This window comes from Achromobacter sp. GQ309, assembly GCF_059759315.1.
The window spans coordinates 56,434-114,104 of record NZ_JCAXDP010000012.1 but is presented as its reverse complement, the minus strand read 5'-3'; the positions used below and the strand labels follow the sequence as shown (position 1 = coordinate 114,104).

The window sequence follows — 57,671 nt, the reverse complement described above, 5'->3', positions numbered from 1 at the left end:
AACCGGGCGGTCAGCCTGCTGCAGGCAGGCCAGATCGACGTGGCGGAAGCGACGGAAGTCAGCCTGGCAGGCCCGGTCACCGGCAATGCCGCACTGGAGAAGCTGGGCACCGGCGTTCTGGTCTTGAGCGGCAACAATAGCTATGGCGGCACGAATGTGCTGGCCGGCAAGCTGGTCGGCAGCAGCGCGTCGATCCGGGGCGATCTGTACAACCAGGGCGCCGTGATCTTCAATCAGGAAGTCAATGGCACCTATAGCGGCGCGATTACCGGCACGGGCGCGATCGCCAAGATGGGCTCGTCCACCCTGACCCTGAGCGGTTCCAGCACGAACGACTGGACCATTGAAGCTGGCACCCTGCGCACCACCTCGGATGTCTACAAGGGCAACGCGCAGATCAACAGCCAGGGCATCCTGCGTTTCGAACAGGACACGGACGGCGCCTACGCCGGCCAGGTGTTCGGCAGCGGTTTGCTGGCCAAGGCCGGCAGTGGTCTGTTGACGCTGCAAGGCGATAACAGCGGCTTTATCGGCGGCACGGAGATCAAGGCCGGCACGCTGGTGGTGAACAACGCGCTGGGCGGCTCGGCCTCGGTGCTAGGCGGCAGTTTGTTGGTCAACGGCACGCTGGACGGCAATGTCGACGCCAGCAATGCGGGCCTGATCGGCGGCGGCGGCAATATCAACGGCAGCCTGACCCTCAACGGTGGTGTGCTTGCCGGCAAGCAGGGCCAGACCCTGACGGTCGGTCGAGATCTGACTCTGAGCCAGAACAGCCAGATCAACGTGGCGATGGGCGCCAACACCACGACCAACAGCCTGTTCAAGGTCGGTGGCGATCTGGCGCTGGCCGGCACCTTGAACGTGACCGATCTGGGCGGCTTCGGTGCAGGCGTTTACCGTCTGTTCGACTACACCGGCGCCCTGACCTCGAACACGCTGGCCTTGGGCTCGGTGCCCGGCGGCGTGTCCACCGACGATTTGCGCATTCAGACGGCTGTGGCTGGTCAGATCAACCTGGCCAATACCTCCGGCGCGCAACTGAGCTTCTGGGATGGCGGCAACACCGCGTTGCACGACAACAAATCCATCGACGGCGGCACGGGCACGTGGCGAGCCGATGGCCAGAACTGGACCAGCATCGACGCCACAGTCAACGGCAAGTATCAGCCCAACCCGACGTTTGCCGTGTTCCAAGGCGCGGCGGGGACGGTGACAGTGGATGCATCGGCGGGCGCCATTGGCGTGACCGGCATGCAATTGGCCAGCGATGGCTATCGCATCGAGGGTGATTCGATTGCTCTGGCGGGTGCGGGCGGCGAGACCATCATCCGCGTCGGTGCGGCCGCTCCCATCTTCGTGCGCGCCGTGCCTGACGCCAATGTCATCGGCACGATCGCGGCCGAACTGACCGGCGACAGCAAACTTGCCAAGACCGATACCGGCACGCTGGTGCTGGCAGGCAACAACAGCTATACCGGCGGCACTGAAATTCGTTCCGGCGTGCTGTCCATTTCCAAGGACAGCAATCTGGGCGCGGCTGCAGGTGGCCTGACGTTCAATGGCGGCAAGCTGTTGACGACAGGCAGCTTCGTCAGCGAACGCGCCATCACCTTGTCGCAAGCGGGGCAGATTGAGGTCGCGGCGGGTACGGAGCTGGGCCTGCAGGGCGCGATCGCCGGTAATGCGCTGCTGGAGAAGTCGGGCGCGGGCACGCTGGTGCTGACCGGCAACAACAGCTATGCCGGCACGAATGTGCTGGCTGGAACGCTGGCGGGCAATACGGCTTCCATTCAGGGGGATCTGTACAACACCGGCTCGGTCGTCTTCAACCAGAGCGTGGACGGCAACTTCAGCGGCGCGGTGACGGGTACGGGCATGATGGCCAAACGTGGCAGCGGTTCGCTGACCCTATCGGGCCAGAATGCGCTGGACTGGACTGTTGAAACGGGCACCTTGCTGGCCAATGCCGATGTCTTCAAGGGCAATGCCTCGATTGCGGCCGACGGCGCGCTGCGCTTCAAGCAAACGACCGATACGACCTACGGCGGTAAGCTCGCTGGCGCGGGCCTCTTCGCCAAGACCGGCAGCGGCATGCTGACGCTGAGCGCGGACAGCAGCGCGTTCACCGGCCTGTCTGAAGTCAAGGATGGCACCCTGGTGGTCGCCAGCAAGCTCGGCGGCTCGGCATCGGTTCTGGGTGGCCGTCTGCAAGTCGATGGCATCCTGAGTGGCAATGCCACGGGCAGCAATCTGGGCGTGGTCACCGGCACGGGCACCATCGGCGGCAACCTGACGCTGGCTGGCGGCGCGCTGGAAGGCAAACACGGCCAGACGCTCAGCGTCGGCGGCGCCTTGACCCTCAGCCAGGACAGCCAGGTCAATGTGGCGCTGGGCGGCACGTCGACGGCCACGCTGTTCAAGGTGGGCGGTGACCTGACGCTGGACGGCACGCTGAATGTCACCGACCAGGGCGGCTTTGGCGCGGGTGTCTACCGCCTCTTTGATTACGGCGGCACGCTGACCAACAACGGCCTGGCCGTGGGCAGCACGCCTGCCAGCGTGGCGGCCAGCGACCTGTATGTGCAGTCCGCCGTCAAAGGTCAGGTCAACCTGATCTCGACCGGCGGCGCGACCCTGAGCTTCTGGGACGGCGCCGACGGCAGCAAGCACGACAACGGCGTGGTCGATGGCGGCTCGGGCGTGTGGACCGCCAGCGGCCGCAACTGGACCGATGTCGACGGCGCCATCAATGGCAGCCTGCAACCGGCTCCGACCTTTGCCATCTTCCAAGGTACGGCGGGCACCGTCACGGTCAGCAATGCGGATGGCGAAGTTGCCGTGACCGGTATGCAACTGGCCAGCGACGGCTATCGCATCACGGGGGATTCGATTGCCCTGCAAGGCGCAGGCGGCGAAACCGTCATCCGCGTCGGCGCAGGCCAGATCTTTGCGCGCACTGTGAATGCCGATCCGGTTGTCACGGCGACTATCGACTCCAAGCTGACGGGCGCCAGCAAGCTGATCAAGACCGATACCGGCACGTTGGTGCTGACGGCCGACAACAGCTACACCGGCGGCACGGAAGTGCGTTCGGGCGTGCTTTCGGTGGCCAAGGACAGCAACCTGGGCAATGTGGACGGCAACCTGACCCTGAGCGGCGGCACGTTGGCCACGACAGGCAGCTTCGCCACCGATCGCAGCGTCGCGGTCACCGCGTCGAGCGGTCTCGAAGTGGCGGCCGATACGGCCTTCAACATCGCCAGCAAACTGACCGGTTCGGGCAATCTGACCAAGACGGGCGGCGGTGTCCTGAATCTGTCGGGCAATGGCAGCGCCTACTCGGGCACCGTTTCGGTACAGTCCGGCGGCTTGAACGTGGCGGCTGGCAGCGTGCTGGGCGGCGCCGTGAACGTCGCCAGCGGCTCGTGGCTGTCGGGTTCGGGCCAGGTCGGCACGACCACATTGCAGAGCGGCGCTGTGCTGACGCCGGGCGCAATCACAGGCCCCTTGAAGGTCGCCGGTGACCTGACCTTCTCGCCGGGTTCCATCTACGCCGTGTCGGCGGACCCCGCGTCGTCGCTCAGTTCGCGTGTGGATGTCACGGGCCTGGCCACGCTGGCCGGCTCCGTGGTCCACATCGGGCCGGAGGGCAACTTCGCGACCACGCGCCAGTACACCATCCTGACGGCCAACAGCGTCAACGGTACGTTTGACACCGTATCGTCCAACTACGCCTACCTCGACCCGACGTTGAGCTACACCGACAAGAACGTCACGCTGCAACTGGAGCGCAAGCAGGTCACGCCGAATACGCCGATCCGCTTTGAAGACGCGGCCAATACGTCGAACCAGCGTTCGGTGGCCAAAGCGCTGGACAGCCTGCCCTCGGGCAGCGCGCTGCATGAGTACATCCTGACCCTGCCCGAGGGCTTGCCGCCCGAGGTGTTCAACAGCCTGACCGGTGAGGCGCACGCCAGCGTGGTGTCCAACCTGCTGGGCGGCACCTCGTCGCCGCGCACCCTGCCGATGCAGCGTCTGCGCCTGAACCTGAATGCAGGCATGAGCCCGGGAGCGCCGACCGCACAAGCCGGCGGCCCGCTGCCGGCCTCGGCCCTGCCGTCGTCGAACGCACAGCCGGCCTGGGCCGAACTGGTGGGCAACTGGCAGACGCAGAAGGACAACGGCAACTCCGCACAAGTGCGTCAGCACACGGGCGGCGTGTTCATCGGCGCTGACCACGAAGTGGGCCACAGCGGCTGGCGTCTGGGTGGTGCTGTCGGCTACACCGACAGCAAGATCCGCGTCGATGACCGTTCCTCCCAGGCCGATGTGTCAGGCTACAGCGCCACCCTGTACGGCGGCAAGTCGTTCGCCGTCGGTGCCGGCAAGCTGAATTTCCTGGCCGGTGCTGCCTACACCTGGCATGACGTGAGCACCAAGCGTTATGCCAGCGTGGCCGGTGAGCAGGAAAAACTGATGGCCGATTACGGCGCGAATACCACCCAGCTCTTTACCGAACTGGGCTATTCGATGTCCTTGACCGACAGCACGCGTCTCGAGCCCTTCGTCGGCTTTGCCTGGAGCGATCTGCGCACGCGCGGATTCTCCGAGTCGGGCGGTTCGGCCGCCTTGAGCGGCCAGGGCAGCAGCGACAAGCAGACCAGCAGCACGCTGGGCCTGCGCACGCAGACCGACTTCAAGCTGGGCAGCGCCGAGGCGCGTCTGCACGCCATGGCCGGCTGGCGCCACGCTTTTGGCGGCCTGGCCTCAGTGAGCACCCTGGCCTTCGAAGGCAGCCAGTCCTTCACGGTGGCCGGCACGCCCATCGCCCGCAATGCCGCGCTGGCGGAGCTGGGCGCCGAAATGGCCATGTCGCGTGACACCACGCTGGCGCTGACCTACAACGGTCAGTACGGCGGCGGCAATCGGGAACATGCCGGCTCGCTGAACGTTCGCTGGCGTTATTGATGTATCAGCGTTGATGTATCAGCGGCCAAGGGCTTTGCCCTTGGCCGTTTTTTTTTGTGTTCAATCTACGCGAGGCCTGCCGTTTCAAGCGCAGGCACGCCGTGCCGCCCAAGCCTTGAGCCCCCATGCTGGTGCTGCCTGCGGCGGCGTTTGCTCAGCAAAGTCAACTTCAGCAATGCTCTGGCCTGGGCCTGGCCTGCACGTGAAACAGCCCGGCTGAACATCAGCGCTTTGCCTTATTCTTGCCCCCTATACACAATTGCCACACCGAGACGAAAGAGAAAACCTCATGCACATTCACCGGATCGCTGCATTCACCAACCAGGGCCAAGGCGGAAATCCCGCCGGCGTCGTTCTTGCGGATCAACTCCCCTCGCCCGACGAAATGCAAAGGGTGGCGGCCGAGGTCGGCTATTCGGAAACGGTCTTCTCTTGTCCAAACGGCGATGGTTCGTGGCGCACCCGGTACTACTCGCCTGAAGCCGAAGTCGCCTTCTGCGGGCATGCGACCATCGCGCTAGGCGCGGTGCTTGGGCAGACCGTGGGGCCGGCCCGGTATCCGCTGGCCCTGGCAAACGCCCGAATCGAAGTGTCGGCTGAAATCCAGGATGGCGAATGGGTAAGCGTGCTGCGCTCGCCGCCGACGCGCAGCGCACTCGCCAGCCCCGAGTTGTTAGCCGAGGCGCTCGAACTCTTCGGCTACGCAATGGACGACCTGGATCCCACGCTCGCGCCCTGCATGGCCAACGCGGGGATCGACCACTTGATTGTCCCGCTGGTTTCACGCGCCGCATTGGCGCGCATGAACTACGACCTCGACCAAGGACGGCACTTCATGCAAGCGCATCGCATCGGAACCATCGCGTTCGTGTTCAGCGAGAGCGATACCCTGTTCCACGCGCGCAACGCGTTTGCCATTGGCGGCGTGCTGGAAGACCCGGCAACCGGCGCAGCCGCCGCGGCTTTTGCCGGAATGCTGCGCGACCTGGGCCGGAAAGCCCATGGCGAAATCGTCATCCTGCAAGGCGAGGCTATGGGCATGCCCTGCCGCATCGAAGTGGCGTTCACGGGGGAGCCGGGATCCCCGGTGAATGTGCAAGGCAAGTCGTCTGCAATCGGCTAGGCGCGCGGGCCGACCGGTCGCGGGACGGATAAATCCGTCACCGCGTTCAGCACGATGTTCAAGAAGGCGCTGGGGAAGTACGCCCGTCCCGGGGCAAGAAAAACAGCACCAACAGCGAGCAAGCGCCGGCGCAAAGGAACGCGATATCGTACCTGCCGCTGAACGCCACCGTGGCCGCGAAAGCAGCGGGCGCCACGATGTTCACCAAACTGACCAATATCGAGGCTCCCGCAGCCGTTTCTGCGATCTGGTGGGCAGGCGAGCGGCGGGCGACCTCCGCAATCTGCACACCGTTCCAGCTTGCCGCAGAGCACCCGGCGACCAAGGCTAGAACCATGAGAGACCAGAGCGGCCATTGCGGGGTGGTAAATCCCAAGAGGATCGTCGTGGCTGCCGAGAACAGGGCAGCAATCGACAAACTTCCGGTGGCCGACCCCAAGCGGTCCGAAAGCCAACCCAACGCAATCCTGCCGACGACCCCTCCTACCTGCATCACGGCAAATACCGCTCCCGCCAGGCTCAATGAAAAGCCCAGCCGGTCCACCAGGTAAACCACCGTGAACGCGAACCAGCAGCTTTGGGATACGGCAAACAGGCTGCCCACAATCGACATCTTCAACAAGCCGCGATTGCTTCTCAGCGACGCCAACGGCACGCTGAGCATGCGTAACGAGTGCAGCGTAGGCACGATGGACGGCCGCCGCTTCTTCGCCGAGCCCTTCACATCCAGGATCCCGCTCAATCGCCAGGTCAGCGCGGTAGGCACCAAAACAATCACCGCACAGACAATGAGGGCCAGGCGCCACCCGACCAGGGCGATGACTACCGGAATACACAGCCCCGCGATCATTCCGCCCAGTGGCACACCCGCCTGCTTGACCGAGAACATGAGATTGCGCATCTCCGGCGGCGAGAATCTCTGCAGCACCTCACTTCCCGCCGGGTTCGCGGCCCCGTTGCTCATCCCCATGGCAAAGCAGGCCACCAGGGCCACGGCCATGCTCGGGTAATAGAAAAACGCCATGCTTGCCGTTCCCACAACCAGAGCCAGCTGCAAGCTGCGCGTTCCTCCAATTTGCCGAAGCATGGACGATCCGACAACGAGAATCATCAGGCCGCCTAGCGCGTTGCTCGCAGTCAGGTAGCCGATGGAACTCCCGCTCCATCCGAACTCTTCGGACATTGCAGTCGCAACGATCGGGATCAGGCGTGAAAGAAATGCGGAGACAGTCTGTAGCGTGAAAATCGCCACTACAGGCATGACCCACGCGGTAGAAGAGCTCTTCATGGCGGCAGGACTCAAAGGGGTGACGAGGGTGATCCCTCGTTGAAGCCAAGCGAAATGATACCGACTGCGGCCTGACTCGCTGCCGGCGACCTGGGCATCACCGCTGCGGAGCCGTCTCTAGCGGGGGATTCCGACCTGCCTCTCAGATGCCGCCCTGGCCCCGCCCTCCCGCGCCCCGGCGCGCCTTGCGCCGCACGCGCCACACCAGAAAACCCGTCACGCACAACAACGCCACTACCAGCCAGCAGTCGAGCGTATGAGCAATACCTTGCTGCTGGGCTATTCCCGTCTTTGCGGCTGTGCGGGCATGGCGCTTCCGCCTCGACCCGCATGCACGCATTTCGGCTATCGCTCAGCGTATCGGGAAGAACGTGCCGGCCAAGGTTCCATTCGCGCCGCAATAAGGCGGACCCGATGCACCCGCGCCGGGCGGCTGTTCCTCCACGACCAAGGCATCGCCCTGGCGCTTCAGGTTCAGTACCCAGCCCTTCGTGTCGACGCTCTTGACCTGCAGCCGTTCGCCCTTGGCCTTGCCGGAAGCCTCCACGTTGCACGACCAGCTTCCGGTGCGCGGCTTTTCGGCCGATCCTTCATACAGGATGTCGCCGTCGGGCTTCTTCCAAAGCGTGATCTCGCCCGAGATGTTGCGCCATCTGCCGGTAAAGCCCTTGCGTTCAGCCAAATCCAGCGAGGCAAGGAACGCGTCCCGGTGCTTCATGCGGGTCTCGATTTCCTCGAATGACTTGTCTTTGTCGAACGGCTGCTCGAAGGCATCGTCGCGCACCTTGGTGAAATCGCGCTGGTCGCGCAACAGCACTTCGGCCGTGACGGCGTCCAGAGATTTACGCGCCTCGTTGTAGCGCTTGGCGATGCTCGCATCGAGCGCCGCGAGTTGCGGGTTCGCGCAGATGGCCTTTTCTGCGCCCGTGCGCGCCTTGGCGCAGTCGAACGAAGGCGAAGCCAACGGCGCCGCCGTGGCGGTCAGGGAGAGTGCGCACAGCGCTGCGGCGCAGGCGGCGGGGAGCGAGGTTTTAGTCGGCATGGTGCCGTGGATGATAGCGAGAATTCAGGAGGCGTAGGGTCAAAATGATCTTTGCCCTGACTGGCGCGAAACGATACCTCCGCCCCCCCCGAAAGGAGCGGGATTTCAAGGCTATTTGCGCTCAGATCCTTCACCGCCCTGCCCCTCATCAATTCCCGCAAGCGGCAAACGCTCGTCGAGCCATCCCGTGATCCCGCCGCGCATCACCTTTACCGGCCGCCCCAACTGAGCAAGCCGTATCGCGCCCCGTGTCGCGCCATTGCAATGCGGACCTGCGCAGTACGTCACGAACAGCGTGTCCACGGGATAGCTCCACAATTTCGACTCGACAATCTTTCCGTGCGGCAGATTCACCGCGCCCGGCACATGGCCCTGCGCGAACAGCGCGGGACTACGCACGTCCAGCAGCACAAAGCCGGGTGAGCCGCTGGCGAACGCGCCGGCGACATCGGAACAATCGGTCTCGAATTGCAGTTCTGCGCGAAAGTGGGCGAGCGCAGATGCGCTGTCGGCGGCGGGGATGGCGGTGACGGGGTTGGGGGTCGGCATGTTTGAACTCTGTGTGAATGGGCCAAAGAAGCGATGCTGAAAGATCGATCCAGGGGCCTCATTCTGACGTCAAGCCGCGCTCCGGATAAGTGGCGTAAATGACAATTACCGGTAACATCACGCCATGGAAAAACACCTTGTCGTCGCGCTGGCTTATGACCGGCTGTGTACTTTCGAATTCGGCTGTGTGACCGAGCTGTTTGCGCTCGAGCGTCCCGAGCTTGACGTCGATTGGTATCGCTTCGCGGTCTGCGCAGTCGAGCCCGGCCCGCTGCGCGCGGCAGGCGGCATCACCGTGGCGGCGCCCTACTCGCTCAAGCTGCTCGATCGGGCGGATACGATCGTGGTGCCCGGCTGGCGCGACGCGGACGAGTTGCCGCCTGCGCCCTTGCTGAAAAAGCTCCGGATGGCGTACCAGCGCGGTGCGCGGCTCTGTTCGATTTGTTCCGGTGTGTTCGTGCTGGCGGCGGCGGGCGTCCTTGATGGAAAGACCGTCACCACGCACTGGCGATACGCCGCCAAGCTGCAGCAGCGCTACCCGCAAGTGCGCGTTCAGCCGGACGCGCTGTATGTCGACGAAGGGCAGATCATCACATCGGCGGGCTCGGCAGCCGGTCTGGACATGTTGCTCCACCTGGTGCGACGCGATTATGGGGGGGCCGTGGCAAATCGCGTGGCGCAACGGCTCGTGGTGGCTCCGCACCGGGACGGCGGGCAGGCGCAATTTGTGCCGCGCCCCATGCCGCACGATGAGAGCGGGCGATTGGCCAAGCTGATGGACTGGATGCGCCTTCATCCTGCTTTGCCACACACCCTGCGATCACTGGCAGAGCGTGCAGCCATGAGCCCGCGCACGTTGCAACGGCAGTTTCAAGACGCCACGGGCATGGCGCCGTATGAATGGCTGGTCCGCGAACGCGTGGCCGCGGCGCGTGACATGCTGGAGGCCAGAACGCCGTTGCCGATTGGCCGCATCGCCGAACTCGCCGGGTTCGGCTCCGAGGAGTCGATGCGCAGGCACTTCCGGCGCATCGTGATGACGAGTCCGGCCGCTTACCGCGATAAGTTCGGCAACGGCGCGTAGGCGTGTTGACGAGACCCGCTCAAGTCGTGGCAGCCGTCTGCCTCACCAGCGGATCTTATACGGATCGTCCCCCAACCCCCATACACCGTTTTTCCGTTCCAGCATGATGTGCCGGGTCTGCCACTCGTCAGGCTGATCCCTCGAAGCAAAGCCGCTTATCTGGGGATAGAACGCGGGGTCCGCTGCCCAATCCGCCGTGGCGCGATCCAGCCGCCATTCGAACTTCACCGCCGACACCGCGTTGGGGTTGTCGTCGAACGGATTCTTGCCCGGCTTGGAGTAGTCCAGGATCTTGCCGACCTGCAGGCCAGGGGCGCAGAACTTCGCGGTATAGACCAGCTTGGAAGCGAGGCGGACCTCGCCATCGGTGTAGTACGCACGGCCCTTTTCGGTCAGCGCCATGTGGCTGGTGGCGTCGTCGGGATCCTCATCCGGTTTTGGAGGTGAACCATCGCCGTCAGCACTGACGCGCTTGACCGTGATGAGTCCGTGTTTGATCAGCCCTTGCACGACCTTGTCCTGTTCTTCCAGGAAGACCGTGTAGACATCGGTCGGCAAAGGCCGCACACCCACCACATTGACGCAGGCGCTGCCTGGGGCATTGGTGGGCGTTTCCATGGCGGCGACCAGAATCTTATGTATCTTGCTTTCGGTCAGGCCTGGACCCAGCGGGGATTCCTTCCAGGCATAAAACCCCACGGCTGCGGCGATGGCCAGACCCAAGGCCCAGGCCTTGCGCGGAATCCGGCGGCGTTTGGTCGTGCGCTGCTGCTGATTCATTCCCTTCCTTGCGGCTGGTGGACTCGCGATAATACCGCGCAGCGCAAGGAGCCAGCGAACCGCGGGAGGCGATCTCACGCGATTGCCGGCCCAGGGCATCTGCCATCGAAACCACAGACCCGCAAGAGTCACCGTCGTCCTGAAAGTGACTCCGCGGGCGGTCCACTTCGGCCTTCACGGCTCGTATTTCGAGATCTTCGTTCCCTCGAGTGAGACGCCAGCCATCAGGCCTCCGTTGTTCATCACGAAGCCGACAATCGGCTGCTTCGCAGTATTCGTGTCGATGCGTCCGTTGGCGCCGATATTGACGATCGCCACCGTGGCATCGGCGCCGACAGTCCAGCCGCTGCTGTTGCGAAACTTGTTCAAGGCGTCGTCCGTCATGAACAGCAGGACCATGGCCTTTGATTGCGCGCCCGCCTGAAAGCCGATCGACCCCGACGTGGTGCGGTAGTAGCCTACCGCCGACTGCCCTACGCGGAGCACACCTTTGCCATGCTCGGCGCCGACGATGAAACTCCCGCTGAGCACATCCGGGAACACCAGCACGCCCCTGGCGCGGGCGACCAGCTCACGGGATGAAGGCGCGGCTTCGTAAAGCTTGGATAAGGTCGCATTGGCCGCGTCGTCCAAAGCAGCCCGCGTATCGGTCTTGGGCGCAGCAGACGGTTTGGACGGCGGTGTCGTGGTACAGCCGCCAAACAGAAAGCCTGCCGCAATGATGGTGAAGAGGGCCATACCGGTCCGGCAGACTGCGGAATATTTATGAGACATGACGTACTCCTTTTGTGGTGTGTCGCACGGGAAACTGGGTAACGCATGAAAAAACACGCCCTGCGCGTTCACGGCCCGACCTGATAGCCGCGCTGCTGCATGCAAGCGGCATACGCCGACGAAGCGTTCGCACTCTGCTGCGCCTGGTTCGCACGATCCTGACGCCGGTCCTGTCGTTGGCGCGACCCGCCCACCACCATGCCCGCCGCGGCGGCGTCCTTCGCCTGGTTCTGCCGGTACGCCTGCTTGGTGTCGTCATCCATACGGTCATACACCTCTTCGTGCTGGCGGCCACGCGCGCCTGCGACGACAGCGCCCGCCGTGGCGCCGGCTGCTGCGCCACGGGCTCGTCCGCCAGCCGAAGGCGTGTCGGCGGCCGCCGCGCTCGACGTGTTGGCCGACTGCGCCTGGCACGCGGCGATGTCCTGCTGGGTCAATTCGGGAGTCTGGCCTTTGAGCGGCGTAACGGTCTGGGCGGCCGTCGACAGGCAGACGCCTGAGAGCACGACCGCCATGCAAGGGAAAATCGACTTGTTCATGAAATGCTCCCTGATATCAAAGTCCGGGATTCTCGGAGCGCGGCATCCCTCGCCCGAGCAAATTGGCGTGGCGCGCCGATGCCTCCCAGCATTCCGGCCGCGCCACAGAGGTCCGCATTGCTCGGGTCGGCGGCGCTCATTTCCCGATGACGGAGGGTTTGATCAGCTTTATGCCCCGCGACGCGTTGTAGCCGTGGATCTCCTTCACATCGAGCTTGCGCATGAACCCGACGGTGTGGGCATCGATGATTTGTCCCGGCACCATGATGGGAAACCCCGGTGGGTACGGAATGACGAAATTGGCGGACACCAGCGCCGGCCCGGCTTCCAGGCGTTGGTCCAGTTCCGGGCTCGCCAACGGTAGGTACTCGCAGTCCTCTTCGTTGTAGGCGGCAAAGAATGCAGCGCGGACGTTGCCCTCCGGCGTGATGCTGCCGGGATCGTCGCGGTATCCATCGTGGAATTGGCTGAAATTGGGCAAGTCCGGCACATCCTCCATCAGACTCCGGACCTTTTCCGCGAAGGCGGCCCGCCCGGCTTCGCCCGTTTCCCTCAGCCGCGTTTCGATCTCTTCCGAGATTTCGAGCAGCACCTTGATAAGCGACGCGACGTCGCTACGCGTATTGTTGATATTGCTCTGCAAGAGCACGCTATTTCGCGAGGTCTTGTTGAGCTGGATGTTGTAGCGCGAGGCCAGCAGGTTCTTGAACGCGGTGCCGTCATACCCCGCCGTGCCGCACACCAGCGTCAGTCGCGTCGGATCCAGACAGAACTCATCGTCCTTGAGCGCCTTGGCGGCGGTCAGCCAGTTCGTGCCGGGCGCCAGAAAATCGGCGAACCCCGATGCCCGAAACTCCTCAGGGATCATTTTGTCGGCGCCCAGGACACTGAAGTATCTGGAAATCAGCGGGTGATTGGACACCTCGCGCCGAATGGCCAACGCGACCTCGATGGCGCGCATGACCAGCTCGTAGCCTTCCAGCTCCATCTGCCGGCGTGCGACGTCCAGCGACGCAATGATCTGGGCATTGGGCGACGTGGACGCGTGAATGAAAACCGCCTCGCGGAATGCCGACACATGATGTTCGTAGTCTTCGTCGCGCACCGCCACGATCGACCCCTGCCGCAGGCTGGACATGGACTTGTGCACGGAATCCGTCTCGTAGACCCGTATCCGCATGGTCTTCGGGTTCGGGGTCAGCTCCCGGTCCAGCAGGCGCGGATCCTTGGGATCCAGGTCTCCGCCCAGTTCCCGGCACTGGGCCTCCCAGGCTTCCTGCGCCTTGGGGTCGTCCCGCCACTCGCGCAAGGCCGCTGCAGCGCCCATGGCGGTGCGCATGCGCAGGAACGGTGACCAGCGCGCAAACCCAAACCACGCTTCATCCCATAGGAAGATCAGGTCCGGCTTGATGGCCAGGCATTCGGCCATGACGCGGCGGGTGTTGTAGATGTGGCCGTCGAAGGTGCAGTTGGTCAGCGTGACCATGGCGGCCTTGTCCAGGCGCCCCGCCGCCTTCAGGTCCAGCAGCGCCTGCTTGACCGTGCGTAGGGGCACGGCCCCGTACATTGAGTACTCCGTCATCGGGAAGGCTTCCACGTAGAGCGGCTGCGCGCCAGACAGCACCATGCCGTAGTGGTGCGATTTGTGGCAATTGCGGTCCACGATGACGATATCGCCGGGCTTGGTCACCGCCTGGTAGACCATCTTGTTCGACGTCGATGTGCCGTTCGTGACGAAGAATACGTGGTCAGCGCCGACTGCACGCGCGAACTTCTCCTGAGCGACCTTGATGTTGCCGGTCGGCTCCAGCATGCTGTCCAGACCGCCGGTCGTGGCGGAGGTTTCCGCCAGGAACAGATTCAGGCCATAGAACTCGCCGAAGTCGCGGATCCAGTTCGACTTGATGATCGACTTGCCGCGTGCGATGGGCAGCGCATGGAAGGTGCTGATCGGCTTGGCGGCGTATTGCTTGAGGTTGTCGAAGTGCGGTGTGGATTGACGGTCTCGCACCCCTTCAAGAATGTTCAGGTGCACCTCCATGGGTTCCTCGACCTCATAGAACACGCGGCGTATGGCCGACGCGCTGGGGTCTCCGGCAAGCTGCTCCACCTTCCGGTCGGTGAGCAGATAGATGTCCAGCTCGGGCCGTATGTTGGCAATCAGGCGGGCCAGCTTCACGCCGATCTCTCTCGGCGAGTCCACCGTGGTGTCCAGATGCTGGTAGACGGACAGGTAATCGCGCAGCAGCGACGCATCGTGCTTGGACGGAACGGGTATGCCGTCATAGATGACCACTGCCTCGAGCTTGCCGTTGAGAATGGTCGCCAGCAGCGCATCTTCGACGCTGCCCACCATCACGGGCTCGTAGATCAGGGTATCGTCGTGACGCCGCAGCTCGCGTATTTCTCGACATATGGCGGCGGCGCGCGCGGGCGGCGCGGGGCTGACGAAAAGCGCCTCGAAGTAGGGCCGCCGCGCAAGGCTTCCGGCCATCCCGGGTGGCGTGCGGTCCGGCCCCTCCCCCGCCGACTCCTCGGCCGCCTCCCACTCGCCTTCGTCATAACGGTAGCTACCCGATAGCAATGCGTTGCTCATGCGCAGCACCAGCCGCGCGGCGCCCATCGCGTCGCCATCGTCGATCCGGTCGTCCAGCGTGCGCAGCAACTGCAGGCCGGGATACGCAAAATAACTCTCCATGGGCCGCAGGTCGCGCAAGGCTTCCTGCACGGGGCCGGATCCGCCCGAGCCCTTGCCGCTGCGCACTTCGGCGGCCCAGGTCTGCGCCTTGGCGTTCAAGTCGCGCCATCGGTCCAGCCGCGCGGCAGAGATGGAGAACAAATGGTCGAGTTGATGCCCTTCGTGTGTTTCGGTCGACATGGCAGTCCCCAAATGGTTTGCGCAAGCCCACTGGCCACGCGGGCGGGGCTCGCAATGTCTCTACGAAAGAATCATGATCACCACCATCCCCCATATCGTCAGCAAGGTGTTGCCGACGGCATAGGTCACCGTGTACCCCAGTCCCGGCACCTGGCTCTTGGCCGCTTCGCATACCATGCCGAGCGCAGCGGTGGTGGTGCGGGCGCCCGCGCAGATCCCGAGGATCAGGGCCGGATCGAAGCGGAAGATGAACTTGGCAATGAACATGCCCAGCACCAAGGGGACGGCAGTCGCGAAGATGCCCCACAGGAACAGGCTGATGCCCAGCTTCTGCAAACCGGCGACGAAGCCCGGCCCCGCAGAAATCCCGACCACCGCAATGAATACGTTCAAACCCACGGAGTTCATGAACCACAGCGTAGGTTCCGGTATCCGGCCAAAAGTGGGATGGATGGCGCGGAACCAGCCGAACACGATGCCGGCAATCAATGCGCCACCCGCGGTCGAAATCGTGAGCGGGATACCGCTGACGTTGATCACGATCGCGCCGACCAGCGCGCCGATGGTGATCGCCAACGACACGAACGCGACGTCCGTCACCGTCGTGGGCCGGTCGACGTAGCCCAGATTCTTGGCCGCGGCATTGATGTCCTGGGTCCGCCCGACCACGGTGATCACGTCGCCGCGGAACAGTTCCGTCTTCGGCAGGATGGGGATCACCGTCTCGGTCGGCCCGCGACGGATCTTCTTCAGAAACACGCCGCGCGCGCCGGGCCAGTGCGCCAGTTCCTCCAGCCGCTTGCCGTCGACATTTTTGTTCGAGACGTAGATATCGACACCCTCGGTCTTGATGTCGAGCAGTTCGGCGTCTTCGACCTCCCGGCCGCTCGGGCCCAGCCTGGCGATCATCTGGTCGCGCTTGCCGCCTACCGCGACGATATCGCCGGCTTCGATGACGGTCGCGTGGTCCACCTCGATGATCTTGCCGCCCCGCCGTATCCGCTCGACAAAGGCCCGGAAGCCGGCCTGCGTGCCCGCCTCCACTTCTCCCACCGTCTTGCCGATGAAGGGGCTGTTCTCGGCGATGGCGTAGGCGCGGACCTCGAACTCGTACCAGTGGGTAGCATCCGCCGCGCCTTGGCCCGCGCCCAGCTTCTGCTCATAGGCCCTGCATGCCGCCACCAGATCGATGCCAAGCAATTTCGGGCCGATCTGCGCCAGGATGATCGCCGACCCTACGGTGCCGAAGATGTACGTGACCGCGTACGCGATCGGCATGGCGTCCAGCAACGCCTGCGTTTCCTCCGGCGTGCGGCCCAGCCGGTTGATCGCATCGGTCGCCAGACCCATGGAGGCGGAAATGGTCTGCGAGCCCGCGAACAGCCCGGCCGCGGAACCCAGGTCGTAGCCGGCGAGCATCGCCGCGACGACCGCAGCGCCCAACGACAGCAGCGCCATGATCACCGCGAAGATCGCCTGCGGCAGCCCATCCTTTGCAATACCGCGCACGAACTGCGGGCCCACGCCGTAGCCCACGGCAAACAGGAACATCAGGAAGAAAACCGACTTCACATTGGGCGATATCTTGACGCCGAGAATGCCGATGACGATCGCGACCAGCAAGGTCGAGGTCACCGCACCCAGGCTGAAGCCCTTGAAGCTCTTTCCGCCTACCCAGTAACCGATACCGAGCGCGAGAAAGATGGCGATTTCAGGGTAGGCCTTCAACGTAGCAACAAACCAGTCCATGACTTTCTCCTTGCCGATCCAAAGATGGAAAGCGCCGTGTCATGCAGTTCGGGGGTGCTAGCGTGTCCTGGCGGCCCTGCCGGCGTCCAGCATCAGCCTGTTGGTGATGCGGCCGGCCAGCTTGAAAAGCTCGTCCTTCAATCCGAACGGGGAAAGCCTGGCTGGATGAGACGTATCGCGGATATTCATTGCGGCCTCCGATGCATAGAACAACGGTCAATGAAAATACGTCTTGCGCGGCGCCAAAAGCGCGGCAAGTTCCGGAATGCGATTTGTCACTTGGGACTTGTTCTGGTCGGGCGCCAGGCGCATCGCACCATGCTTGATGCGAAATCTACCCGACGCCTGCGACCGTCTCAATCATCCCAAAGATGCTGATTCTGCGGATGAATATACTGCTGCGAAATAAAAACAGCATCATCGTTTTTACAGTGACGGAAGACGCCATGGCCGGATGGCAGGCGCCTTGCGGCTGACGGTCGCGCGATAGCAGGGCTGCCGCACGGCAGCCCCGGTTTCAATGCCGGATCTCCGCCAGAAACTTCTGCGCGCGGGCAGTGTGCGGCCGATTGAAGAACGCATCCGGCGTTCCGGTTTCCACAATCCGACCGGCGTCCATGAACCAGACGCGATCCGCCACTTCACGGGCAAAGCCCATCTCGTGCGTCACGCACACCATGGTCATCCCATCCTTCGCCAAGCCCTTCATCACCTGCAGGACTTCGCCGACCATTTCCGGGTCCAGCGCGCTGGTCGGCTCGTCGAACAGCATGACCGGCGGATTCATGGCCAGCGCGCGGGCGATCGCCACGCGCTGCTGCTGACCGCCGGACAATTGCGAGGGATAGGCCTCTGCCTTGTGGGCCAGCCCCACTCTTTCCAAGAGTTGCATGGCACGCTCGCGCGCTTCGGGGCGGCGGGCGCGCTTCAATTGCAGCGGCGCCAGCATCAGGTTTTCCATCACAGACAGATGCGGAAAGAGATTGAACTGCTGGAACACAAAGCCGATGTGGCTGCGCAGTGCGTCCAGGTGCACGTCCTTGCCGTAGATGTCCTTGCCGTCGACTTCAATGACGCCCTTCTGGATGGGCTCCAGCCGGTTGACGGTGCGGATCAGCGTGGACTTGCCCGAGCCGGAGGGCCCGCACACCACGACCACCTCGCCCCGGTCGACCTGCGCCGTCACATCGGCCAGCGCCTGATACTCGCCATACCACTTCTGCACTTCGGAAAATCGGATCATGTGGGCACCACTTTCTGGGCAGGCGCAAGTCCGGCGCGCCGTCGGCCAATGCGGCGTTCGGTCAGGTGCACCAGGGAACTCAGGCCAAAATTCAGGACGAAATAAGTCAGCGCAAGCAGCCCAAAGACTTCGAACGGCTTGGTCAGCAATACGCTGTTGATCTGGTTGGCGGCGTACGTCAGCTCCTGGACACTGATGACATAAGCCAGCGAGGTTTCCTTCACCGTGGACACGAACTGGCTCAGCATGCTGGGCAGCATGTTGTAGAGCGCCTGCGGCAGGATGACGCGCCGCATGGTCTGCATGTACGACAGGCCCAGCGCGCGGCTGGCTTCCTGCTGGCCGGGCGGCAGCGCCTGGATGCCGGCGCGGATGATCTCGGCCAGATACGCGCTTTCGTAGCAAACCAGCGCCACCACCATCGTGGTCGTGCCCGCGACAGGACGGCCGATGATGATCGGCACGAAGAAGTAGGCCCAGAAGATGAACATCAGCAGCGGCAGGCCGCGCACCAGGTAGACCACGGCCGACGAAGGCCAATAGAAGATCCGGTAGGGGCTGATGCGGCCCAGCGCCAGCAGCACGCCGCACGGCAGCGCCAGGGCGAGGCTGATGGCAGCCAGACCCAAGGTCGCGGCCAGGCCGCCGATCGGACCATGCGGATACTGGCCGATCAGAAGCAGCAGCCAATTGTCTTTAAGGATGTCCCACATGGTCAGCGCACTCCCAGCGGACGATAGCGTCGCTGCAGCATCGCGCCGCCGCCCATGATCAGGAACGAGAGCACGAGATAGATCACCGTCACCACGGCATAGGCCTCAAACGTTCGAAACGTGTTGTTCTCGATTTCGCGAGCGGCCGCAGTCAGCTCGGTCACGCCGATGGCCATCGCCAGACTCGTGTTCTTGAGTAGCAACAGGGTCTGGTTGAGCAACGGCGGGATCGCAATGCGAAAGGCCTGGGGAAGCACCACCTTGCGCATGGTCTTCAGAAAGCTCAGGCCCAACGCGCGGGCAGCCTCGACCTGGCCGGCAGGAATGCCGCGCACCGCACTGCGCAGGTCTTCGCAGACATAGGCCGACATCACCAGCCCGATTGCGATGCAGGAAAGGATGAATTCACTGCCGTGGCTGTTGAGCCAGTCGGTGACGGAGAACGGCAGCAGCGCGGGTACGCCGAAGTACCAGAACATGATGTGCACCAACATGGGCACGTTGCGGTGGAACGCGACATACGTCGCGACCAACCCATTGGCGACAGGCGAGCCCGTCAGGCGGATCACCGCCAGCAGGCTGCCCACGAAGAACGCCAGAATCCAGGAAAGCCCGGCCAGCGCCAGGGTGGTGATCAACCCCCTGAGCAGCCAGTCCGGATACTCGCCCTGAAAAATGGCGCTGAAGTCGAAGATGTAATGCATCGAACCAGGCTCCAGCGCGCGCGGCGCATCAACCCTTGATTTCTTCGATGCGGAAGTCGCGCTTGATGTTGAACTGGGTGCCGGCGCCAAACCACTTGTCAAAGGTCTTGGCAGCCTGTCCGGACGCTTCCATGCCGTCCAGCACCTTGTTCACCTGATTCAGCATTGCCGTGTCGCCCTTGCGCACGCCGACGCCCCACGGTTCGATGAACAGCGCGGGCTCCAGGATCTTGACCGGCACGGCGCTCGAGGCGGCCTGGTGCTGCAGCTTGACCAGCATCAGTTCCGAACCGACGAAGCCGCTGACCTTGCCCTGCTGCAACGCCAGGAATGCGCCGCTGGGATCCTTGAACGTGACCGGATCGACATTCGGGATGTTCTTGCGCGCGCCCTGCTCCGACGACGAACCGCGCACGGCGCTGACCCGCTTGCCGGCGAGATCGGCGGGCGCCTTCAGATCCTTGTCCGATTCGCGCGACAGGATTTTTTGCGGGCTGACGAAATGCTGGTGCGAATAATCGATCTGCTTGGCGCGCTCGGGCGTCCAGCCCAGATTGGCGGCCACCACGTCGACGCGGCCGGCGATCAGTTCAGGAATGCGCGCCTCGACGGCAATCAGCTTGAGTTCGAGCGGCACACCCAGGCTGTCGGCCAACGCTTGGCACACGTCGACTTCATAGCCGACGATGCCGCGCGTCTTCGGATCCTGGAAGCTGAACGGCTCGGCCGTGCCCATCGTGCCGCAGATGAACTTGCCGCGCGCCTTGATGTCCTGCAGCGTGTCGGCATTGGCGGCGGGGGCCAGCGTTGCGGCAAGGCCAACGATGGCGGCGAAGGAGGAGATGAACGTCTTCATGGAATTCCCTTGGTATGTAGGTATGGGTGCTGCAAAAAACGGCTTCAGCCCAGGCGCGCGCATGCATCGCGAATGCGGCGGCAGCCCTCTTCGATGTTTTCCATCGAGGTCGCGAAGCTCAGCCGCAGATACGGCGACAGCCCATAAGCCGCGCCGTCCAGACAAGCCACGCCCGCCTCGTCCAGCAGATACATCACGACGTCGAGGTCGCTGCCCAGCTTGTGGCCGGCCGGCGTGGTTCTGCCCAGCAGGCCTTCGACCGACGGATACACGTAGAACGCGCCTTCCGGCACCGGGCAACGAATGCCGGGCACCTCGTTCAGCAACGCCACGATGCGATCGCGGCGGTCATGGAACAACGCATTGGCGTCACGCACGCACTGCTGGTCGGCCGTCAGCGCGACGCGCGCGGCCGACTGGCTGATCGCGCTGACGCAGCTGGTGCTTTGCGAGATCAACGTGGCCATGGCCTTGATCAGCGCCTTCGGGCCGCCGGCATATCCAAGGCGCCAGCCCGTCATCGCGTAGGCCTTCGACACGCCGTTGATGGTCAGCGTGCGCGCGGCCAGTTCGGGCGCCACCGCAGCCGGGGACTGATGCCGCGCTTCGCCATAGGCCAGATGCTCGTAGATCTCGTCGGTCAGCAGCCAAACGTGCGGATAGCGTGCCAGCACTGCTGCCAACGCACGCAACTCGTCCGCGCCGTACATCGCGCCGGTTGGATTGCTGGGCGTATTCAGCAGAACCCACTTCGTGCGCGGCGTGATGGCGCGTTCCAGTGCTTCCGGGGTCAGCTTGAAGCCGTCCGATTCGGGGCAGACCACCACGACCGGCGTGCCGTCATTGACCAGCACCATGTCGGGATACGAGACCCAGTACGGCGCCGGGATGATGACTTCGTCCCCTGCCTGCACAGTGGCGGCCAGCGCGGTGAAGATCAGCTGCTTGGCGCCCACGCCGACGATGAGTTCGTCCGTGCCATATTCCAGCCCGTTCTCATGCTTGAATTTGGCGCGCACCGCTTCCAGCAGCGGTTTGGCGCCGACGGACGACGTGTAGCGGATGTCGCCGCTGTTGAGCGTGTCGATGCCTGCCTGGACGATATGCCCCGGCGTGGGCAGGTCCGGTTCGCCGACGGTGAAGTCCACGATGTCGCGGCCCTGGGCGCGCAATTGGTCGACCCGGCTCTTGGCCATCATGCTGGGCGAAGGTTTGATGGCGCGGGTGCGTTCGGCCAGGAAATCTGCGGTGACGGCGTTCATGCGAGCCCCTTCGCGGCAAACGCGGCCTGCATCCAGCTCTGGCTTTTCTCGCCCGTGGCAATTTCAGCCATGATGCGCGCTTCCTTGTCGGCATGCGCACGCGCGGCGGCGATCAGCGCCTCGGCGTCCGACGCCGCGAAGCTGACCAGCCCGTCCTCGTCGCCCACCAGGATGTCGCCCGGGTTGATGACCTGCCCGCCGATCGACACCGGCACGTTGACCTCGCCGGGGCCGTCCTTGTAGGGCCCGCGGTGGATATGGCCGCGCGCATAGCAGGGGAAACTGTCGGCTTCAAAGGCCGCAACGTCGCGAATGGCGCCGTCCACGACAACGCCCGCGCAGCCGTGGATCTGAAGATAGCGCTTCATGATTTCGCCAAGCACGGCATTGGATAGATCGCCGCCGGCGTCGACAACCAGCACGTGACCCGGCTGGATCTGCATCATTGCCTTGTAGATCATCAGGTTGTCGCCGGGCCGGGTCTTGACCGTCAGCGCGGTGCCGACCAGCTTGCCGCTTCCGTTGTAACGGCGCAGTCCGGTGATGCCCTCACGGCGCGCGAGGTTGTCGCTAAGGTGCGGGGTGACGATGCCTGCCAGCGCTTGCAGTACGGCAGCGGGCGCAACGGGAGAGGCGGGCAATTGGCGCGCGCCGGTGGAAATGGAAGCCATGTCGGTCTGCTTGTCCTGAGTCGAAGGACGCTCCGTTTTTCGCGCTGTCGCTTGCGAGGCGGGGCGGCCGGTAATGAGTCAGACCGAATGGTGCGAGCTTTTGCGATTCCAAAAAAGGGATTAAATTTCAGCGAACTTCATCACTTTTCAGAATATAGGGGTTACCCCTTATCGGAACTTTCGGAATGAACCTCAAGATCTGCCGGGCACGCGCATGCTGACTTTCAAACAGATCGAAGCCCTTTATTGGACCGTCCGGCTGGGGACATTTTCTGCGTCGGCGCAGAAGCTGCATACGACGCAATCGGCCATCACCAAGCGTATCCAGGAACTGGAAGCCGACTTTGACATCGCCCTCTTTGACCGGTCGGGCCACCGGGCCGAACTGACGGCCCGGGGGCATGAGATCTACGCCTTGGCCGAGCAGATGCTGGGCCACCGCGACCGGCTGCTGGCTCGCTTGAAGGGACAGCACACGTTGACGGGCACGTTCCGCTTCGGCATCACCGAGATCACCGCGATGACCTGGCTGCCCGCCCTGATCCGCCTGCTGCGCGCCCACTATCCGCGCATTACGCTGGAACCCCACATCGATCTGGGCGCGGACCTGCTCAAGCGTCTGCAGGCCGGGCAATTGGACATGGCATTTCTGCACGGCGAGTTTGCCGAACCGAATCTGCAGGTCGTCGCGCTGCAGCGCCTGGAGTTTGCCTGGATGGGCAGTCCGGACCTGATCGACGCCAGCCACATCTACACCCCGGCCGACATTGCCAAGCTGCCGCTGCTGCGGCAGAGCCGCGAGTCCGGGTTGAACATGATCTACGACGGTTGGCTGCGTCCGCATACGGCGGCGAGCAACATCTTCACCATCAACAGTCTCATCGCGATGGCCGGATTGACCGCCGCGGGCTTTGGCGTGAGCTGCCTGCCCCGCGACTACTTCGCAGACATGGTCAGCACGCGGCAACTCGTCATCGCGCGCACCACCGTCGCGCCGCCACAGTCGGTGTACAGCGCGATGTTCCGCCGGGATGCGGATGTGGCGTTTTGCGAGAGCGTGGCGGAATTGGCGGAAAGCTGCTGCGAGTTTTCAACGGGCTGGCGTTTGCGTTAGGCCGCGAAAAAGGCCGCATTCAACCTTTCCAGCACCGGTTTGGGCGTGCCCGCCGGGGCGACAGGACCGTACCAGTTATCCGTCCCATTAAGTTCGTCGACGAATTGCCGTAGTTCCATCAAGAGATCGTAGCGGTGCACCGCTGCGCAACGACTGTTGGAGAGGTTCGGCATGCCGGGATTTCCGTCGAAGGTTCTTGCGAATCAAAATGCCCCTTTCCGGTTGGCCGGCTTTGTGGTCGCTCCCCTGTTGAACCTCGCGTCCAGCGCCTATATCGGGCAAACCGCCCTCGCCGGGGACTGCACCGTAAGCCCCACCTCCGTTTGCGCTGGCCCGGCTGCCGTTACGGACGTCCCGCAGGCCATCAATGCGGGGGCTCCCATCTCTGTCACCACCCAACCCGGATTCGGCCTGTCCGTATCCGTGGCAGATAACGGGATCGATCTTCAGGGTATAGGCGGGGTGTCGTTCGTCGACGACCATCAGTCGAATATCAGCACGGCAGGCAGTTTCGGCATCTATGGCTTGAACGACGTCAGCGGCGACCTCAACATCACCTCCACCGGCGCCGTCACTGCGACGGGCCCGTCCGGCGAAGGAATCCGAGGCGACAGCTATGGTGCAAACATGCTGATCATCGCCAATGACACCCAGGGCGGGGAAAACGGCATCGGCGCCAACGGCTACGGGAGCGGGTCGGTTCGGATTGTCTCGACGGGGACGGCCACGGGCGTGAGCAAGGCAGGCATCTACGCCAACATGGTCGGCGGCACCGATCTGACGATCGAGGCGAATTACACGCAGGGCTATGAGAATGGCATCGTCGCCATGTCCGGAACCGGCGCGCTGACCGTGACCTCGTCAGGCTCGGCCACCGCGACGAACGGCCATGGCATCGCGCTTTACGGGCAAAGCGGTGCTATCACGCTTACCGCAAGCGACACCTACGGTGGCAACGGCAACGGCATCTATGTGTCGAACAGCGGTACGGGCGCTGTCCGCGTCACGTCCACTGGCACGGCCACCGGGTCCATCGACGGCATCGGCGTGCAGATCGCAGGCGGCACCGATACGACCGTCACCGCGGCGGACACGGCAGGCCTGAGTGGCGCGGCCATCATCGTCAACAACAACGCCGGCACCGGCGCCGTCCAGGTCAGCTCGACCGGCACGGCGAATGGCGCCAGCGACGGTATTGCCGTCACGAACGCGACCGGCACCAGCACCACGGTCCGCGCGGTGAACAGCAATGGCGCCAGCAACATGGGAATTCTGGTCGACCATAGCGGATCCGGCGCGGTGCAGATCGACTCCACGGGCACGGCGACCGGCGGCTTCAGCGGCATCGCCGCGTTCACCTATTCCGGGGTGGACACGACTATCGACGCCATGGATACACGCGGTGAATTCGGCATTGCGGTCTCCGGCAACGGCGGCGCCATTTCGGTCAGGTCGACCGGTACCGCCACTGGCACGACGTCGTCGGGGATCTCGGTCGCGAATGCGGGGGCCGGAGATGTTGCCGTTACCGGAAGGGCCACGAACGGCGGACTGTATGGCATTTACCTGGTGACGACTGACACGGGCGATGTCAGCATCACAAGCACGGACACCTCGACGGGCGCCGGCATGGATGGCGTGTATGCCGAAACCCGCGGCCTTGGGTCGGCGCTGGACATCACCGTCAATAACGCCCAGGGCGGACGCAGTGGCGTGTATGCCGTGAATGGCGCTGGCGCCTCGCCGACCGCCAATAGCACCAACGTCGTCGTGCTGGGACACGTGGCGGGAGGTTCCGGCGCCGCGATCTCTACAGCCTCGAATGCCGGCGGCATGAGCACCGTCGACGTCAGGCCGGCTGGCCGCGTCGAATCAACCTCCGGCGTTGCCATTTCGAACAATGGCGGGAACAGCCATGTCATCGTCCGAAACGGCGCCGTCGTCAACGGCGCCATCAACCTCGGCGCGGGCAACGATACGGTGGACCTGTACGGCGGGTTCTCCGGCATCACCGCGCTGGACGGCGGCAGTGGCGGCGTTGACACCCTCAACGTGTCCGATGCCGTGGACGCGACGCGCGCCGGCAGCGACATCCGCAATTGGAGCGTCTTCAACTTGGCCAGCAGTGGTCTAACCTTGACGGATGCCGGATTGGCAGTGGGCACACCCGCCGACACGACGACCGGTGTGTTCCTGCGTGGCGGATCGTCGCTGACGGTTCAGCAGAGCGGTTTCGTCCTGAACGGCAATTTGTCCCTGGCTGCGGGCACGGCCCTGTTCGGACCGGCCATCAGCGGCGGCACCTCCACCATCAGCGGCACCGTCACCAACGCGGGAACCATCACGCTGGGCGGGGCCGCGCCCGGCAACGTGCTGACCATCGGCGGCAGCTACGTGGGCAGCGCCGGCGTCATCGCCTTGAACACCGTACTGGGCAACGACGCGTCGATCACCGACAAGGTGGTGGTCAGCGGCGATACGGCCGGCACCTCGGTGTTGAAGGTAACCAACGCGGGCGGCGCGGGGGCCGCAACCACGGAAGGCATCATGCTGGTGTCGGTGGGCGGCGCCTCGAACGGCGCCTTCTCGCTGGCCGGCGATTATCAAGTGAATGGCAAGCCCGCAGTCGTGGCGGGCTCGTACGCCTATCAGCTTTACCAGGGCAACGCGTCCGGCACGGAACTGGGCAACTGGTATCTGAGGTCTGAACGGACGGACGACGCACCGTCCGCGCCGGGCGTGAACCCCGCGCCGCAACCGCTGTATCAGGCCGGCGTATCGGCCTACGAGGCCTACCCACAGGCGTTGCTGGCGTTGAACGGAGTGTCAACGCTGCAGCGCCGTGTCGGGAACCGCTATTGGTCGGGCGCGGGTGGCGAGCAAGGAGCAGGCAGCGATGCCCGCGCGGGTGGCACGCAGGACGCCGGCGCTCACCTCGACGGCACCGGCGCGTGGGCACGTATCGAAGGCGGCAACCGCCGGGTCGAGCCCAGCACGTCGACCAGCGGCACCGACTTCACGCTGAACTACTCGAAGGTGCAGGCGGGCTCGGACGTTCTGTTGTCCCGCCGCGAGAATGGCGCGCTGGTGGGCGGCGGATACTTCCAATACGTACACGGCAACACGTCGACGCGCTCCGTATATGGCAATGGCGACATCGCCACCGACGGCTACGGCCTGGGCGGCACGTTGACGTGGTACGGCAACGACGGCCTCTACGTGGATGGCTTGGCGCAGGTCATGTGGTTCAACTCGGACCTGAGTTCGCGACTGGCTGGCCGCCGCCTGGTCAAAGACAACGATGGCGCCGGTTACGCCCTGTCCGTCGAAAGCGGCAAGCGCATCGCGCTGAACGGCGTATGGTCGCTGACGCCGCAGGCGCAGTTGACCTATTCGGGCGTGCACTTTGATCGCTTCGACGATGCGTTCGGCGCGACGGTGCGCTCAAGCCGGGGCGGCAGCCTGCAAAGCCGGCTGGGCGTGACGTTGGACCGTGAGACGCGCGGCGGCAAGGATGGGATGGACCGCTCGCATGTCTATGGTGTCGCCAACCTGTACTACGAGTTTCTGAATGGCAGCCAGGTGGATGTGGGCGGGACGGCATTCAAGTCGCGGCCGGATCGCCTTTGGGGCGGCATCGGCGCCGGCGCGTCCTACAACTGGGGCAAGGACAAGTATTCGATCTATGCCGAGGGGTTGCTGAACACCAGCTTGGCGCACTCAGGCGGCAATCGCTCGTTGTCGGGGACCATGGGCTTTCGGATGCGCTGGTGAAGGCGGCGGACGACTGCCCGCTCTACTTCTTGAACATCCCTTCCGCGACCAGATCCGCTTGCCGGCCATTCACGAGCGCGGTCGCTTCCGTGATCCGGTAGTCGGCCTGAAAATCGCAGAATTCCTGGGTCTTCATCGGCAACAAGGTGCTTGAACTGAACGAATCCCATGCCCGGCCATCCAGGCCTTCGTTCATCGTGTTCATGCCAAACGGACTGAACGCCAGGGTGCGCTGCGTCGTCGCGCCCTGGTCATTCTTCAATTCGACCGTCACCCGCAGGTTGGCGATTTCACCCAGCTTGTCGGTGGTGACGACAAAATGCGGTTCGCAGGCCAAGGCGCCGCCGTTGCCGCCGTGGTACGTCGACTTGTGCTGCAGGCGCAGCGTGGGCGCCGCTTTGCCCGCCTGTTTGCGCTGGTCCAGATCGCTTTTGCATTGGCCCAGGAACTTGGCATCGTCCTGCGGATCCGGCTGATGGTTGCGCCGCTCCTGGCGGTATTGCAGGGCCTTTTGGCAATCGGTCTTTACCGACTGGCCGTTGTAGTAGATCCAGCTCAGGAATCTTGAAGCACGGGCGGAGCCCTGCTCAATCGCCTCTTCAAACAGGGAACGCGCCCGGGCGTAATCGACCGGAACGATCTCGCCGAGGTAGTAGATTTCGCCCAGATTGACCAACGCATCCCGGTCGCTTTGCGCGGCCGCGCGCTCGAACCATGATACGGCGACGGGCGGGTCCTGATCCACGCCCCACTTGCCTTGCAAGTAGGCAAGGCCCAGCAGGTTCTGCGACTGCGGCTCGCCGGCTTCTGCCGCGCGTTGCCACCACTTGAAGGCCTCGGCGTCCTTCTTCTCGACGTGCGAGTAGCCAAAGTTGTAGAAGCTGCCAACACGGAACAGCATCTCGGGTTCTTTGTCCCGCTCTGCCCAGACGCGCGCCAACCGCAGGGTGTCCAGCTTGGTGAAGCCGATCCGCGCCATCATCGCGCGAGCATCGGAGGAGGCCGACCCGACGTGACGTGCAAGGTATTCGATGACCGGCAGCCGCATTTCGACGTCCGTCTCGGCTGCGGCCTTGCCCTCGTAAACGATGTGGCGCTGGCGCTCCAGCTCTTTCATGTCGTCGATGTTGTCGATGTCGTCCTTGGCGATGAGCCCGATGTAGCGCTCAGCGATGCTGGCGTCTTTGTCGACACCGATGCCGTACTCGAAGAAGTAGGCGGCGTTGGCACACCCGAATTGACCGCCCTGATGGCACGCCAGCGCGTAGTTGGCGATGGCCAATTTGACGTCGCGGCTGACGCCCACGCCGTGCTCATACATGAAACCCAGCGCCATGAGCGCTTCGGGATCGTTGTCCTTGGCGAGGTCCTGAAGCGCCTTCAGCGCCCCGGCGTCTTGCTGGACGGCGCGGTCATAGAGGCGTTCGGCCTGGTGGCCTGGCTCGGCGAAGGCCGAAAAGGCGGATCCCACCAGCACCGCGGCGGCGGCGAGCTTCAAATACGTGTACATCTACTGCCTCCCTGTGAACAACGGCTGTCGCTGGGGTGCAAACGACCGGGCGATTGTATCTGCGCCACATGGCATGGCGGTTCCACGCAGATCAAGACGAACGCATTGTTCCCGCACGCCACCTGACCGCGCGATGCGTTGCGATAGACTCCCGGCTTGTTCGGCATTTGAATCAGCAGGAGTTACACGCAATGAGCAGCCTATTTCCAGGAGACATGTGGGCAGTGGGCGAAGCCCAGATCAACGGTCTGCCGGTCGTCGTTCGCTTTCGCACCGGTCTGCCGTCCGAGTCCGATCGTCAGGTCAATGAAAACCTGATCATCATCACCTGGGCGTATGAGGGCATCGAGACGGGCATGCCGAACGACGAAGACAAGCAGCGCACCAATGCGTTTGAAGAAGCCGTCGAACAGGGCTTCGAGAATTCGGACGCCGGTGTGCAGGTGGCTTGCCTGACGGGCAATCATCAGAAGGAGTGGCGGTACTACACACCGAATGTCGAAGCGTTCCTGGATGCGTTCAACGCATGCCTTGCGGGGCATCCGGTCTATCCGGTTGAACTGCGCATGTTCAAGGATCCCGACTGGAATGCCTTGGCGGGATTGCAGCCGAAGGGGTCGGATCAGTTGCATTGAAGGACACCAGGCGGCGGCGCCAACCGGGCGGACGACGCCGGGACTCGCTGAAGCCGGTCAAGCGCCGCGGCACCTGCCGCGGCGCTTGAAGCCATTACCAGCGCACCTGCACGCCGACCGATCCCTGCACGCCGCTCTTGATACGGCTGTCGCCGCCGTTGGCCCACAACTTGCCGACTTCACCGTACAGGCTGGTGCGCTTGGTCAATTGCACCTGGGCGCCGGTGGCCAGCTCGGTGGAGGTGGAACCGCCCTTGGCACGGATGTCGGTGGACGCGCTGGACGTCGCAAATTGCGCGACGTCCGTCGTGCCGGACGACGTATAGAGATTCACGCGACCAAACGGCTGCACCACGCTGCCGCCGACGTTGAAGCTGCCTTGGACGCGCGCGCCCAGCCGCAGGGTCCACTGATCGTCCGCGTCATTGTTGACCGTGGCCAGGCTCAGGTCGGTGTCGTCGAGGTTGAGCTTGTGATAGGTGAGCTGCGCCTGCGGCTCCAGCTTCCAGTCATTGCCCAGATCGAAGGACTTGCCGACTTCCAGTGACGCGAGCCAGCCATGGCCTTTGGTGCGCGCGCCGGCACCGGTGTCGCCCGTGCGCAGGTTGTTGCGGTAGTCCGCCCCCTGAAGCACCGCGTCGGCGTAGAAGCCCGAATCGTGCTGCCAGGTGCCATAGATGCCCAGGTAGCGATTGCGCAGCTTGTTGTAGCCCGCGTACTTGCGATCCATGCCACTGGCAAAGCCGCGCACGTCCATCTCGCCCTCGAGCTGGCCCACGTACAGGCCCGCATTGAAGTTGCGCTGGGCGTAAACGTCCACGCCGGCCTGGAAGCCGGTCAGGTGGCCGGTGCTTTCGGGATTGACGGTGCCCTGCTGCGAGATCGTCGGCGCAATGCGCAGCACACGGCCCCAGGCGCGATGGCCGTCGTCCACGCTGCCATCGCCCGCGCGGCGGCGCATGTCGCCCAGCATCGCCATGTCGGCCACGCGCAATTGCTCGGGCAACGCCGACAGGAGCGGCACTTCGTCGCGATAGGCCGGCTGCTGCGGTTGTTGAGGCTGCTGCGGTTGCTGCGGCTCTTGCGCCGGCGCGGCGGAATGCAGCGCCGCGCCTTGCGCCGTCTGGATCAGGCGGTACTCGTAGGCGCCCGCATCCACATGACCGCCGGCCAGCGTGAAGCTGCCGGATTGGAGGCTGGCGCCGTTTTCGGTGCCGACGACTTCGATGCCGTTCGCGCCGGTCTGCGCACCGAGGCCGCCCGCGTTGGTGATGGCAACCTGCGTGGTGCCGCTGGCCACCGCCGCCGGGCCGCTCAGAAGCAGCTTGTCGGTAACGCTGCCGTCCGCGGCCAGTACGGTGGATACTGCCAGCGTGCCGTTGCTGCCGACGTACGGACCCGTGACCTTGAGCACCGCGCCAGGGGTGCTGCCGCTCAGATTGACGGTCCCGCTATTGGTCAGCGCGCCGACAGTCTGGCTGTAGCCCGCCATGTCCAGCGTCGCGCCGGTGGCGACGTTGTAGGCGGATGCGCTGCTGAGCACCCCTGCCCTGCCCGCCTTCAACGTGCCTTGGGCCACATCCGTGTTGCCGGTGTAGGTGTTGGCGGTGCTGGTCAGCGTGAGGGTGCCCGTGCCGGCTTTGGTCAGCAAGCCCGCGCCCGTGATCGCGCCCGCCCACGTCGTATTGTTGGCGCCGGTGTCCAGGACAGGGTCATTGGTGCCCGACATGTGCAGGTTGTTGGCCACCGTCATGCCGTTGGCGGTCAGGCCGAGCAGCGTGCCGTCATCCATGACCAGCGTGCCCGTGCCCAGGCCCAGCGCGTGCCCCAGATCGATACGGCCTTCCTTCAACTGGACGTCACCGGTCAGGGTGCTGGCGGCATTGAGGGCCAGGGTGCCCGTGCCGGTCTTGATGAGGTCCCCACTGCCCGCCACGGATCCTGCATAGCTGGAGATCGTGCCCGCTGCCGTGTTGATGGTCAGGTTGGAGTTGCCCAGCGCGACGTTGCCCAGGCCCGTCAGGCTGCTTGCTTGCAAGGCGTATCCGTTCAGGTCCAGCGTCGCACCTGACAGCACCTCATAGGCGGTGTTCTGCACGACGGCCGACGCGGCGCCCATCTGCAGCGTGCCGGCCGCCACCAGCGTGCCGCCGGTGTAGCTGTTGCTGCCCGACAGGGTGGTGGTGCCGGCGCCCTGCTTGACGAACATGCCGGCGCCGCTGATGGATCCGGCAAAGTTGCTGTCGGTGGCGTCGCCCACCTGAGTGGCGCCGGCGCCCAGCTTCAGCGCGCCGCTGCCTGCAAGCCGGCCCAGCACCTGCGTACCCGTGGCGGCGGACAGGTCCAAGGTTGCGCCGCTGGCGATGTTGACGCCGCCCGCCCCGCTGAAGCTGCCGTTCGCGCCCAGCGCGAGCGTGCCGGCAGAGACCTGCGTGCCGCCCGTATGGCTGTTGACGCCGTTCAGCGTCAGCGTGCCGGCACCGCTCTTTTTCAGGCTGCCAACCCCGGCGATGTTTCCATTGAGCGTCAGGGCGTTGCTGCCCTGCACCGTCAAGCCCGCATCGAGCAGGATCTGGTTGCCCAACGCCAGCGGCTGGCTCGCTTCAAGCGTGCCCGTTCCCGCGACCTGCAGCGTGCCGCTGCCCAGGGCCGTACCGCTTCCGACATTCAATCCACCCGCCTGCAGCAGCGTGCCGCCGCTGTAGTCGTTGGCATGGTTCAGGCTCAGCGTGGCCGGCCCGGACTTGACCAGACTGCCCGCACCGGAGATCGCGCCGTTGAGCGTCAGCGCATTGGTGCCCGCAACCTGCAGGGCGCCATTCAGGACGACGCCATTGTTCAACGACACGGCGGTGTTGCTGTCCAGCGTGACGCCTTCCGCAGCGATCAGCGCACCCGTGCCCAGCGCCAGATCGTTGCCCACGACAAGGGTGCCGCCATTGAGCGAGGTGCCGCCGGTGTAGCTGTTGGCGCCATTCAGGACCAGGGTGCCGCTGTCGATCTTGCCCAACGTCCCACTGCCGGTCAGCGCGACATCCAGCGTTGCGGTCACGTTGGGATCGACCCGGAACGACGCCTCGCCCGACGCGCCGTTGACGAGGTTGAGCGCGCCCGTGGAACCGGTCAGCTGGTAGCCGTCGGACACGAACTGCATGCCGGTCAGGTTCTGCGTCCCTTGCACGGTGACCGTGCCGGGGGTGCCCTGGAACACGGCAAAGCCCTGGGTCCAGGCCCCGTTGGCAGCGCCGCTGCCGTCGGTCCAGTTGGTGGCGCTTGCCCACGTCCCGCTGCCGCCGTCGACAATTCCGTTGGGCGCGGCTTGCGCGCCGTCCCAGAACTGCACGCGGGTGCCCGGCGCGGCCACCACCGCGTTGACTTGATTACCCTGCGCAAACTGCAAGGTCAGCGCGTCCGTGCCCACCGGCGTCGCTCCGATGAGCAGACCATTGTTGGTCAACATTCCCGTGTAATTGATCAGTCGATAGAGACCGGAGCCGAAACCGCCGATATCGCTGACGTTCAGCGTGCCGGCAAGCGTCAGGTCGCCGTTGACCTGAAGCACCGCATTCGCGTTCTGAACCGCCGCCCCCAGGGCCACGTCGAGGTTCGACCCGTTCTGCAGCGTAAGCCCCCCCATCGTCAGCGTTTGGCCGCTTGCCAGCGCCAGATGGCCGCCATTGGCCACCGTCACCTGGCCGGCAAGGCTGCCGTTGCCGGCCAACGTTGCGCCGTTCTTGACCTGAACGGTCGTGCTGGTCAGCGAGCCATCCACGGTCAGGCTGCCGGCGCCCACCGTGGCCGCGCCGCTCAGGGTGTTTGCGCCCGACAGAGTCAGGTTGCCGGCGCCCGACTTGGCAAGCGCGCCGGCACCGCTCAATTGGCCCGCGAAGACGTTGTTCAAGCCGCTGCCGCCCACGTTCAGGGTGTTGCCCGCGCCGAGCGTCAGGCTACCCGCGCCGTGCAGGCCGGCCAGGGCAGCAGAGCCACTCAGGACGGCATTGGCGCCCGCGGACAGCGACAGGCTTGCCGCGCCTTGCCCCAGCGACGCATCGCCAAAGCCGACAAGCGTTCCCTGCTGTACGTTGATCTGGCCACCGAAGGTGTTGTCGCCGCTCAGCGTCAGCGTGCCAGCGCCCGTCTTGTTCAGCGTCCCGGCGCCCTTCACTTCACCCGTCAGCGTCAGCGCATCGGCGCCCGCGACAGAAAGATCGCCGATGACGTCGACCGTATTGCCCAGCGTGAGCAGCCGCGATGCAATCAGTTGCGACGCGCCCAGCGCGGTGAGGGATCCGGTGCCCATTGCATAGGGGTTGCTCAACGCCAGACTGCCGCCGGCCAGCGTGACCGGGCCGGTATACGTGGTGTTGAAGCTGTTCAAGGTCAGTGTCCCCGCCCCCTGCTTGACGAGGCCCGCCGTGCCGCTGACTTGGCCATTCAGCGTGAGGTCGTTGGGGCTGTCCACCGTAAGCGGCGCATTCAACGCCACGCGATTGGCAAGGGTCACGGCAGAACCGGTCGAGAGAATGCCGGGCGCTTGCGCAACCGTCAACGTCCCCGAGCCCAGTGCCGCATCATTGCCCAACACGAGCTTGCCGGCGTTCAGCAGCGTGCCGCCGGCGTACGTATTTACGCCGTTCAGGGTCACGTCTGCCGCGTCGCGCTTGATCAGCATGCCCGCCCCCTGGATCCCGCCGTTCAAGGTCAGCGGACCGGCGCCGGCCACGTCGAAAAAGCCGTCGATCGAGATCTGGTTGCCCAGCGTCATTGCGTGCGTGACGGTAAGACGCGTGCCATTGGCGGCGCTGACCGCGCTGCTGCCCAACGCGCTCGCCGAGGCGAGTTGAAAGGTGCCCGCATTGAGCGCCACCGGGCCGATGAAACTGTTCACGCCTGCCAGCGTCAGCGTCGAGGCGCCGCCCTTGAGCAGTCCGCCGCTGCCGCTGATGTTGCCGGTCAGCGACATGTCGTTGGAACCGGGCAGCGTAAGCTGGCCATCCAGGATGATGTCGTTCGCCGGCGCGACAGCCTGGTTGCTATCCAGCACCGTGCCGGCGGCAACGCGCAATTCACCCATGCCCAGCGCTGTGTCATTGCCCAGCACCAGCGTGCCACCGGTAAGCTTCGTGCCGCCCGTGTAGGCGTTGGCGCCGTTCAGCACCAACGTGCCGAAATCGAGTTTCTGCAGCGTGGCGGTCCCGTCGATAGGCAGATCCAACGTTGCAGTGACGTTGGGATCGACGCGTACGGCAAACGTTCCGGTGCTGCCATTGACAGCGTTCAGCGAAGCGCCGCCATAAGGGATGAGTTGATAGCCGTCCGTCATGAACTGCATGCCCTCGACGGTGTGGGTGCCATCCACCATCACCGTGCCAGCACTTCCCATGAACACCGCGAACTGCTGCTGCCAACCCGTATTCGTGTTGCCACTGAAGTCGGTCCAATTGGTCGACGCATTGGTCCAAACGCCAGTACCGCCTGCCACAACGCCGTCTGCAATCTGATCCCAGCCATCCCAGAACTGCAGGGTGAGATTGGGCGAACTGACCACCAGGTTGACTTGGCCCGGGAATGCAGTCTGTATCGTCAAGTCGGTCGGCGACGTGTTCAGGGGCAACGTGCCGAACTCGGCGAAGTTGTTGACCAGACTGCTGGCGTAGTCGAACAGGCGATAGACGCCATTGCCCATCGCGCCGCCATCCACGACGTTCAGTTTTCCATCCAGAATCAGGTTGCCGTCGACCTTGAACAACGGAACATTGCCCGTGAACGGCGAGCCCAGCTTGACGTCGATGTTCGAATCCTGGCTGAACGTCAACTGGTTGAATGTGAGAGTCTGCCCGCTGGCGCCGGCCAGGTGCGCGTTGTTGTTGACCGTGGTCATACCGGAGATGTTTCCAGTCCCACCAAGGGTTGCGCCGGTTTCAACCGACACGCCGCCAGTGGAGGTGATGCTGCCGTCCACGAGCAGCGTCCCGCCGCTGACGATCGTTGTGCCGTCGCTGGTCCTCGTTCCGGTCAGTCTGAGCGTACCGGTGCCGACCTTGTTCAGCATGCCTTGGCCCGTCACACCACCGCTGTACTCACCATAGGTTTCGTTATTGCCCACCGAAAGCGTGCTGTGTATGCCTATGTTGGTGGTCCCCGCGCCGGTAAGTCCGCCGAAGTACGAATTGCCATTGATGTTGAGCGTCGTCCCAGCCCCTACCGTCACGTTGGACGGATTGCCCAATGCGTCGGGGACCAGCGTGGTCACAATGCCCCCAGCGATCTCCAGTTCGCCAGTAAAGGTTTTGCTCCCCATTGTGATCAACTCATCAACGCCCGTCTTGACCAGCTTGCCATTGCCGGTGACAGGTCCGATCAAGAGGGTAGTGTGATCCGTCTGCAGTGTGAGTTCGCCATCGATTCGCAAAGCGTTGGACAGGGTCGCACCATTGGGGAGTAGCAAAGAGCCCTTGCCATCCACCAGCAGTTGACCGGTGCCGAGTGATCCACCGGATCCCAATACCAACGCGCCTTGCTGAAGTGTTGTTCCGCCGGAGAAGGTGCCGTTAGCGCCGTTCAGCGTCAGCGTGCCGCTACCGGTCTTGATCAGGTTGCCCGCGCCGGAGACCTCCCCGTTCAACCGAAGGGAGTCGGCGCCGGCAACCGTCAGCGCACCGTTTAGCGCCACGGCGTTGGACAAGGTGACGCCGCCCGGCATCGCCTCGATCGTCCCCGACCCAGCAACGGTCAGGGCGTCGAAGCCCAACGCGCTGCCGTGACCCACGCGCAACGTACCGCCATTCAACGTGGTTCCGCCCGCGTAGCTGTTGGCGCCATATAGCGTCAATCGGCCGCTGCCGTTCTTGATCAGCGAACCTGCGCCATTCACCGTGCCGGCCAAGGTCAGGTCGCCTGTCGACGCCACGATCGATTGACCTTGCAGATGAACGCCGTTGTATAGCGTGACACTTCGCGTCGAATCCAGCTGGGTATTGCCCTGCAACGTGAGGTCGCCCGAGCCGATCGCCGCGTCGTTATCCACGATCAACGTGCCGGCGGACAACGCGGTGCCGCCGGTGTAGCTGTTGACGCCTCCAAGCACCAGCGTGCCGCTGCCCTGTTTGTTCAGCTGGCCGGCGCCGCTCAGTTCCACGTCCAATGCGGCGGAGACGCCGCTGTCGGTGTGGATGGCCGTGTAGCCGTCCAGACTGTTCACCAGCGTCAGCCGACTGCCCGACCCGCCCACCAGGCGATAGCCATCCGTCTTGATATCGAGGCCCGAGACGCCGATGTTGCCGTTGACCGCTACCACCCCCGCGGGTCCGGAAAAAACGGCCGTGCCGCTATTCCAGATCTGATTGGCGGACCCATCCACCGTCGTCCAGTTGCTGGCCTGCACGTCCCACACACCCGCCCCGCCGTCAACCACGCCATTGGCCACCGTGCTGCCGCCATCCCACTGCTGCTGCGCATACGCGCCCGCCGGTAATGCCAGCACAGCGCTTAAGGCGTAGGCCGCGCGGCGCGCGCGTCGAGCGGGACTGCTGCTCTTGGCAGGTCCACGGGCGATTTCACTGACGGCCTGCCACACTCCGGTGGCAGCGTTGAACACGACGCGATACAGGTGATTCATGAGGATCTCTTGGAGGGCAGGACCGCATGGACAGCGACAGGCCAAGCCGATTACTGAAAATGGAAATGCGTGGGACGTACGAGGGGCGCCGGTGTGCCCCTTCCTTCATGCCGCGTGTAACAACGCCGGCACAAGTTCAGGGGTTGAGCAAACAGACGCGTTCACAGCGATTTGATCGGGTTTATTGCAATAATTTGCGACATAAGCGGCAATAAACGCCCAATTTGAAAATTCTAGTAACTTTTAAATTATAGGGACGGTATGCCTTCGTAAAGCCGAATAAACCCGCCGTTTCCGGGCTTGATCGATCTTTTCAACGAAAAAGAAAGCCGGCCGAACCGACGGAGTGCCATTCGCCGCCAAAGCGCCTCCGCTGATACAATAAGAACCATTCTCAATCTCGACTTTCTCGGGCCGGGATTTCAACGTCTCCCCTTTCTCCGCCTTCCATGACTCGCTGCCTGGCGCCGGATCACCATCATGTGCGCGCACTTTATGTGGACCACCACCGCTGGCTGGTGAACTGGCTGCGCAGAAAACTGGGCTGCGGCTTTGACGCCGCCGATATCGCGCAGGACACCTTCCATCGCCTGCTGGCAGCGCCGGAGCGCGCCCGCGGACTGCAGGAACCGCGCGCCTACCTGACGACGCTGGCGCACGGCCTAGCCGTCGACCACATCCGCCGGCGCAAGCTGGAGCGCGCCTATCTCGACGAACTCGCCCTCCTGCCTGAAGCCCAGGCGCCCTCTCCCGAAACCCGCGCGCTGCTGCTCGAGACCCTCGTGCGCATCGACCGGATGCTCGACGGCTTGAACGCCAAGGCGAAGGCCGCATTCCTGATGTCGCGGCTGGACGGCATGAGCTATCCCGACATTGCGGCGACGCTGCGCGTGTCGCTCAGTTCGGTCGAAAAATACATGGCCGCCGCCATCCGTCATTGCTACGAGCTGCGCTATGGCTGATCGCGCGGTGGTGCTGGAACGCGCCATTTCCTTTGCCGTGCGCCTGAACTCCGGCCACGCCGACGCGGCCGAGCACGAGGCCTGCCGCCGCTGGCGCGAGGCCGATGCCGAGCACGAACGCGTCTGGCGCCAATTGCAGGCGATCGAGACGGATCTGCGCGCGGTGTCCGGGTCCGCTGCGGCGTCGGCCTTGCGCGCGGCGCCATCCAGAGGCCGCCGCCGCGTGCTCGCGATGCTGGCCTTGGGCACGGTAGGCGCCGGCGCAACCCTGGCATGGCGCGACGGCGCCTGGGAGCGCATGACCGCCGATTTCCGCAGCGGCGTCGGAGAGCAGCGACGCTTCGCGCTGGCCGGCGGCGCCGAACTGTGGTTGAACACCGGCAGCGCGGTGCGGACCGACCCCGGCGGGCGACGCCTGACCCTGCTGGCCGGTGAATTGCGCATGGACACCGGAACGACGGACGCGCCTTGGGAAGTGCGCACGCGCCAGGCATGCTTCACCGCGACACAGGCGCGCTTCCTGCTGCGCCAGATCGAGGACGCAACGCTGCTGGACCTGCAACGCGGGAACCTGCGCATTGCACCGGTGCGCGGCCCCGACACGCTGGCCGAACCCGGCGGCCGCTATCGCGTGAGCGAGCGCGACGCACGGCGCGAACCTGCGGCGGCGTTCGACACCGGCGGCTGGGCCGACGGCGTGCTGACGGTGCGCGGCATGCGGCTGGCGGACTTTCTGCAGGAGTTGTCCCGCTATCAACGCGGCTGGATCAGCTGTGACCCCGCCGTGGCCGACCTGCGCGTCTCGGGCGTATTCCTGCTGGATGACTTGCCGGGCGCGCTGGACACGCTGGCCCGCGCGCTGCCCACGCGGATCCAGCGTTACGGCGGCGTCTGGACCCGCGTGCTGCCCGCCTGAATGCCGTTACAAGTTTCTGGCCTCCCGCTTTACGGGTTTTGGCTTCCTCGTTCGACATAGGGAATGACACCCATCGTTTGAACCAGGATCGCCTACGTCATGTCCCGCCCTGCCCGCGTCACGCCCCCACGCTTTTTCCGTCTGCTGCCGCTGTGCGCCGCGCTGGCGCTTGCCCCCGCCGCGCATGCCCAATCCACCCGAATGACGGTCGAACAGGCCGCCGCGCCGCTCGAGTCCGCGTTGAACCAGTACGCCGCCTCGCAGCGCGTCACGCTGTCGTTCGATCCCGCCTTCACGGCGGGCCGCCAGGCGCCCGCGTTGCGCGGAAACTATGCCGCGGGAGAAGGCTTTGCGGCGTTGCTCGCCGGCAGCGGCCTGATCGCGGAACAGACCGGCGAACGCCATTTCGTCATCCGCCCGGCCGCCCCGTCAGTCAGCACACTGGCGCCGGTGACGGTGACGGGCGAATCGGCCGCCGAGCGCTATAACCCGCCCACGACCGTGGGTTCAAAAACGCCACTCACGCAGCGCCAGAGTCCGCAGTCGATCAGCGTGGTCACCCAGGAACGCATGCGGCAGCAGGCCATGCAGACACTGGACGACGCGATGCGCAACACGGCAGGCGTCACGGTGGAACGGCGCGACAACAGCCGCTCGATCTTCCATTCGCGCGGCTTTGACATGACGTCGTACCAGGTCGACGGCATTCCCACGCAATACGACTGGCGCATGTTGTCGTCCACCGATCTGGCCATCTACGATCGCGTCGAAGTCCTGAAAGGACCGGCCGGGCTGTACAACGGCGCGGGCGGACTGGGCGGTGCGATCAACCTGGTGCACAAACGCCCGCAAAAGGACTTCGGCTTCGAAGGCAGCGTCTCGGCGGGGTCGTGGGACAACTACCGATCGCAGGTCGATCTGACCGGCGGCCTGAATGAAGACGGCTCGCTGCGCGGGCGGCTGGTGGGCGTGTACCAGGACCGCCGCTTCTTCTATGACAAGACCAACGAGCAGCATTCCGTGCTGTACGGCGCGCTGGCCTATGATTTCACGCCGCGCACCACGCTGACGGTGGGCGGCGGGCGACAGGAGCGCGACATCCATGCGTCGATGTGGTCGCTTCCAGCCACCATGACCGCCGTCCCCGGCGGTCAGCCCCATTTTTCCCTGGCCGACATCAAGCGCTCGACCTTCATCGGCGCCGACTGGAACCGCGACCAGTTCACATCCACCGAAGCGTTCGCCGATGTGGAGCACCGTCTGGACAACGGCTGGACGGCGAAGCTGTCCGGCCGCTATGCAGAGAACAAGCTCGATCGTGAGCAGGCGTATGGATGGGGCCCGGCCAACACGTCGAACAACCTGATCCAGCTGCTGTCGGCCAAGGGTCCCACACGCCAGACGCAGACGTCCTACGATGCCTACGCCGACGGCCCGTTCCAGTTGTTTGGCCGCCAGCACAACCTGACGCTGGGCGCCAACTACACCGACTCGCGCTTTGACAATGAATGGAACTACCCGACACCGAACTGGGCGCCGCTGATCGACATCACAAACCCGCGCTCGGACTTCGACCGCCTGGACTACGCCTTCAACAACGGCAATCACGCGCGTACCAGGCAATGGGGCTTGTACAGCAACCTGCGCCTGCGGCTGGCCGATCCGCTCACGTTGGTGGCTGGCGGCCGCTTCAGTTGGTGGGACCTGACCTCCACGCAGCGCACCCTGGCCGGCGAAAAGTCGCAGGACGCAAAGTTCGATGGCAAGTTCACGCCCAACGTGGGGTTGATCTACGACCTGAACGACACGTATTCGGTCTACACGAGCTACTCCGAAATCTTCCTGCCGCAGAATGGCTTTACCACGGCGGACGGCAGCATGCTCAAGCCGCTGGAAGGCAAGCAGATCGAGGCCGGCATCAAGGGCGAATACCTGGACGGCGCGCTCAATGCCTCGTTTGCGGTCTTTGAGATCCGCGATGAGAACCGCGCCACGCTCTCGCCGGATTCCACCACCGTCTATACGGCCAACGGCAAGACCCGCAACCGCGGCTTCGAGCTGCAGGTCAACGGCGAGGTCCAGCCTGGCTGGAACATCTATGCCGGCTACACGTGGCTGCAGACGCGGGTGGATCAAAGCGCTTCGTACGACTCCAACGTGACTGCGGTGGCGCCGCGCCACCTGCTGCGGGTCTGGACCGATTACCGGCTGCCCGGCGATGCGAATCGCTGGACCATCGGCGGCGGCGTCAACGTGCAGAGCGGCACCTATGTGGCCTTTCCGCAGTACAACGGCGCACGCCTGGAGCAAGGCGGCTACGCGACGGTGGACATGAAGATCGGCTACGAGATCAACCGCCACGTGGATCTGGCGCTCAACGTCACCAACCTGTTCGACCGCAAGTACTACGCGACCATCAGCTCGCCGCGTTCGCAGAACATCTTTGGCGAACCGCAGGCCTTCATGCTGACGCTGCGCGCCAAATACTGAGCGCACCATGGCGAGCGCTGCGCGCCCATTCTGGGTCCGCGTGCACCGGTGGGCGGGGCTGGCCACGGCCCTGTTCCTGTGCGTGGCCGGCCTGACGGGCAGCATTCTGGCATTCAAGGAAGACCTGGATGCCTGGCTGAACCCGCATCTGTTCCTCGCACCTGCCGAGGGACGCGTCCCGCTGGATCCCTTTGTACTGCGCGACGCCGTTGCCGCGCAGTTGCCGTGGGCCAGTGTTCAACAGGTGCCGCTGCGGCGCGAATCGGACCGGGCCGTGGTGTTCCGGCTGGCGCCGCGGACGGATGCCGCCACCGGCCGCGCGCTGCCGCTGCCTGCCACGCATGCATTCGCCGATCCGTACAGCGGCAAAGTGTTGGGCTGGCGTAATGAGGGCACGGTATCGCTCGCGCGTGAGAACCTGCTGCCCTTCATCTACCGCCTGCACCTGGATCTGACGTTACCCGGCATCTGGGGCCGGCTGCTGTATGGCGTGATCGCCCTCATCTGGACGCTGGACTGCTTCGTCGGCTTCTACCTGACCCTGCCCGCCAACGGAGCCAGACGCAACGGATTCTGGCGCGCGTGGCGGCCAGCCTGGCTGATCAAGCAAGGCGCCTCGGCGACGCGATACACGCTGGACCTGCACCGCGCGTTCAGTCTCTGGTTGTGGGCAATGCTGCTGATATACGCGTGGTCCAGCGTCATGTTCAACCTGCGGGCTCAGGTCTACCAGCCGGTCATGTCGATCATCATGCCCTTCGACACGTCCTGGCGCGGCGCCGCCGTCCTGCCGCGGCCCCTCGACTCACCGGCCCTGAACGGTCCCAACGCCCTGCAGGCCGCACGCCGTGCAATGGATGAACTGGCGCGAGAGCGCGGCTTTACGGTGGACAGCGAAGAATCTTTGATGCTGGACCGGCGGCGCGGCGTGTACGCGTACCTGGTCCACAGCGATGCCGACCTGCGCCGCCACGTGGGCAACACCGCCATCCTGATCGACGCCAACACGGGCGACCGACGTGGCATGTATCTCCCCACGCGGGGCGCGTGGGGAGACACGTTCAGTAATTGGCTGGGTGCGCTGCACATGGCGCACGTGTTCGGATTGCCCTATCGGATCTTTGCGTGCGTGCTCGGGCTGGTCGTGGTCATGCTGTCCGTAACCGGCGTCCTGATCTGGCGGCGCAAGCAGCGGGGCCGGTCCCATGCAACCTCCCGCCGGCCCAGCTGACGCATCGCTCCACGACATCAAGCCGCGGCCGGCTTGATGTTCTGGTTATGCCGAAACAGATTGTGCGGATCGTAGCGGGTCTTCACTTGCACCAGCCGGTCGAAGTTCTCGCCATAGGCCGCTCCCACCCGTGCGGTTTCGTCCTGCGTCAGGAAGTTCACATACACGCCGCCTTGCGACCAGGGCTCAGTCGCCTTGAAAATATCGCGCGCCCAGGCGATGCACCGGGCATCGTCCTGTGGATCGTCCCAACGTCCGTGCACGTTCATGGCGAATTGCGCCGCCCGGTGCGGATACGCGGTGGCCGACACCGGCACCTGCATCGCCGCGCCGGCAATGTGACCAAAGAAGATCTCGCATTGCGGCGACGGCACGTTCTGTACCGCCGACACGACGGCGTCGATCAGGCCGTCTTCCAGCTCCCCGATGTTGTGAGACTTCCAGTAGTTGCGCGCGCCGGGCGTCAGCAATGGATCGAACGCCTTCTGCCAGGCCGCGTACGGCATCGGCCCAAGGTGTTCGCCGTAGGGTTCGCCCAGACCACGCACCACTTGCAGGACATCCGGCCCCTTGTCCACGCCGCCCGTGTAGCACGACGCAAAGGCGATGATGGGCTTGCCGTGCACGGATGCCGGCAGGAAAGGCAGCGGCGGCGCCTGGCGCAGCACCGCCCAAACGGTCAGCTCCTGAGGCATGGACGGCAACGCATCGCGGTATCGCGCCAGCGCGTCGCGCGCCTGTTCGAGCGGGATCACCACCAGTCCGCCGTAGACCTCCGGCCCCACCGGATGAAGCTGAAACTCGAACATCGTGACCACGCCAAAATTACCGCCGCCGCCGCGAAGCGCCCAGAACAGGTCCGGGTTTTCCGAGTCGCTGGCGTGCAGCAATTGGCCGTCGGCCGTGACGACGTCGGCAGACACCAGATTGTCGACGGTCATGCCGAACCGGCGCGTAAGCCACCCGAAACCGCCTCCCAACGTCAAGCCGGCTACGCCGGTCGTAGAGTTGATGCCCAGGGGAACGGCGAGGCCGAACGCCTGCGCTTCGTGATCGAGGTCGGACAAGGTGGCGCCGGGTTCCACGAAGGCCCGAGCTCGCACGGGATCGATGCGTACCGATTTCATGGGTGACAGATCGATCATCATGCCGTCATCGCAGACGGCGGTGCCCGCGATGTTGTGGCCGCCGCCGCGCACGGAAACCACCAACTGATTCTCTCGCGCGTAATCCACGGCGCGGCGCACGTCGGCGGGACCCGCGCATCGCGCAATGACGGCGGGCCGCCGGTCCACCGTGGCGTTCCAGATCTTGCGGGCGTCGTCGTAGCCGGCATCGCCGGCGGACAGGATCTGGCCCCGGACCGCGGCGCGCAGATCTTCCAAGGTGCTGCTGGACAGTTTGTTCATCACACATCTCCTCGAAGGCGATGCATTTACAAACAGCGTCTAAAGCAAGCCGTCTATCTGCTGGGGCGCGACATGGGAGTTGCCTCCTTGAAAAAGGGGCCATGACCCTGTGCACATGAATGCCCGGCGAACGCCGCGCGGGGGGAAGGCGGCAGACGCCCTGTGCCGTGCGCCGGAGCGTGCGTTGGGGAAAAGTATAGGCCTTTGCCCGCGCGGACAGGAGTCCTACGAATCGTTTTTCAGAACCCCGCGCACGTTCATGACAGCCAATCCCAGTTGCAGTGCAATAAGCGCCCACGCGTCATCGTGCAGGCCCCACGCCACCCACAGTACGTTGCTGGCGAGGAAGATCCAGAAGCCCGAGTGGCGGCGCCCGGCGCTACGCGACGCGACCAGCCAGGCGGCGGCAAGCGACGCCGCCATGGCTGGCCACTGCAGAAAGTCCCACAACGCGTCAAGCGTCATCGGCTACGGTCCCTGTACAACCTGCGCACCGGGATCACGGCTTGGACCGGGCGCCCTGACCGCGGTTGCGCTGGCTCTGCTGGTCCTGGCCAGTGCCGATCTGCGTGGTATGGCCCTCCTTCTTCGTGCGGTTCTGCGTGTCGCCGTGACTCGCCTGAGACTCGCGGGGCGTGTCGTCCTGGCTGCGGTCGGGCGCGTCCGTTTCGTGCGTGCTGTCCTTGTGTTTGGTCATCGTGTGCTCCTTTCATCAGGGTCAACGTGGTACGTACATGGAGACCAGTCATTCCTTCGCGGTGCCGACGTCATCGACACCGCCGGTGCTGCCGGCGCCCGAGCTGCTCGCGCCTGGATTCAAGCCTCCCGCGGCTCCAACGCGGATCCGGTTCTCGACATCGTTGACGCCCGCGCACTCGACCGTGCAATCCTCGACGTAATGTTTGGTGCGCCGGTTGGGAACAGTGCCCTCCAGCACGACATGGCCGTCCAGGACCGCGACCGAGACGTCACTCACGTCCAGGCCGCTATGGGCCAGCGCTTCGCAAACGTTCTCGCGGATGCGATCGTCCGAACGGATGTAGCCCTTGGGATCGGTCCGGCGCGATGCGCGGTCCCGCCACGCGGTCGGACCGCGGTTGTAGCCGCCGCGCTCAGCGGTTTCGAACGACATGGATTCCTCGCGCCACGCGGGGCGGTCGCCGTAGTAGCCGCCTTCGTCATCGCCGAACGACGTCGGACCGTCGTAGGCCTGATCCCGGCCGCCATAGGCACGGTCGCGGCCGCTCTGGAAGCGTCCCTGGCCGCCGGCCCCGCGGCCTTGATCGCCATATCTATTTCCTTGCGGGTCGTATCCGCGATCATCACCGCCACGGCCGCGGCCCTGACCCTCATAGACCTGTTGACGCTGGAACGAGGGATCTTCATTCGAAAACCCGCCATAGCTGCTTTGGCCGGGATCAGCACTGCGGCTGCGCACCGGTTCCCGGGTCTCGCGCGTGCCGCCTTGTCGCGTGCCTTCGCCCTGGTAACCGTATGACGGCGCGGGGTCCTGCCACGGTTCCCGGTCGCCGCGATAGTTCGACGTGTTCCTCGGGTCTCTACTCATATCGTCTCTCCCGTTGCAAGTTGCGAAACAAGCAGGCCGGACTCGCGCTCAAACGTTGAAACGCGCGCCGTCGCCCGCCCGCTTGGTGTAGGCAGCAAGTGCTGTGCCGGGTGCCGATTGCGCAAGCGGGGGCAGGGTCCACGCTTTATGGCCGATAGGCCAAAGGCGGCCGCGATGCTAAGAAAGGGTCATGCGGTCAGAACGCCGTGGCAAGGCAAAACAACCGCATCCGGCAACACGACACTCGACATTCAGGAGATGAATATGGCTTCAGGATCCAGGCTGTCCGACGTAATCGTAAAACTCCCCGATCGCTCCACATGCCGCGTAGAACGGCGTTTGATCGCAAGGAGAACCCAGGAGGCCTCCAGCGTTCCCATCTATGTCTGCACCTTGCCTACCGGCGAACCCGTAACGTGGCTGGGAGGCGGTAAATATCGCTTGCCGTGCGGGTCGGTAGGCGTGGCCGTTGCGCACAAACCGCCAGAAAGATGACGGGAGGGCGGACGGCACGGAGCTTGCTGGGCCCGGGCATTCACGCAGGAGGATCGGAATGAATGCCATCGAACGGGTCGCCGCTTACATGCACGAGCATTCGCTGAAACTGGTGACGGCCGAGTCCTGCACGGCGGGGCTGATTGCGGCCACGCTTGCGGACATACCGGGCGCGGGCGCGCTGCTGGATTGCGCGTTCGTCGCCTACTCGCCGCAGGCCAAGCAGAAATGCCTGGGCGTGGCTGCACGCACGCTGCAACGCCACAACCTCACGAGCGAAGCCGTGGCGCGGGAAATGGCGCTGGGCGCGGCGCGAAACAGCCCGGCGAATGTAGCGATCTCAAACACGGGCGTCACCGACGATACCGACCCGGAAATTCCCGCCGGCACGCAGTGCTACGCGTGGGTGTTCAAGTCGGGTCCGGCCGACGCCTCGCCCGCGATCTATACCGAGACGGCGCGCTTCGAGGGCGATCGCAATGCCATCCGCCGCGCCAGCGCCGAACACGCCCTGGCGCAGCTGATCGCCTATCACAAGCAATGGCTGGATGGCGCCCGCCCCTCCTCGTCCCGATCAGCCTGAACACCGGCGCCGTCCGGCTCGGCGTCCCACCCCATCAGCAGTGCGGTGGCGAATCCGCCTTCGACGCGCGAGTATGGCCGGGCGCTTGTGCTGACGCGCGGCAGGCACGACCATGCGATGTGCGCCCCGCCGGCTTCCAGCTTGTCGACCAGGGCCTGGTCCTCGCTGCACGTCGCCGCCGCAAAGCCGCCGATGCGCCGGTACGTGTGCGCCGCGATGCCCAGGTTCGCACCATGCACATGCCGGTGACCGTCGCGATCGTGGTAGTGCGTGGCGAACGCCCGGCGTGCGCGCTGCGCGAACTCGCCATGCGCATCCCATCCGGTGACCGATACGGTGCCGCAAACCACCTCGGCATTCAGGGAAAGCTGGTCGGCCAGCCACCCGGGCGACACACAGGTGTCGGCGTCGGTGAAGGCCAGCCAGCGCGCGCCGGCATTGAGCAGATGTTGAGCGCCCGCCGCGCGCGCCATGCCGACGTTGCGCGCCTGGACCATCAGAAGCTCCACCGGCCAGCCTGCCGCCCGGCGCGCGGTCTCATCCTCGCACTGATCCAGCACCACGACGATACGCACGGGTTCCCGGCCAAGACGCGGATGCCGGGATGCGCGCATGACGGCGCGCAGGCAGTCTTCGATGTGGCGCTCCTCGTTGTGCGCCGGAATGCATACGCCGATCATGAATGGCTTCCTGATTGGGGGTGTCTGCGCCAGGCATCCAGGCGGAACTCGTCTTCCACGTGATGCACGCTGCGCGACAGGCCGGGCAACGCGCCGATCGCCGCGTGCAGCGCGTCCGTGTTCTGAAGACGGTCATCGAAATCCGGCCGCCAATGGCAGGCAACGATCTCGCCGTCCGGCGCAAGGGATGCATCGACGGCGCTCAGAAACCTGCACAGCGCGGCGCCGTCCAGGTAGTACGCGACTTCCGACAGCACGATGAGGTCAAAGCCAGCGGCGGGCGTCTCGGGCCACTGCCGCGGCAGGTCCAGCGTCAAGACCTGGACATGGTCCATGCCTTCGCCGGCCACCCGGGCGCTGCAACGCGCGGTGGCGGCCGGCGCGGCGTCGATCGCACAGACGCGCACGCAGCGCAGCGCAAGGCACCGCGTCAGCTCGCCCGTGCCGCAACCCGGCTCGAGGGCATGGCGATAAAACTCGCGCCCCAGCGCCGCCAGCAACAGGCCGCGTTTGCGGCGTTCGTACCATGCGCTGGCCACGCGCCACGGATCGGGATCCGCCTGGTAGAGCCGTTCAAAATGGTCCACGGCTACAGAGCCCATGGCGTGCCTCGGTCATTGAGCACGGCCTGTCCATGCGCGGCCTGATCACGCTCCGCATGGCTCTGCCGGATAAACACGGGCAGATCGGCCATTACCTGCGCAAAGTCCGCGTCGCGGCACAACGGACCCGCGCCCAGCGCCCGCGCGGCCCGTTCCACCACCACCGACGCAGCCGCTTCCACGGCCAGCCGCGCGCGGGCGCAGGCCAACGCGCACGCCTGCCGCGGATGCGCGTCGATCTCGGCGGCGGTCTCGCGCAACACGGCCCGGGCCTGCGCCAGGGCCACGTCGATGGCGCCCAGATGCGCCAGCCGATGCGGGTCGGCGGAATGCCCGGGCAAGGCCCGGTGCAAAGTCTGTGCGATATGCAGCAATCCGCCGTACCAGCACGCTGCAATACCGGCGCCGCCGTGAAGAAATCCAGGCCGATGCACGTACGCGCCAGGCTCACCCACCAGCGCGCAGCGCGCGTCCCGAAAGACCACGTCCACGCTTGCCGACGCGCGCATGCCCACGGCATGCCAGCCGGCATTGGTCACCTGCACGCCGTCCTGATCCATTGCCACCGCGGCCAGACACGCCTCGCCCGCTGGATTCCAGCCGCTGACGAGCGCGTGCGTGACGGCGGCCGCGCCGGAGCACCACGCCTTGACGCCTTGCAGCACTGCCGTGCCGTCGGGCTGCGGGGTGATCTGCACGCGATGATCCGGGGGCTCCGCGCACCACACCGCCCAGCGGCTATTGGCGGGCGGGACAGGCGCCTGCAGTTCTGCCAGGATGGCGAGCGCATCGGTGTGTCCTTCGTAGAGTTTGACCAGACTCAGGTCTACTTCGGCCACGCGGGTCAGTGCACGCCACCGATCCAGCGTTTGGCCCGACCCCGGCAGGGGCAGTTGATCGCATCCCTGTTCCACCAGGACGCGCAGCCAACGGCCGGGATCCAACGGCGCATGGGCGTCGGACAGGACCTCATTCAATCGTTGGTGCGCGGACTGTGGTGGAGGTGACGGGTCGGGACGTTCGGTCATGGCGATGCGTAGGTGCTGCGTTGGGGTTATGTCCCCGGACAGCAAGCGCCGTGCCCATCACCGTACGCGCGGCGTCCAACCCAAGGGCAACGCATCGCCTTCCACGCAAGCGACCAACGAAGCCCCCTGCCCGCCCTGCACCGCATGGCCGCCGGTGAAATCGGAGAATGCCGGCAGCACGGTGATGCCTTCACGCAGCCAGAACGCGGGCCAACTGCGCGGGACGCCCGGCACACGCGTTTTCGGGTGCACGTGGCCGGCGATCACGTGCCGGCCCTGCGCGTCCGGTGTCGGCAGGTGACGGAACAGGAACGGGCCATCGGCCCACGCCTCGCCGAGCTGGCGCATGCCCAGCGCCGGGGCGTCCAGCGCGCGGTCATGGTTGCCAGCCAGCACTGCCACATCCACGTCCGGATTCGCCTCGCGCCACGCAATCCACGCATCGCGCCACGCGGCCTGCGCGGCGGGCCCGTGCAGGACGTCGCCGACAATCAAAAGCTCGGTGGCGCCCGTCGCGGCGATCAGGGCCGACAGGCGCCGCAGGTCGTCCATCGTCGCCCCGCGCGGCACGGCGATGCCCGCCTGCCGAAAGACATGGCTCTTGCCCAGATGCAGGTCCGCGATCACCAGACGGGACCGCGCAGGCCAGTGCAACGCGCGCGCCCCCAGCAGGACGACAGGCTCGCCTGCCAGCGCCATCGCAAGTCCGGCCTCAGGCGATTCGCGCATACCGCTTCTCCAGTTGCTCGGCGGCGCGCTTGACTCGTGCCTGCCAGGTTTCGGTGCTGAGCTGCCCGCGCAGGCTTTCCGTCCACAGCGGAAACGACAGCGGCGTGAGCGCGCGCGGCTCGCACAAGGCCAGCTCGCGCCGCTGGCAGTCCTGCAGCGCCGCCAGGAGCCGCGGCGCCTCCAGTTGCAGTTCAAAGACTTCGCGCTCGGCCTGCGCCAGCAGCAGGTGATCGGGATCGTAGCGGCGCAGCACGTCGTAGAGCAGCCCGCTGGAGGCCTGCACCTGCCGCAGCGAACGCGCCGCCTGCCCCGGCAGCGATGGCGTCAACAACCCCGCGACACGCGCGATCTCTCGAAACTGACGGCGCGCCATTTCGCCCAGATTGACGCCTTCGCGCAGGTCATCGGCCATGTTGTCCGGGCTGAGCAGTGCGCGCAGCAGCGTGTCGTCCAGGGCTGCGGGTTCGGCCAGCGTCAGCATCAGGCCGTAATCGTTGACGGTGTAGGAGATGGTGTTGGCCTGCCGCCGGCCCCAGCGCAGGGCGACCATCGCAGCGATGCCTTCATGCACGGCGCGGCCTGCAAACGGAAACAGGAACAGATGCGAGCCGCGCCGCGTCTTGATCAGTTCGGCCACCAGACGGCCGTGGTCGGGCAGTGCGCTGGCCTGTTCCTGGATGCGGAGCAGCGGGGCAACGGCGCGCATTTCCGGGTGCTCGCCGGGATGGGAGTACAGGCTCTCGACCTCGCTCGCCAATTGCGTGGACAAGGGCATGCGCCCGCCCTGCCAGGTCGCGACGGGTCCGTCTCCGCCCTTTGCCCGCCGCACGTAAGCCACCATGCCCTCGAGCCGCACCAGTTCCAGCGTGCGCCCGGCAAACTGAAACCGGTCGCCGCGCCGCAAGCGCGCCAGAAAGCCCTCCTCGACCGATCCCAGGCCGCCGCCTCGCAGATACTTCACCGCCACCGCGCCGTCGGACGTGATGGTGCCGATGGACAGCCGATGCCGGAACGCGATGCGCCGGTCATGCACGCGGTAGCAGCCGTCTTCATCGCGCACGACGCGGTGATAGTCCGGATACTTCGCGAGCGCGCGTCCGCCCTGCACGATGAAATCCAGCACGGCCTGCCAGGTCGCGGCATCGAGCGTGGCGTAGGCATGCGTGCCGCGCACCTCCTCAAACAGATCGCCAGCTTCGAAGCCGCCACCCAGCGCCAGCGTCACAGCGTGCTGCGCCAGCACATCCAGGCTGCCGATCGGCGGCACGCGGGACTCGATCTGGCCGCGCGTGATCGCCTGCCGGGCCGCGGCATACTCGATCAGTTCCAGCGCCTGCGCGGGCACGCAGACCACGTTGCCGGACTCGCCGGGCCGGTGCTTGGCGCGGCCGGCGCGTTGCAACAGCCGCGCGACGCCCTTGGGGCTGCCGATCTGCAACACCTGATCCACCGCCGGAAAGTCCACGCCCAGATCCAGGCTGGACGTGGCCACGACGCAGCGCACCGTGCCGTCGCGCAGCCCTTGCTCGACCGTCGCGCGCAGTTTGGGGTCCAGCGAGCCGTGATGCAGCGCCAGGGTGCGCGGATCCTCGGGCCAGATCGACTCCAGCGCGCGGTGCCACAGCTCGGCCTGCGCCCGCGTGTTGGTAAAGAGCAGCGTGGCGCGCACATCGAACAGGCGCTTGAAGACCCGTTCGAGCTGCGACAGGCCCAGGTGGCCCGCCCACGGCAGGGCGCGGCTGCGCTCGGGCAGCAAGGTGGAGATCTGGATCTTGCGCGGCTTGGCGCCCGCCACCAGCGCGCTGTCGGGCGCCTGCGGCAGCAGCACGGCGCGGGCCTCATCCAGGTTGCCCAGCGTGGCGGACAACCCCCACGTTCGAGCCGCCGGCGACAGCTTGCGGACCCGCGCCAGACACAGCTGCAGTAGCACGCCGCGCTTGTTGCCCAGCAGTTCATGCCATTCGTCGACCACGATGCAGCGCAAGGCGCGAAAGCGCGTCGACGCGTCGGCGTAGGACAGCAGCAGCGCCAGCGATTCGGGCGTGATCACCAGCACGTGCGCCTTGCCCTGCCGCGCCAGCCGCTTGTCGCGCGCGCTGGCGTCGCCCGTGCGCAACGCGACGGTCCAGTCGATGCCCAGTTCGGCCGCCGTCTGCGTCAATGCCCGCGTCGTGTCCGCAGCCAACGCGCGCAGCGGCGTCACCCACAAGACGCGCGGACCTTCGCCGGTGGCCGCCTTTGCCGGCACGTCTTCCGAAAGCGCTTCAAGCAGCGGGCCGCCAAATGCCGCCAGCGTCTTGCCGCTACCGGTGGGCGTGTGCAGCAGGCCCGACTCGCCGTCCAGATAGCGGCGCCACGTCTCGCGTTGAAATGGCGCGGCTTTCCAGCCGCGCGCCGCAAACCACGCGACCAGCGCCGCATCCCTGCCCCGGGCCATGCCGCTCATCGCGCCAGCGCCTTCAGCGTGTCCAGCTGATCGGCCTGATCCGCCGGCTTGTCGTGCCGCCAGCGCAGGATGCGCGGAAAGCGCACGGCGATTCCGGACTTGTGGCGCTTGGAGATGTTCACGCCTTCGAAGCCCAGTTCAAACACCTGCACGGGTTCGACCGAGCGCACCGGACCGAAGCGCTCGCGCGTGTGTGCCCGCAGCCAGCGGTCCAGTTCCAGGATCTCTTTATCGTCCAGGCCCGAGTAGGCCTTGGCAATGGGCACCAGCGCGTCGCCCTCCCACAGCCCGAAGGTGTAGTCGGTGTAGAGCGTGCTGCGGCGGCCGTGGCCGGACTGCGCGTACAGCAGCACGGCGTCGATGGTGAGCGGGTCGATCTTCCACTTCCACCAGTCGCCGCGCCGCCGCCCGCTTTGGTACGGCGCGCTGCGCCGCTTGAGCATGAAGCCTTCGACGCCGCGCTCGCGCGATTCGCCGCGCAGCGCGTGGGCCTCGTCCCAGCTTGCCGGCGCGACGGCCGGCGACATCCGCAGCCGTGGGTCGGGATGGCGGCGCAGCAGCGCCTCCAGGCGCTCGCGGCGCTCGGCCTGCGGCAATTCGCGCAGGTCCTCGCCTTCAAGTTCGAGCAGGTCATAGGCCAGCAACTGCACCGGCGCCTCGGCCAGCCACTTGGGACCGGGTTTCAGGCGCTGGATGCGGGTCTGCAGGGCCGAGAACGGCATGGGGTCCGTGTTGCCGTCCTGCCAGGCCAGCAGTTCCCCGTCGATGACGCAGTCCACGTCCAGGGCGGCAGCCGCCGCTTCAACTTCCGGAAAGCGGCCGTCAAGGCGCTCTTCGCCACGGGACCAGATGGACACCTCGCCACGCCGCCGGATGAGCTGCGCGCGGATGCCGTCCCACTTCCATTCCAGCAGCCATTCGTCGATGGGTCCAAGCACGGCGGGATCGCCTTCGAGCGGCGACGCCAGGAAAAAGGGATACGGTTGCTGGCGGTCGCCTGGCAGTTCCTCGGCGCTGAGCAGATCGCGAAGGAACGCCGGACTGGGCGACCACGCGCCCAGCATGCGCTGCGCAATGCGGGCGATGGGCACGCCCGACATTTCGGCCAGCGCCTGCTGCACCATGCGCTGAGACACGCCGACGCGCAGCGCGCCGGTCAGCAGCTTGTTGAAGACCAGGCGCTCTGCATAGGGCAAGCCCAGCCAGGCCGAGACGACCACCTCGCGCCGCTCGATCTCGTCGCGGTTCGCGACGGGCAAGAGAATCTCTTCGATCCAGTCAGCCAGGCCGCGATCCGGCGCGGCCGCTTCCGGATCCGGGACGAGCAGCGCCAGGGTTTCGGCCAGGTCGCCGACCTGGTCATAGCAGGCGTCCAGCAGCCAGGGCGCAGTGTTGGAAGCGTCGGCCGCCCAGGCCCGCAACTCGCCAACCCCCGCGATCTTCTTGCGTGTGCTGGTGATCTTGCCGCCGGCCAGCAGATACAGCGCCCAGACCGCGTCGCGCGGCGGGGCATCGCGGAAGTACGCCACCAGCGCCGCGCGCTTATCCAAGGTGGCGGTGCTGCGGTCAAGCTCCTGATACAACGCCGCGAATCGCTTCATGCCTGCGTCCGTTCCCCTGTCGATCTTCGTTCGATGGCCGCCCTAATCGTCTTCGCCGTACTGCGTCACCAGCGTCTCGGCGGCGATGCCGGATTCATTCAACGTACGCACCAGCGCCTCGGTGTCGCCATGCGTGGCGATGACCCGCTTGGCGCCGGTGTCGTGGATAGTGCGCAGCAGGTCGGGCCAATCGGCATGGTCCGACACGACAAAGCCGCGGTCCATGTTGCGGCGCCGGCGGTTGCCGCGCAGCCGCATCCAGCCCGACGCAAAGCCATGCTGCGCCTTGCGGAAGCGCCGCAGCCACGCGCTGCCCGCCGCCGACGGCGGCGCCAGGATCAGCTCTCCAGCAAATCCCGTTCCCGAGGCCGCGGAAGGGCCGTCCGCGTCGATGACCAGACGCGTGTCGGCCAGCGGAACACCGGCCTTGCGATAGACGTCCACCCCCGCGGCGATCGCGCCGTGCAGGTAGACGGGCCGGTCCGCAAAGGGGATCAATTCAGCCAGCACGCGCTGCGCCTTGCCCAGGGCGTAGCAATAGAGAATGGCGGCCTCGCCGCGCGCGGCGCAGTGATCGCGCCATTGCACGATGTCGCGCGCCACGTCCGAGGCGCTGGGCCAACGGTAAATAGGCAGGCCAAAGGTGGCCTCGGTGATGAAGGTGTCGCAAGGCACGACTTCAAACAGGCTGCACGTCGGATCGGGCTGGCGCTTGTAGTCGCCGGACACGACCCAGACTTCGCCATCGACTTCGATGCGCACCTGCGCCGATCCCAACACGTGGCCCGCCGGATGCAACGACACGCGCGCGTTACCCAACGTGAAGACTTCGCCATAGGCATGGACCCGATAGTCCTGGTCGCCCAGCCGCCATTGCAGGATAGGCAAGCCTTCGGCGCTGGTGTGGTAGCGCCCCATGCCGGAACGTGCATGATCGCCATGACCATGCGTCAGCACGGCGACCTCGACGGGCCGCCACGGATCGATATGAAAGCCGCCGGCTGGGCAATACAGGCCTTCCGGACGCAATTGCACGATGTCGCGCATGGGACCTCCCGATCGGCGCGGCGCGACGGTTTCGCGGCCGCATGTCTTTGGTTATACCCCGCGAGGACGCAGAAAAAGTGCGCTGAAAACGCACCGCTAACATCCGATGAAAAATTAAAAGTTCAGTTGCAGACGGGGGCAACGTAAGCCGGTAGTGTGGAGCGGTGGCTTAAAGGAGAGAATATGCGCACCAATCACATCCTCACGATTATTGTTGTGGTCGTCGTCGCTTCGATCGCCCTGTCGGTCGTTCCCTGGTAATTCCTTGGCAGCGAGGCCGGACATGACACGGAACCTTCATGCCCTCTGCTTTGCCGCATTCCCTGCTGGACCTGACGCTGCGCGCCATCCCGCGTCGCTATCGCGTGGGTCCGATGCCCGCGGCGCGCAGCGGGCTTGAAGTTTCCGACCCGGCGACGGCGCTTGCCATCGCCATCGAACAGGCCCGCGTTGCGCTCAGTGCAGACGCAGCGCCGTCATCCGCCTGTGAACGCCTGTTCTTAGACGCGCTCTCGCAACTGATTCGGGACGCACTGCGCGAAAGCGGCGGAGATTCCGCGTTTCAGGCCATGGTGCTGCGGCATCAATCCCCGCTGGTGCGCGAATACGCTTCGTTGTCGGCGCTCGCCCAGGCGGACCGGCGCGCGGTACGTACTGCGGTCGATGCGTTTGCGCACCCCGGCAAGCGCCGCGGGATGCCGGCAGGGCCGTTGGCGGACAAGCTGGCGTCCTTGCATGCGGCGGCGGCAGCCGAGGACTGGGCCGCATTGACGCAAGGCGCCGAACACCTGCTTGCGGCGCCGCCATTGGATGCCGCGACAAGCCCGGCGATTTCCGCGCCGCTGGACCGGTTGCTGGGCGACCCCGCCTTGGCGCGACTGCGGCGCATGGAGACGTTGTCCACGGATCCGCTGGTGCAACGCTATCAACATCTTTGGCAACGGCAAGGTCCCCGCCCCGGCACGCCGCAGGCCGCCGCGCGGGGGCTGGACGCGCGCCGCCGCGGCATCGCCGTTGAAGCGTTGGCCGAAGGTGCCATTGCTGCGATGGCCACGCAGCTTGCGCAAACGACGGGCGAAAGTTATCGGGTGGTCACGTCAATGCACGTCCCGGCGTCGATCCCGGGCAACGCAGACCGCGCCAAAACCGAATGGGACGTAGCGCTGCTGCGCCAGTCGGCCGGCGACGCCGCGGCGCCGGTCTGGGATGTGTGCCTGCTCGTTGAGGCCAAGGCATCAACGGACGCGGCGACGACGGATCTGCCCCGCTTGCTGCGCGGTCTGCGATTGCTTGCGCACGCAGACGCACAGACCACTTATGTGTTCGAAAGCCACCAGGGGCCGGTGCGGCTGCGCGGTGCGGCGTTGGCGGCGCTGTCGGTGGACGACGTTGATCTTGCCGGGACGATTCTCTACTTTTCCGACGCGCCGGCGGATACCGCGCCGCGGCTGCTGAATGCCGCTTGCCGGATGCAGCTGTTGTCAGCGCAGGAAAACCTGGACTTCGCCAGCGCGTTGGCCGCAGGCGAGGCGCCGGATGCGTCGGCGCTTTCGCCGGTGTGGCAACAGTTGCTGGTTGCGCCTCGCTGGAGCGCCGTGCTGAACCAGTTCGCGCTGTTGCGGCAGGTGCGTGAGCTGATGGTGCATGTGGATGACGTGCACGCTGCCATCACGCGCTTGGGTCAGGATCGCGCCGGCGCATAAGCGCAGTCGCCCGCGGCCGCTCCGCTCCAATCCGGCGCATGCCGCTCGATGTGCGCGCGGATGAAATCCGCCAGCACGCGCGTCGCCATGGACGGGAACCGGTTGGGCGCGGTCAGCAGGTAGATGGCGTCGCCCACCCCCTCGGGCTCGTACGCGGGCAGCACCTGCACCAGCGTCTCGTCACGCAGCAATTCCCACACGGCATAGCGGGGCAGCAGCGCCACACCCAAGCCCGCCAGCACCGCATCGCGCAGGAAGGGATAGTCGCCCGACTGCAGCCGCGGCGCGACGCGCAGGATCAGCGGGTCGCCATGCGTCTGCTTGAGCCGCAGGTCGAAGCGCCGGCCCAGCGATTGCGGCGCGATCAGGTCGCAGCGGCCCAACTGCTCCATGCGTTGCACCGGCCCGTTGCGCGCCAGGAAATCCGGCGACGCGCACAGGCACCACTGAATGTCGCACAGCCGCCGCGCCACGTGATCTTCGGGCGGAGACGAGGTGATCTTGAGGGCGATGTCGACTTCAGCGGAGATCAGGTCGCCGATCCCGTCGTTGATGTGCACACGCAGCGCAATGTCGGGATGCGCGCGCGCAAAATCCAGCAGCACGGGGGCAAGATAAAGGTGGCCCAGGCCGGTGGGCAGCCGGATGCGCACATCGCCGCGCACGGTCCCGTCCAGGCTGTCGATGGCCGCCTGCACCGCGCGCATCTCGTCCAATAATCGGATGCCGTGCTGGTACAGCAACTGGCCGGCCTGCGTCAGCTCGACATGCCGGGTGGTGCGCCGGAACAGCTGCGCGCCCAGATCGAGTTCCAGCCGCTTCAGGCGGTGCGACATGTTCGACCGCGTCATGCCGCAACGCTGCGCGGCCGCGCTGAGGTTGCGCGACTCGACCATCGCGACAAACAGTCTGACGAGGTTCAGGTCCGGCTTATTGTCAATCATGGTTCACCATTCCCGGCACAAACCGGTGGATTGTCCAATGCGTCGGCCGAGTCTAGCATCGTCTTCATCGCCTTCGAACCCTTGCTCCGGACCGACATCCACCCATGCCCACCCCGTTGACCGACGCTTCCAGCGGACCCTATTCCGGACTGCGTGTGCTGGACCTCAGCCAGGGCATCGCGGGCCCGTACTGCGCGCAGATGCTGTGGCAGCAAGGCGCCGACGTCGTAAAGGTGGAACCGCCAGACGGCGACTGGGGCCGGCACGTCGGTGTGCTCCGCGACGACCAGAGCGCGCTATCCATCGCCTACAACGCCGGCAAACGCGGTGTGTGCGTGGACGCGCGCCAGCCGCAAGGCAA

The 57,671-nt window shown here is 65.3% G+C and carries 43 protein-coding genes (2 of these 43 only partly in view); 13 read left to right on the top strand and 30 right to left on the bottom strand.

Annotated elements, in window-relative coordinates:
- Both AC6CIE_RS27395 and AC6CIE_RS27390 read left to right on the top strand, forming a co-directional pair.
- A protein-coding gene (locus AC6CIE_RS27395) for an autotransporter domain-containing protein (protein WP_498094919.1) crosses the window boundary here: on the top strand, nt 1-4,971 show its 3' portion. 1,623 nt of this gene lie to the left of the window's left edge; only the last 4,971 of its 6,594 coding nucleotides appear in the window; its start codon lies beyond the left edge, outside the window; it ends in the stop codon at nt 4,969-4,971.
- Nucleotides 4,972-5,260: 289 nt separating this feature from the next.
- Complete coding sequence (locus AC6CIE_RS27390) at nt 5,261-6,094, top strand: PhzF family phenazine biosynthesis protein (protein ID WP_498094903.1); 834 nt, start codon at nt 5,261-5,263, stop codon at nt 6,092-6,094.
- Nucleotides 6,095-6,152: 58 nt separating this feature from the next.
- On the opposite strand, the gene AC6CIE_RS27385 is transcribed toward AC6CIE_RS27390, so the two are convergent.
- The 3 genes from AC6CIE_RS27385 to AC6CIE_RS27375 all read right to left on the bottom strand — a co-directional run bounded on the left by AC6CIE_RS27385 (nt 6,153) and on the right by AC6CIE_RS27375 (nt 8,973).
- The gene (locus AC6CIE_RS27385) at nt 6,153-7,382 is read right to left on the bottom strand and encodes an MFS transporter (RefSeq protein ID WP_498094901.1); all 1,230 of its coding nucleotides are present in this window, start codon (nt 7,380-7,382) and stop codon (nt 6,153-6,155) included.
- Nucleotides 7,383-7,734: 352 nt separating this feature from the next.
- A complete protein-coding gene (locus tag AC6CIE_RS27380) occupies nt 7,735-8,424 on the bottom strand; it encodes a lysozyme inhibitor LprI family protein (RefSeq protein ID WP_498094899.1) in 690 nt (229 codons plus the stop codon).
- 111 nt (nt 8,425-8,535) lie between these two features.
- Nucleotides 8,536-8,973, bottom strand: a complete 438-nt coding sequence (locus AC6CIE_RS27375; protein ID WP_498094897.1) for a rhodanese-like domain-containing protein — start codon at nt 8,971-8,973, stop codon at nt 8,536-8,538.
- A 124-nt stretch (nt 8,974-9,097) separates the two neighbouring features.
- On the opposite strand from AC6CIE_RS27375, the gene ftrA reads away from it, so the two are divergent.
- The gene (ftrA, locus tag AC6CIE_RS27370) at nt 9,098-10,057 is read left to right on the top strand and encodes a transcriptional regulator FtrA (protein WP_498094895.1); all 960 of its coding nucleotides are present in this window, start codon (nt 9,098-9,100) and stop codon (nt 10,055-10,057) included.
- Between the two features lie 42 nt (nt 10,058-10,099).
- On the opposite strand, the gene AC6CIE_RS27365 is transcribed toward ftrA, so the two are convergent.
- The 12 genes from AC6CIE_RS27365 to AC6CIE_RS27310 all read right to left on the bottom strand — a co-directional run bounded on the left by AC6CIE_RS27365 (nt 10,100) and on the right by AC6CIE_RS27310 (nt 22,226).
- Complete coding sequence (locus AC6CIE_RS27365; protein ID WP_498094893.1) at nt 10,100-10,837, bottom strand: hypothetical protein; 738 nt, start codon at nt 10,835-10,837, stop codon at nt 10,100-10,102.
- A 174-nt stretch (nt 10,838-11,011) separates the two neighbouring features.
- The gene (locus AC6CIE_RS27360) at nt 11,012-11,611 is read right to left on the bottom strand and encodes a BPSL1445 family SYLF domain-containing lipoprotein (protein ID WP_175125286.1); all 600 of its coding nucleotides are present in this window, start codon (nt 11,609-11,611) and stop codon (nt 11,012-11,014) included.
- 68 nt (nt 11,612-11,679) lie between these two features.
- Nucleotides 11,680-12,150, bottom strand: a complete 471-nt coding sequence (locus tag AC6CIE_RS27355) for a YMGG-like glycine zipper-containing protein (RefSeq protein WP_175185769.1) — start codon at nt 12,148-12,150, stop codon at nt 11,680-11,682.
- A 136-nt stretch (nt 12,151-12,286) separates the two neighbouring features.
- Nucleotides 12,287-15,028: a decarboxylase gene (locus AC6CIE_RS27350; RefSeq protein ID WP_498094891.1), complete on the bottom strand. Its 2,742-nt coding sequence runs from the start codon at nt 15,026-15,028 to the stop codon at nt 12,287-12,289.
- Between the two features lie 60 nt (nt 15,029-15,088).
- The gene (aspT, locus tag AC6CIE_RS27345; RefSeq protein WP_498094889.1) at nt 15,089-16,777 is read right to left on the bottom strand and encodes an aspartate-alanine antiporter; all 1,689 of its coding nucleotides are present in this window, start codon (nt 16,775-16,777) and stop codon (nt 15,089-15,091) included.
- 57 nt (nt 16,778-16,834) lie between these two features.
- Complete coding sequence (locus tag AC6CIE_RS27340) at nt 16,835-16,966, bottom strand: hypothetical protein (protein WP_498094925.1); 132 nt, start codon at nt 16,964-16,966, stop codon at nt 16,835-16,837.
- A 328-nt stretch (nt 16,967-17,294) separates the two neighbouring features.
- Complete coding sequence (locus AC6CIE_RS27335) at nt 17,295-18,020, bottom strand: amino acid ABC transporter ATP-binding protein (protein WP_175139317.1); 726 nt, start codon at nt 18,018-18,020, stop codon at nt 17,295-17,297.
- Nucleotides 18,017-18,733 carry an amino acid ABC transporter permease gene (locus AC6CIE_RS27330; protein WP_105239974.1) on the bottom strand — a complete coding sequence of 239 codons (717 nt, stop codon included), beginning with the start codon at nt 18,731-18,733 and terminating at the stop codon, nt 18,017-18,019. Before AC6CIE_RS27330 ends, AC6CIE_RS27335 begins: the two co-directional genes overlap by 4 nt.
- Nucleotides 18,734-18,735: 2 nt before the next feature.
- Complete coding sequence (locus AC6CIE_RS27325) at nt 18,736-19,437, bottom strand: amino acid ABC transporter permease (protein WP_498094887.1); 702 nt, start codon at nt 19,435-19,437, stop codon at nt 18,736-18,738.
- A 28-nt stretch (nt 19,438-19,465) separates the two neighbouring features.
- Entirely contained in the window at nt 19,466-20,293 is an 828-nt protein-coding gene (locus tag AC6CIE_RS27320) for an ABC transporter substrate-binding protein (protein ID WP_279974864.1), read from the bottom strand.
- Between the two features lie 44 nt (nt 20,294-20,337).
- Nucleotides 20,338-21,555, bottom strand: coding sequence for an aminotransferase class I/II-fold pyridoxal phosphate-dependent enzyme (locus AC6CIE_RS27315; RefSeq protein WP_279974863.1), 1,218 nt, complete (start codon nt 21,553-21,555; stop codon nt 20,338-20,340).
- Nucleotides 21,552-22,226: an RraA family protein gene (locus AC6CIE_RS27310; RefSeq protein ID WP_175139321.1), complete on the bottom strand. Its 675-nt coding sequence runs from the start codon at nt 22,224-22,226 to the stop codon at nt 21,552-21,554. Before AC6CIE_RS27310 ends, AC6CIE_RS27315 begins: the two co-directional genes overlap by 4 nt.
- 214 nt (nt 22,227-22,440) lie before the next feature.
- On the opposite strand from AC6CIE_RS27310, the gene AC6CIE_RS27305 reads away from it, so the two are divergent.
- On the top strand, nt 22,441-23,340 hold the full coding sequence (locus AC6CIE_RS27305; protein ID WP_175139322.1) for a LysR family transcriptional regulator: 900 nt from the start codon (nt 22,441-22,443) through the stop codon (nt 23,338-23,340).
- Here AC6CIE_RS27305 and AC6CIE_RS27300 read toward each other — a convergent pair.
- Nucleotides 23,337-23,513: a hypothetical protein gene (locus tag AC6CIE_RS27300; protein WP_175139323.1), complete on the bottom strand. Its 177-nt coding sequence runs from the start codon at nt 23,511-23,513 to the stop codon at nt 23,337-23,339. The genes AC6CIE_RS27305 and AC6CIE_RS27300 overlap by 4 nt on opposite strands.
- Before the next feature lie 289 nt (nt 23,514-23,802).
- Between AC6CIE_RS27300 and AC6CIE_RS27295 the strand changes: the two genes are divergently transcribed.
- Nucleotides 23,803-27,114, top strand: a complete 3,312-nt coding sequence (locus AC6CIE_RS27295; protein WP_498094884.1) for an autotransporter family protein — start codon at nt 23,803-23,805, stop codon at nt 27,112-27,114.
- Between the two features lie 22 nt (nt 27,115-27,136).
- Here the strand turns inward: AC6CIE_RS27295 and AC6CIE_RS27290 are convergent, their stop codons facing one another.
- Nucleotides 27,137-28,624 (bottom strand): SEL1-like repeat protein, encoded by a 1,488-nt coding sequence (locus AC6CIE_RS27290; protein ID WP_498094882.1) that lies wholly within the window; start codon nt 28,622-28,624, stop codon nt 27,137-27,139.
- 191 nt (nt 28,625-28,815) lie between these two features.
- On the opposite strand from AC6CIE_RS27290, the gene AC6CIE_RS27285 reads away from it, so the two are divergent.
- A complete protein-coding gene (locus AC6CIE_RS27285; protein WP_498094880.1) occupies nt 28,816-29,259 on the top strand; it encodes a DUF695 domain-containing protein in 444 nt (147 codons plus the stop codon).
- Nucleotides 29,260-29,353: 94 nt separating this feature from the next.
- Here AC6CIE_RS27285 and AC6CIE_RS27280 read toward each other — a convergent pair whose 3' ends face one another.
- Nucleotides 29,354-36,877 (bottom strand): autotransporter-associated beta strand repeat-containing protein, encoded by a 7,524-nt coding sequence (locus AC6CIE_RS27280; protein WP_498094878.1) that lies wholly within the window; start codon nt 36,875-36,877, stop codon nt 29,354-29,356.
- Nucleotides 36,878-37,326: 449 nt separating this feature from the next.
- Here AC6CIE_RS27280 and AC6CIE_RS27275 point away from each other — a divergent pair, with 449 nt between their 5' ends.
- From AC6CIE_RS27275 to AC6CIE_RS27260, 4 genes are all read left to right on the top strand, one after another.
- On the top strand, nt 37,327-37,839 hold the full coding sequence (locus AC6CIE_RS27275) for a sigma-70 family RNA polymerase sigma factor (RefSeq protein WP_452005374.1): 513 nt from the start codon (nt 37,327-37,329) through the stop codon (nt 37,837-37,839).
- On the top strand, nt 37,832-38,755 hold the full coding sequence (locus AC6CIE_RS27270) for a DUF4880 domain-containing protein (RefSeq protein ID WP_498094876.1): 924 nt from the start codon (nt 37,832-37,834) through the stop codon (nt 38,753-38,755). The genes AC6CIE_RS27275 and AC6CIE_RS27270 overlap by 8 nt, the downstream gene beginning before the upstream one ends.
- Nucleotides 38,756-38,854: 99 nt before the next feature.
- On the top strand, nt 38,855-41,245 hold the full coding sequence (locus AC6CIE_RS27265; protein ID WP_498094874.1) for a TonB-dependent siderophore receptor: 2,391 nt from the start codon (nt 38,855-38,857) through the stop codon (nt 41,243-41,245).
- Nucleotides 41,246-41,252: 7 nt separating this feature from the next.
- Nucleotides 41,253-42,476 (top strand): PepSY-associated TM helix domain-containing protein, encoded by a 1,224-nt coding sequence (locus AC6CIE_RS27260; RefSeq protein WP_498094872.1) that lies wholly within the window; start codon nt 41,253-41,255, stop codon nt 42,474-42,476.
- Between the two features lie 17 nt (nt 42,477-42,493).
- On the opposite strand, the gene AC6CIE_RS27255 is transcribed toward AC6CIE_RS27260, so the two are convergent.
- The 4 genes from AC6CIE_RS27255 to AC6CIE_RS27240 form a co-directional block, all read right to left on the bottom strand.
- A complete protein-coding gene (locus AC6CIE_RS27255) occupies nt 42,494-43,885 on the bottom strand; it encodes an FAD-binding oxidoreductase (protein ID WP_498094870.1) in 1,392 nt (463 codons plus the stop codon).
- A gap of 225 nt (nt 43,886-44,110) precedes the next feature.
- Nucleotides 44,111-44,350: a hypothetical protein gene (locus AC6CIE_RS27250; RefSeq protein WP_498094868.1), complete on the bottom strand. Its 240-nt coding sequence runs from the start codon at nt 44,348-44,350 to the stop codon at nt 44,111-44,113.
- 34 nt (nt 44,351-44,384) lie between these two features.
- Nucleotides 44,385-44,582: a hypothetical protein gene (locus AC6CIE_RS27245; RefSeq protein ID WP_175125320.1), complete on the bottom strand. Its 198-nt coding sequence runs from the start codon at nt 44,580-44,582 to the stop codon at nt 44,385-44,387.
- Between the two features lie 48 nt (nt 44,583-44,630).
- The gene (locus AC6CIE_RS27240) at nt 44,631-45,452 is read right to left on the bottom strand and encodes a BON domain-containing protein (RefSeq protein WP_481145034.1); all 822 of its coding nucleotides are present in this window, start codon (nt 45,450-45,452) and stop codon (nt 44,631-44,633) included.
- 553 nt (nt 45,453-46,005) lie between these two features.
- Here AC6CIE_RS27240 and AC6CIE_RS27235 point away from each other — a divergent pair.
- Nucleotides 46,006-46,530 (top strand): CinA family protein, encoded by a 525-nt coding sequence (locus tag AC6CIE_RS27235; protein WP_175125267.1) that lies wholly within the window; start codon nt 46,006-46,008, stop codon nt 46,528-46,530.
- Here the strand turns inward: AC6CIE_RS27235 and AC6CIE_RS27230 are convergent.
- The 7 genes from AC6CIE_RS27230 to AC6CIE_RS27200 are packed head-to-tail and all read right to left on the bottom strand — an operon-like array spanning nt 46,479 to nt 54,663.
- Nucleotides 46,479-47,210 (bottom strand): glycosyltransferase family 2 protein, encoded by a 732-nt coding sequence (locus AC6CIE_RS27230; protein ID WP_498094866.1) that lies wholly within the window; start codon nt 47,208-47,210, stop codon nt 46,479-46,481. The two genes, AC6CIE_RS27235 and AC6CIE_RS27230, sit on opposite strands and share 52 nt — an antisense overlap.
- Entirely contained in the window at nt 47,207-47,812 is a 606-nt protein-coding gene (locus tag AC6CIE_RS27225; RefSeq protein WP_498094864.1) for an SAM-dependent methyltransferase, read from the bottom strand. The genes AC6CIE_RS27230 and AC6CIE_RS27225 overlap by 4 nt, the downstream gene beginning before the upstream one ends.
- A complete protein-coding gene (locus AC6CIE_RS27220) occupies nt 47,800-48,840 on the bottom strand; it encodes an acyl-CoA dehydrogenase family protein (RefSeq protein ID WP_498094862.1) in 1,041 nt (346 codons plus the stop codon). Before AC6CIE_RS27220 ends, AC6CIE_RS27225 begins: the two co-directional genes overlap by 13 nt.
- A 57-nt stretch (nt 48,841-48,897) precedes the next feature.
- Nucleotides 48,898-49,569 carry a ligase-associated DNA damage response endonuclease PdeM gene (gene pdeM / locus AC6CIE_RS27215; RefSeq protein ID WP_286898783.1) on the bottom strand — a complete coding sequence of 224 codons (672 nt, stop codon included), beginning with the start codon at nt 49,567-49,569 and terminating at the stop codon, nt 48,898-48,900.
- Nucleotides 49,553-52,015 (bottom strand): ligase-associated DNA damage response DEXH box helicase, encoded by a 2,463-nt coding sequence (locus AC6CIE_RS27210; RefSeq protein ID WP_498094860.1) that lies wholly within the window; start codon nt 52,013-52,015, stop codon nt 49,553-49,555. Before AC6CIE_RS27210 ends, pdeM begins: the two co-directional genes overlap by 17 nt.
- Nucleotides 52,012-53,616 carry an ATP-dependent DNA ligase gene (locus AC6CIE_RS27205; protein WP_175139335.1) on the bottom strand — a complete coding sequence of 535 codons (1,605 nt, stop codon included), beginning with the start codon at nt 53,614-53,616 and terminating at the stop codon, nt 52,012-52,014. Before AC6CIE_RS27205 ends, AC6CIE_RS27210 begins: the two co-directional genes overlap by 4 nt.
- Before the next feature lie 42 nt (nt 53,617-53,658).
- The gene (locus AC6CIE_RS27200; RefSeq protein WP_175125251.1) at nt 53,659-54,663 is read right to left on the bottom strand and encodes a ligase-associated DNA damage response exonuclease; all 1,005 of its coding nucleotides are present in this window, start codon (nt 54,661-54,663) and stop codon (nt 53,659-53,661) included.
- Nucleotides 54,664-54,962: 299 nt separating this feature from the next.
- Here AC6CIE_RS27200 and AC6CIE_RS27195 point away from each other — a divergent pair, with 299 nt between their 5' ends.
- Nucleotides 54,963-56,366 carry a 3-deoxy-D-arabino-heptulosonate 7-phosphate synthase gene (locus AC6CIE_RS27195; RefSeq protein ID WP_498094858.1) on the top strand — a complete coding sequence of 468 codons (1,404 nt, stop codon included), beginning with the start codon at nt 54,963-54,965 and terminating at the stop codon, nt 56,364-56,366.
- Here the strand turns inward: AC6CIE_RS27195 and AC6CIE_RS27190 are convergent.
- Nucleotides 56,345-57,310, bottom strand: a complete 966-nt coding sequence (locus AC6CIE_RS27190; protein ID WP_498094856.1) for a LysR family transcriptional regulator — start codon at nt 57,308-57,310, stop codon at nt 56,345-56,347. The two genes, AC6CIE_RS27195 and AC6CIE_RS27190, sit on opposite strands and share 22 nt — an antisense overlap.
- Before the next feature lie 104 nt (nt 57,311-57,414).
- Here AC6CIE_RS27190 and AC6CIE_RS27185 point away from each other — a divergent pair, with 104 nt between their 5' ends.
- Nucleotides 57,415-57,671 carry the 5' end (the start) of a CaiB/BaiF CoA transferase family protein gene (locus tag AC6CIE_RS27185; RefSeq protein ID WP_498094854.1) on the top strand. Its footprint extends 955 nt past the window's final position, so 257 of the gene's 1,212 nt are visible here — the first part of the coding sequence; the start codon lies at nt 57,415-57,417; the stop codon falls past the right edge of the window.

Excerpts from the sequence above, each read along its gene's own strand:
- AC6CIE_RS27390 (WP_498094903.1), top strand. The coding sequence starts at position 5,261 with ATGCACATTCACCGGATCGCTGCATTCACCAACCAGGGCCAAGGCGGA.
- AC6CIE_RS27385 (WP_498094901.1), bottom strand. The coding sequence starts at position 7,382 with ATGAAGAGCTCTTCTACCGCGTGGGTCATGCCTGTAGTGGCGATTTTC.
- AC6CIE_RS27380 (WP_498094899.1), bottom strand. The coding sequence starts at position 8,424 with ATGCCGACTAAAACCTCGCTCCCCGCCGCCTGCGCCGCAGCGCTGTGC.
- AC6CIE_RS27375 (WP_498094897.1), bottom strand. The coding sequence starts at position 8,973 with ATGCCGACCCCCAACCCCGTCACCGCCATCCCCGCCGCCGACAGCGCA.
- ftrA (WP_498094895.1), top strand. The coding sequence starts at position 9,098 with ATGGAAAAACACCTTGTCGTCGCGCTGGCTTATGACCGGCTGTGTACT.
- AC6CIE_RS27365 (WP_498094893.1), bottom strand. The coding sequence starts at position 10,837 with ATGAATCAGCAGCAGCGCACGACCAAACGCCGCCGGATTCCGCGCAAG.
- AC6CIE_RS27360 (WP_175125286.1), bottom strand. The coding sequence starts at position 11,611 with ATGTCTCATAAATATTCCGCAGTCTGCCGGACCGGTATGGCCCTCTTC.
- AC6CIE_RS27355 (WP_175185769.1), bottom strand. The coding sequence starts at position 12,150 with ATGAACAAGTCGATTTTCCCTTGCATGGCGGTCGTGCTCTCAGGCGTC.
- AC6CIE_RS27350 (WP_498094891.1), bottom strand. The coding sequence starts at position 15,028 with ATGTCGACCGAAACACACGAAGGGCATCAACTCGACCATTTGTTCTCC.
- aspT (WP_498094889.1), bottom strand. The coding sequence starts at position 16,777 with ATGGACTGGTTTGTTGCTACGTTGAAGGCCTACCCTGAAATCGCCATC.
- AC6CIE_RS27340 (WP_498094925.1), bottom strand. The coding sequence starts at position 16,966 with ATGAATATCCGCGATACGTCTCATCCAGCCAGGCTTTCCCCGTTCGGA.
- AC6CIE_RS27335 (WP_175139317.1), bottom strand. The coding sequence starts at position 18,020 with ATGATCCGATTTTCCGAAGTGCAGAAGTGGTATGGCGAGTATCAGGCG.
- AC6CIE_RS27330 (WP_105239974.1), bottom strand. The coding sequence starts at position 18,733 with ATGTGGGACATCCTTAAAGACAATTGGCTGCTGCTTCTGATCGGCCAG.
- AC6CIE_RS27325 (WP_498094887.1), bottom strand. The coding sequence starts at position 19,437 with ATGCATTACATCTTCGACTTCAGCGCCATTTTTCAGGGCGAGTATCCG.
- AC6CIE_RS27320 (WP_279974864.1), bottom strand. The coding sequence starts at position 20,293 with ATGAAGACGTTCATCTCCTCCTTCGCCGCCATCGTTGGCCTTGCCGCA.
- AC6CIE_RS27315 (WP_279974863.1), bottom strand. The coding sequence starts at position 21,555 with ATGAACGCCGTCACCGCAGATTTCCTGGCCGAACGCACCCGCGCCATC.
- AC6CIE_RS27310 (WP_175139321.1), bottom strand. The coding sequence starts at position 22,226 with ATGGCTTCCATTTCCACCGGCGCGCGCCAATTGCCCGCCTCTCCCGTT.
- AC6CIE_RS27305 (WP_175139322.1), top strand. The coding sequence starts at position 22,441 with ATGCTGACTTTCAAACAGATCGAAGCCCTTTATTGGACCGTCCGGCTG.
- AC6CIE_RS27300 (WP_175139323.1), bottom strand. The coding sequence starts at position 23,513 with ATGCCGAACCTCTCCAACAGTCGTTGCGCAGCGGTGCACCGCTACGAT.
- AC6CIE_RS27290 (WP_498094882.1), bottom strand. The coding sequence starts at position 28,624 with ATGTACACGTATTTGAAGCTCGCCGCCGCCGCGGTGCTGGTGGGATCC.
- AC6CIE_RS27285 (WP_498094880.1), top strand. The coding sequence starts at position 28,816 with ATGAGCAGCCTATTTCCAGGAGACATGTGGGCAGTGGGCGAAGCCCAG.
- AC6CIE_RS27280 (WP_498094878.1), bottom strand. The coding sequence starts at position 36,877 with ATGAATCACCTGTATCGCGTCGTGTTCAACGCTGCCACCGGAGTGTGG.
- AC6CIE_RS27275 (WP_452005374.1), top strand. The coding sequence starts at position 37,327 with ATGACTCGCTGCCTGGCGCCGGATCACCATCATGTGCGCGCACTTTAT.
- AC6CIE_RS27270 (WP_498094876.1), top strand. The coding sequence starts at position 37,832 with ATGGCTGATCGCGCGGTGGTGCTGGAACGCGCCATTTCCTTTGCCGTG.
- AC6CIE_RS27265 (WP_498094874.1), top strand. The coding sequence starts at position 38,855 with ATGTCCCGCCCTGCCCGCGTCACGCCCCCACGCTTTTTCCGTCTGCTG.
- AC6CIE_RS27260 (WP_498094872.1), top strand. The coding sequence starts at position 41,253 with ATGGCGAGCGCTGCGCGCCCATTCTGGGTCCGCGTGCACCGGTGGGCG.
- AC6CIE_RS27255 (WP_498094870.1), bottom strand. The coding sequence starts at position 43,885 with ATGAACAAACTGTCCAGCAGCACCTTGGAAGATCTGCGCGCCGCGGTC.
- AC6CIE_RS27250 (WP_498094868.1), bottom strand. The coding sequence starts at position 44,350 with ATGACGCTTGACGCGTTGTGGGACTTTCTGCAGTGGCCAGCCATGGCG.
- AC6CIE_RS27245 (WP_175125320.1), bottom strand. The coding sequence starts at position 44,582 with ATGACCAAACACAAGGACAGCACGCACGAAACGGACGCGCCCGACCGC.
- AC6CIE_RS27240 (WP_481145034.1), bottom strand. The coding sequence starts at position 45,452 with ATGAGTAGAGACCCGAGGAACACGTCGAACTATCGCGGCGACCGGGAA.
- AC6CIE_RS27235 (WP_175125267.1), top strand. The coding sequence starts at position 46,006 with ATGAATGCCATCGAACGGGTCGCCGCTTACATGCACGAGCATTCGCTG.
- AC6CIE_RS27230 (WP_498094866.1), bottom strand. The coding sequence starts at position 47,210 with ATGATCGGCGTATGCATTCCGGCGCACAACGAGGAGCGCCACATCGAA.
- AC6CIE_RS27225 (WP_498094864.1), bottom strand. The coding sequence starts at position 47,812 with ATGGGCTCTGTAGCCGTGGACCATTTTGAACGGCTCTACCAGGCGGAT.
- AC6CIE_RS27220 (WP_498094862.1), bottom strand. The coding sequence starts at position 48,840 with ATGACCGAACGTCCCGACCCGTCACCTCCACCACAGTCCGCGCACCAA.
- pdeM (WP_286898783.1), bottom strand. The coding sequence starts at position 49,569 with ATGCGCGAATCGCCTGAGGCCGGACTTGCGATGGCGCTGGCAGGCGAG.
- AC6CIE_RS27210 (WP_498094860.1), bottom strand. The coding sequence starts at position 52,015 with ATGAGCGGCATGGCCCGGGGCAGGGATGCGGCGCTGGTCGCGTGGTTT.
- AC6CIE_RS27205 (WP_175139335.1), bottom strand. The coding sequence starts at position 53,616 with ATGAAGCGATTCGCGGCGTTGTATCAGGAGCTTGACCGCAGCACCGCC.
- AC6CIE_RS27200 (WP_175125251.1), bottom strand. The coding sequence starts at position 54,663 with ATGCGCGACATCGTGCAATTGCGTCCGGAAGGCCTGTATTGCCCAGCC.
- AC6CIE_RS27195 (WP_498094858.1), top strand. The coding sequence starts at position 54,963 with ATGCCCTCTGCTTTGCCGCATTCCCTGCTGGACCTGACGCTGCGCGCC.
- AC6CIE_RS27190 (WP_498094856.1), bottom strand. The coding sequence starts at position 57,310 with ATGATTGACAATAAGCCGGACCTGAACCTCGTCAGACTGTTTGTCGCG.